Below are 57,211 nucleotides of genomic sequence, written 5' to 3'. Positions count from 1 at the left end.
TGACCGACGGGCACCGGGTGTTGGAGGTCGGCACCGGCACCGGGTACAAGACGGCACTCCTCGCGCACCGGCTCGGCTCGCCGCTGGTCACCACCGCCGATATCGATGCCGGGCTGGTGCGGCGGGCGCGGCGGTCGTTGGCCGCTGTCGGCTACGCCCCCACCGTGGCCGCCACCGACGGCGCGGCAGGTCACCCCGGCAACGCCCCGTACGGCCGGATCATCGCCGCCTGTTCGGTGCCGCAGGTGCCGGCGGGCTGGCTCGCACAGACCCGCCCCGGCGGGGTGATCCTGACCAGCCTGCACCGCGAGATCGGCGGTGGACTGCTGCTGCGGCTGACCGTGGACGAGACCGGCGCAGCCAGCGGGCACCTGCTCGACGACTACGGCTCGTTCATGCCGCTGCGCTCCTGCCCCACCGTGCGAACCTCGGCGCTCGTCCGCGCCGCCTCCCAGGCCACCGGGGACCGGCACGAGACCCGCCTACCCGGCCCGCTGGCCGACGACGGCGAGGCGTGGACCGCGCTGGTGGCGCTGCAACTGCCGGGCGTGGCCCGCCTCGACATCGACCGCACGGACGGCCCGGTGCAGTGGCTTGTCCACCCGGATGGTTCGTGGGCGTACCACGACATCTCCACCCGCATGGTGGAACAGGGCGGCCCACGGCGGCTGTGGACCGAGGTGGAGGACCTCCACAGCCGGTGGAGCGCGCATGGCAAACCCCACCGCCCGCACATCGGTGTGACCGTCACCCCCATCAGGCAGCAGGTGTGGCTCACCGACCCCACCGAGATCATCGGATGACACGATCCGCGTGCGGTGCGGGTCACGCGCTCGCGCATATCGGTGGAGCGGTCGAGTCCTGATCGGTGAGGATCAGGTTGTGCTCATTCCCGCCCGTCAGATCCGCGCTCGCTACTCGACCGACACCATCACCGTGTACCAGGCGTATCCCCCGCAGATCGCGCTGCCAGCAGTGGCAGCCGGCCGTTTCGTGGCTCCCTTCAAGCGAGAACGGATGACGTGGATCAAGCCGTCATTCCGGTGGATGATGTACCGCTGCGGCTGGGCCACCAAGCCAGGGCAGGAGCGCGTACTGTCCATCGACATCACGCGGGAGGGATTTGAGTGGGCGCTGGCGCGAGCCTGCCTGAGTCGCTATGACCGAGACCTGCATGGCGACAAGGCGACCTGGTCGCGGCAGTTGAAGACCAGCACCGTACGCGTGCAGTGGGATCCTGAGCGATCGCTGCAGCAGGAGGCGCTGCCGTACCGGTCGCTGCAGGTCGGGCTCTCCGGTGACGCTGTCGACCGGTACGTCGATGACTGGACAGTGGCCATCACGGACATCACCACGACCGTTCAACGCATGCACGAACTACTGCGCTGCGGCGACGAACCGGCGGCAGCAGCTCACCTGCCGGTCGAACGGGCCTACCCGCTGCCGGCCCAGATCGCGACCGGCCTCGACGCCCGTCCGGACATCACCGAGGTTTGATCGGCCGGGCCCCCGCCCGCTCCCGGAGGAGCGCGTCGCCAGTCCGGTACAGCTCGATCAGGAGTGGCCTGAGGGTCCGGCCGACTGGGGTGAGTTGGTAGACGGCATGAGAGGGGAAGCCCTTCTGGCGCTCGCACTCGACCAGGTCGGCCCGCGCCAGCGTGGCGAGCCGCTCACTCAAGACCTTTGCGCTCAGCCTGGGCAGTGCGGCCCGAAGCTGACTGAAGGAGCGGGGTCCGTGCATCAGTTCTCGCAGGAGCAGCGTCGTCCATCGGCCGGCGACGGCGGCGAGTGCAACCTCCACCGGGCAGGTCGGCTCCGGATGTCTCGTTTCACCTCGGGTGTCCAAAACGAGGTCACGATCCCAGCCGTCGCTCACCGTTTGGTTACCTGCGACGGGCTCGGTTTGACTGACCGTATGCCAACTGACTTCACCAACCATCCTGTCATTGTCGCTCTCACCGACGACGCCAGCCAACACCCGCTGGTCTTCGCTCGAGCCTTTAACTCCGGGGACGTCGGTGCTGTTGAGCAGGTTTACGAACCGGACGGCGTCTTTGTCGCCGCGCCGGGCCAACCTGTCACCGGCGCCGCCCGGGCCGCGGCCAATCAACAATTCCTCGGCCTGGGACTACCAATCGATGTTCGTCCACGGCATGTTTACGTGGCCGACGACATCGCCCTGTTGATTGTCGATTGGACCATAGACGGCCAGGGCCCCGACGGGAAGCATGTGCACCTGGAGGGCACGGCTACCGACGTGGCGCGGCGAGGGCCGGACGGCCGCTGGCGGTACGTCATCGACAACCCGTTCGGCACCGATAGGTCGAATGACCCGCAATAGTGGTGAGCACATGCCGGCTTCGCCGGCCGGTTCACCGTAGCCAGTACCCGGCCAAGATTTCAGCAAAGACGCTCACGGGCCCGTCACGAGCGGTCGCTTCTGACGGGTACGCCGTGGTCGCTACGGGAAGGGGTGCGGCACGAGGCGGAGATCGGTGTCGGCCAGGTCGGTGTCGGTGAGGCCCGCCACCGCGGGCGCGGTCCGCAGCCGCGGCAGGTGCGGAGCCCGCTGTCGGATCCAGCCGAAGTCGATCGGAAGCAGACCGGGCACGATCGTGCAGACCGAGCGGAGTCCCACCGCCTCCTGCTCTGGTGTGGTCTGATCCACCATGATCGCCTCAAACCCGCGCGCAGCCAGCAGGTCGAGCACCCGGCGCAGGTCGTCGCGGAGATCCGGCGTGCCGGGGGGCCGGTAGCCGGCGAAGAGATGCTCGATGGGAAGCGTGTCACGGTCGTCGAGGTAGCTTCCGGCGTGCACCGCCATCCGGGGTAGGCCGAAGAGTGCCGAGTGGTCCGGCAGCCGGCGGACGAGGGTGTAGTCGTCGGCCATCCGTTCCAGCTCGGCCCGGCGCCGGCGCACCGTGGTGGGCTGGTGCGGGATGTAGGTGAGCGCCTCGGCGAGCGCGCCGGTGACCGCCTGCCGCGGGTCGAGGTGGGCGGCGGCGGCGAAGGAGAGCAGGCCGGGGCCGCCGTCGTGGCGGACCGCGAGGCTGGTGACCACGGGTACGTCGAGGTCGATCCGGGTGTCGAAGGCGTGGAGCCGGTAGCCCTGCAGCTCGGCGCGGTCGACCAGTGCGCGCACCGTCGACGGGCAGGTGCCGAGGTCTATCCGGGGCAGGGTCAGGTTGCCGTACCAGGCGAGCAGGAACGCGTCCCGCTCGATCAACTCCAACAGTCCGAACAGGACGGCCTCCGGCAGGCAGCTGCCGGTGGCGCAGCCGCTGGAGGAGGAGAGGACGAAGGTGTCGCCGGCGGCCGGCGAGCTGTAGAAGCACAGCCGGCGCGGCACCAGTACGGGCCTGCCGGTGTGCAGGTTCTGGCCCCACACCCAGGGGATCGGTCGTTCTGGGTCGAACCGGCGCAGGATCAGGTCGGTCTCGTACACGTCGTCGGGGTGCCGGCCGCAGCGGTCCGGGTGTAGCGCCTCCGGGCCTAGGTCGGCGTAGGCGGCGAGGACCGGGGTGAGATTGCGCCGTCGGTGGGTCCCCGCGTAGCGCTCCAGCCCTTCGAGGTGGGCCAGCGCGCGGCTCGCGTCGTAGCCGCTGGACTGGCCGCTCCAGGAGACGTCGAGCAGCCCGCCGTAGCCGCGGATGAAGACGCTGCCGGTCACCGGTGCGGTGGTCGGTGACGTGACGGTGAGCGCGGTACCCGCACCGACTGCGCCGCAGACCGGGTTGACCAGCGCGGCTGCCGGCAGCGGATAGTCGTCGGGGGTACGCAGCCGGTACGTGTCGGGGCGGGGCTTGGGCCGGGGTTGGTGCGCGAGCACCAGCGGGTCGGGGGTGTCGGGTCGTTGCCGGGCGCAGCTGGGGCAGCACGGCTCGGCCAGCAGCGGGTAGGTGCGGACCCGCAGGCTGGCCAGGTCGAGCTGGCTGACCCGGGGCAGCGGGATGCTGTGCCGGTCCCAGCTTGGTGGCGGCGGCAACGGTGGGCCGGTGTGGCTGGCGCGGTAGAGCTCCCAGACGGCGTCGAGCTGGTAGGCGGTCAGCTGTGGCCACGGGCCGACCGCGGTCGTCTGGTCACCGACCTCCAGGGCGTCCCGTTGGCTCCGGCTGCGCAGCCGCTGCCACCGGATGGCCAGGCAGTGCCCGCAGGCCCGGCCCGCCGTGCCACCGAGCGGTCCGATCAGCACGGTGGCGGCGGTGAGGTGCACGGTGGCGGCGCACCGGTTCGGGTCGGCCACGGCGGGCGCGGCGACGTCGCCCAACGTCACCACCCGCGGCGCCCCTCCGGCTCGCCGGGCCCGCCGGTCTTCGGCGACGCCGGTCGGCTGGGCCAGCCAACGGCGGCGCAGGTGCTGTCGGAGTTGGGCCGCGGCGGCGGCGAGGGGGGTGGGGTGCGCTGCCGCCGCGGTGCCGGTCATGAGTCGTTGCTCCAGCGGAAGGTCCGCACCCCGACGACCGCGAACACGGCGGTGAAGACGACCAGCGCGGCGCACGAGATCAGGTAGTCGGTCATGGTGCCGAATCCGGTGAAGGCGTACGTGATGCCGTCGTTGACGTAGCGCATCGGCAGTACCCGGGAGACCTCCTGTAGCCAGGTCGGCATCAGCTCGAGGGGGTAGAACGAACCGGAGAGGAAGGCCATCGGCACCACGACGCAGTTGGCGATCGCGGCGACGGCCTCCGGGGTGTTGGCCGCGGATCCGACGATCAGGCCGAGGGCGAGGAAGGCGGTCACCGCGAGCAGCATGATCGGGATGGCGAGCGGCCACGTCGGGTCCGGGCGCATGCCGAAGACCGGCAGCATCGCGACGCCGACGAAGAGCACGCACTGCGCCGCCCCGATGCCCAGCGCGACCACGTAGCGGGAGCCGATCACCGACCAGATGCTGGTTGGGGAGAGCCGGATGATCCGCAGCAGGTCGTCGTTGCGCCACTGCATCAGGGTGAAGGCCACGCCGAAGAGGGCGGCGTTGGCCAGGCCCCAGGAGAGCACACCCGGAGCGATGTAGTCGACGTATCCGCGGCCGGTGTCGGCGACCTCCTGGTTACGGAAGATCAGTGCGAAGATGACCAGGAAGATCAGGGGAAAGGCGAAGGTGAAGAAGACCGTCGTGGCGTCCCGGACGGCTGCCTTGTAGACGGCTCGGGAGAGTGCGGCGTATGCGCTCATGCCTGCGGCGCTCCGATCAGCTCGAGGTAGACGTCTTCCAGGGTGGCCGGTCGGGTCTCCACGTCGTCCAGGTCGGCGGCACCGTCGAGGGCGGCGAGCACCCGGGCCGCGTGGGCGGTCCGCAGCACGAGCATGCCGTCCTCGACGGCGACCCCGTTGACGCCGTCGAGGGTGCCGGCCTGTTCCGGGCTGAGCCGGCCGGCGGGGATGACCAGTCGGGTACCGATGCCGGAACGGGCGATCAGTTCGCGGGGGCTGTCGAGCGCCAGGACGCGCCCGGCGGAGAGGATCGCGACCCGGTCGCAGAGGGTCTGCGCCTCGTCCAGGTGGTGGGTGGTGTAAACGATGGTCTTGCCGATCGCCTTCAGGTTGCGCAGCATCTGGCCGAGGTCGCGGCGCGCCTCCGGGTCCAGCGCGGCGGTGGGTTCGTCCAGGAAGACCACCTCGGGGTCGTGGACGAGGGTCGAGGCGATGGCGAGGCGCTGGCGCTGACCGCCGGAGATCCTGGTGACCCGGACGTTCCCGGAATCGGTCAGCCCGACCAGGTCCAGCGCCTTCTCGGCGGTGGCTGGGGGGAGGCCGTAGAGGGCGGCGACGGTCACCAGGTGCTCGCGGGCGGTCAGCCGGGTGAAGAAGGCCGAGCGCTGGGTCTGCACGCCGATCCGGGGCAGCAGGTCGAGGTTACGTGGCGCTGGTGCCATGCCCAGCACAGTGATGGTGCCGGTGTCGGGGAGGCGCAGTCCCTCGATCATCTCGATGAGCGTGGTCTTGCCGGCACCGTTGGGGCCGAGCAGGCCGAAGAACTCGCCGCGGCCGATCGAGATGGAGACCTCATCCGCCGCCCTCACCTCGCCATACGATTTACTCACGGCGTCCAGCACGATCGCCGGACTGTCGATGGGTGACATCGGCTCGCCTTTCACTGGTTGTTCTCACTGGTGGGTGGTGCTGGAATCCGGTCCGCCGGACGGGGCCGACCGGGTCGGGCCAGCCAGCCGGCGACGGTCAGACCGACGATGGCGGCCGGCAGAACGTAGGCGAGCGCGCCGAGGGAGGGCCGAAGCAGGGCGCCCAGGTAGACGATCACGAGACTGGCGGCGGCAGCGCTCGCCAGCAGCCACCCAGCGGCGAAGAGCCCGAGACAGACCGCGGCCCGTCGCGGGTAGCGGCGGCTGGGCCGGCGCAGCAGGCGCCGGGGAAGGGTCGCCAGGTAGCGGCGGCTCTCCGGGGCCAGGTCCAGCTGGTCCAGCAGGTGACTGAGGACCTTGTAGCCGTCCAGTGGGGGCAGGGCGATGACGTTGACCAGCGTCTGGGCCGCCCCGACCAGCACGAACGCGCTGAGGATCCGGTCGGCGAAGGCGCCGGGCAGCACGATGAGGGCGGCGCCGGCGAGCAGCAGGACCAGCCCGTTGGCTACCGCGCCGGCCGACGCGATCAGCACCTGCTGGGACCGACGTGGTAAGTAGAGGTAGTCCTCGACCCGGCAGGTGAGGGTGACCAGGTTGATCCGGTTGACGGTGGCACCGAAGTGGACGGCCACCACCCCGTGCGCGAACTCGTGCAGGGCCGCGCTCGACCAGGCGAGCAACGCCAGCGCCACCAGGCTGACCGGGTCGGTGAAGGCCGGGCGGGCGGTCTGCCAGAGCGGGCCGAGCCGCAACCCGACCAGTGCGAGCAGCGCGACGACGAGGACGGCGACCAGTACGAAGACCGCCGGGCGCAGCAGGAACCGCAGTCGGTGCGCCCACCATCCCAGCGCGCCGGAGCGTCCCGGGTCGGCCGGCGCCCGCCCGCCGGCGCCCGGCGCCGTGGCCGGGCCGGCGGGGTGAACGGCCAGTAGGTCCCGCTCGTGGAGGAGCCACAGCAGCCGGGTCCAGTGCGCGTCGCCGAGGCGGCGACCGTACTCGTCGGCGTACTCGGTGCCGACCTCGCCGAGGGATCGGACGCCGTCGAGGCGGCGGAGCAGGAATTGCTCCTTCGGTGGGATCTCGAACGCCCGGCCGGTGCGCCGGTCCTTGAGCAGATAGACCGTGTCGGGGCCACGCCGTAGTGGGCGCGAGAAGATCAGATCTTCGCGCAGCCGGGGGCGTTTGGCCAGCAGGCCCGGATGCGTCACGACGACACCGCCGACTCCCGCAGCACCCGGGCGAGCAGATAGGAGAGGTACGCCTCGTCGCGGATGGTGGCGTGCAGCCGGTTGTTGGTCATGTGGAGGTACGGCGAGAGCAGGAACGTGAGGGCCTCCCCCGGGTCGGTGACGACCCGGTCGTCGCCGCTCCACGCGCTGACCGTCAGGTCGCCGGAGGCGGCCAGGGCGAGCACCTTCTCGCGGAGCTGGGCCGCGTGCTCGGCCCAGCCGCGTAGGAAGCCGGGGAGCCGCTGCGTTTCGCCCTGCCCGACGAGGGTGAGAATCTGCCGTACGCGACGGCCGAGCTCACCGGCGACGCTGTCGTACATGCGGGTGTACTCGTCGATGCCGATGAGGTTGGTGCCGGCGAAGGCCTGGTGCCAGTAGTGGTGGTACCGGTCGAGGAAGTCCACCAGCTGCTCCCGGTCGGGCAGGAAGGTGCCGGCGTGCACCGTCATCAGCTGCGCGGCGGTGCCCAGCAGCACCGGGCGCAGGTGCAGGTTCATCGACGAGATGGCGTGCAGCACCGTGTCGCTGGAGTGCTGGAAGTGCCACTCGGCGACCTCGATGCCCGCCGGCCCGCCGTACTTGCCGTACTCCGGTGCGTAGGGCCGGTAGCTGTATGAGTTGTTGGGGCTGAGCAGCATCTGTCCGGCCGCGTCGACCAGCTCCGCCGGCCGTCCGTCGGGGAACTCCAGCGCGAAGAGGATGTCGTAGAGCTCCCGCAGGTAGCCGGTGCCCATCGCGTACAGCGCGGGGCGGGTGGTGAGGAACCGGCTGACCGCCGCCTCGGCACGCGCCCGCACCGCCGGCTCGTCGGCCGGGGTGCGCGGGCGCAGCCGCAGCCGCACGTGTGGCCCCTCCAGCCAGTAGTTGATGAAGAAGTGGCCGGCGAGCAGCTCCGCTTCGGTGAGCTCCCGGATGAGGGGTGCCACGCAGTCCACCAGCAACGGTTGCGGGTTGGCCGCGTAGAAGATGTGCAGCGAGATCCATTCTCCCCGCCGGTCGGCGGTCTCCTCGGCGTTGGTGGGCGCGGCGGCGGACGCGGTCATCGGCTGCTACCTCCGGATCGTGGTGCGGCGACGGTCTGCCGCGCGGGGACGCGGAAGGTCTCCACGGCCAGCTCGCTGACGTGTCCGCCGAGCGCGCTGTGGGCAGCCAGTTCGCTCGCGGCAGGCAGCAACTCACGCAGGACGACCCGGTCGTCCGGCTCAGTCAGCGCGGCGCGCAGGGCCTGCAGCGACAGCGCGCTACCGAAGTCGACGTACTGCGGCTTCGGGTTGGCCGTGCGCGGACCGGCATGGGCCGGGTAGATGGTGGCGAACGCCTGCTCGGGTAGGCCGTGCCGGGCCCGCCACCGACGCCAGGCCAGGAACGCCGCCGGGTCGGTGCCGGGGTCACCCGCGTCGGGAAGCTCGCGGACCGGCGCCGACCAGCTTCGGCGGCTGAGCACGATGTTGCCGAGGCGCAGCCGGGGCCGGACGGTAACACCGTCGCTGGTTGTCGCCGGCACCCCCCGCCACACGTCGAGCCGCACCAGCGACGCCGGCGAGAGCAGCAGCAGGGTACGCGGGATCTGCGGCAGCGCCATCGGCACCAGGTAGCCCAGGTACACGGCGACGACCTCCTTGTCGAGGCGGGTCGAGCGCAGAACAACCCGGTCGGTCTCCGGATCGTGGGCCAGGTAGAGGTCGTCGAGGGTGAGCTGCCGGTCGGCCGGGACGCTGCTGCTTTCGCCGGGGCACACGATCACGTGGTCGGTGAGGCGGGCGTGCAGGTTCAGGTTGGTGGTGGCCGCTCCCCCGGTCAGCTCGGCGAAGACCACGCCCGGCGGGGTGAGCTCCGTCGTCTGGGCACGTAGCCGCTCGGCGAGGGTCGGGGTGTCGGCGTCGAAGCAGTGGGTGAACCGGCTGAACGGGAAGGAGAGTCCACCGAAGGACTGGTTGAGCACCAGCAGCGGGTCGGGCTCACGGAGGGCCAGCTGGACGAAGTGCCCCATCGGGTGGACCTGGTGGGCGGTGGCGCCGAGCAGCGCGCCCACCTCGTCGAACAGCTCGACGGGCAGGGACAGCTCGGGGCACCGGGGGTCGGCGTCGGCGAGCGCTGCCACCCGCCTGGCGAAGAGCTGTCGGGCCTGGTCTAGCGCGGACATCTCGGGCCGGCCCAGCCAGTTCTCCTCCGGCGTGTAGCTACCGTCCGCAGCGAACGGGCGGCGCCCCGCCGTGTACGAGGAGTACTGGTCGTAGAGGTCGTCGTGGAAGTCCTCGACCAGCCGCAGCAGGTCGTCGCAGCGGCCGCCGACGCCGAACCGGGCCAGAAAGAAGCCGTGGAACATGATCCGGTGCGGCAGGTTCTGGTCGAAGGCGGGCAGGATCCGCTCCACGGCGGCGAGGTTCGCGCCGACCAACCGCTGCCAGGGTGGGGCCGCGATGGCGACCGGTTCACCGGCCACCCGGCTGTCCTCGTACAGCAGCGTCTGCGGCAGGGTCGGGTTCTCCTCGCCGAGGGTACGCATCACCGCGCGTACCGCGGCCCGCAGTCGGTGCCGCAGGTCCCGACGCCGGCCGAGGTCGCCCTGCCGGTAGGCGTCAACAAGCTGCATGATCTCGTGGAGTTGGTTGACGAGCTGTCCGGCCCACGGCCGGTCCAGGTGCCCCAGCGAGTCGGCGAGGGCCCGGATCGGGTCGGTGGCGTGCACGTCGGTGTCGAGGCCGACCAGCCGCAGCATTCCCAACTCCAGCAGCGTCGACAGGTAGGTCTCGCCATCGGGCCGGTCGGCACCGGTGTCCCGGCAGAGCCGATCCACCAGCTCGGCACAGCGCATCGTGCCGCGCTGCTGCAACAGGGCGGTGAGCCCGTCCAGGACGCCGCTGCGGCGGAGGAAGAAGAGACCGTCGCGGACCGAGTCGAAGCTGACCGTGGCGCTGTCGTCGCCAGCGGTGACCCAGTGCCGCACATAGCGGATCCGGTCCGCGTCCCGGCGCCACCCCGGGCTCAGCTCCACCATCAGGTCGCCGCGCCGCCGCGGGTCGGCGATGACCAACTCGGCGAGCCGGGCGACCAGGACGACGTTGAGGCGTACGTGCTGGTGCCACTGCTCGTTGACGGGGAACTGGAGCTGCGACCCGGTGTCGGTGAAACGGCCTAGGGCGACCGCGGTGAAGGTGCTGAACGGGCTGGTCTTGCCGGCGGTGCGGTACAGGTAGGACAGCAGCGAGCGCTCGACCCGGCGGGTCCGCTTGTTCGCCGGCCGGGTCAGCTCCGGTGTGCTCCCGGCGGCGAGCTGTTCATCGAGGGTCGGTGAGGCGAGTTGGAGCCCGCCGCGCAGGCGTGGCTCGTCGGCCAGCCGCCACAGCTCGGCCCGGGCCTGGGCGACATCAGCGGCGAGGATCGCGCTGCCCTCGGCCTGGTGCCGGGCGAGCTGCGTGCGTCGCCGGAGCCAGCGCTGGACGACCGGCAGGGCCGCCGGTCGGGTCTGCTCGACCGCGGCGAGCGCCGGCCCGGGCGCGGCCGGCAGGGCGTTGTTGAAGACCTGTCGGCGCAGCGTCAGCAGCCGTCGGCGGACCGACTCGTCCTCATTGTCACTGACCAGCTCATACAGGAGTTGGCCGAGCTGCGCCCCGTCGGTACGGAGCTGACGCTCCAGGGCCAGCGCCTCGTCGGCCCAGGTGCGGGCTGCCGGGGAACGGAGCAAATCGACCGTCGACAGGGGAAGGCCGGCGATCCGGGCGGTGAAGTACGCACCGGTACGCCAGCCGGCGGGGGCGATCACGTCCGGTAGCGGGCCCGGCGCTGGCACGGCCTGCCTCACCGCAGCTCGTATCGGTAGTTGCCGAGCTGCCCGCGTTCCTCGCCGGCGAGCATGATGAGCAGCGGGAACTCGTCACTGCCGGTGAGTCCCAGCTCCTTGACGTAGGAGACGCCGTCGAAGCCCAGCGCTACTCCCGCGCCGAGACCAAGCGCGGCGGCGACGGTGTAGAAGGTCTGGGCCATCGCGCCGACGGTGGCGTTGGCGAGGTTGTAGCCCCGGTCGCCGGTGGCGTCGAGCACCGCGTGCGTCCGCACCGTCGCGACGAGGACGACCGCTGCCTGCTCCAGGTTGTAGTTGGCCAGGGTGTAGTTGCGTTGCAGGAACGCGCCGGGTGGGCCGCTGCTGAGGGAGACCAGGCTGTGCTCCTGCCGATCGTAGGCGTACCCCCCGGCGGGCACGGCGGCCACGGCGTTGACGAAGGCGTAGATCCGGGCCAGCGGACGGTCGGTCGGACCGTCGATCTCGGATGGCACGGTGCTGGCGGCGGTGGCCTTCAGCAGCGCGGCGAGGTGTGCCGCCGCCATGGGGCGGCTCCGTAGAAACCGGCCGAAGCTACTGCGGCGGGCGGTGAGGGCGGCCGCCACGGGCAGCGTCAGCGGCGCGGCGGCGGGCAGTGGTCGGCGGGTTCCGCCCGGCGGCGCCGGGTGGGCGGCGGCGGCAGCCAACGCCCCGGTGGCGGGCCGGTCGACCGAAGCGGCGGTGCTGCGGCTGACCCGCCGTAGGGTGTCGAAGTCGAGTAGCGTCCGCGACCGCTCCTGGTCGTGGTGCCGTACCCGGACCGTGGGCGGCTCCCCGCGACCGGTGGTGGCGGGGGGCGTGGATGCGGGGGGCGAGGGCGCAACGGGCGTGGGCGCGGCCCAGGTCAGGGGTACGGCGGCGAAGAGCGCCTCGTCGTCGGGGGTGAGGCCGAGCAGGTCGGCGACGGCCGCCTGGTCGAACCAGAGCACGGGTCGGATCTGCCGGCCCTGGGCGCCGGCCCAGAGCCGCCACGACTGCAGCAGAGCACCCAGGTCCATGGATACCACGTGGTACGAGAAGTTGTTGTACTTGAAGGCGTTCTGCCAGTACTTCACCCCGACGATCAGAAACTGGCTGGCGGGGCGGGGTGGGGCGACCGCCGTGTTCACCCGGGCGCTGACGTCACCACCGAGCAGCCGCTGCATCGCGTGCCGGGCGTGCGCGTAGTAGTAGACGCCCGGAGTGACTCCGGCTCCGGGCCCGGCGACCCAGTAGACGCTGCACGGGTAGAGACCTCCACCGGAGGCGGCGCCGCGGTGCCAGTTGGCGTACGCGTACGACGGCAACACTCCCAGATCGGAGTTGGCCTGGATGCCGAGCCGCCGTCCGAGCAGCCCGTACGAGTGGTGGAGCAGGCCGGCCAGCAGCGGCAGGGTGAACGGCTCGTCGGCGTCGCCGGGGCCCCGCAGCGCGCTGTCCAGGTCGGCGTCGGCGCTCGCCGGGGCGGGCAGCCCGAAGGCGGTCGCCTGCGGGTAGTACTTGCCGCGGCGGGGTGCGTCGGCCCAGTTCGGCGCGAAGTCCGCCGGAGGCATCGGTTCACGGCTGCGATGCAGGATCGCGGTCGCGTACGCGTGGGCGAGGCCGGGGTTTTCGGACGTCATGGCGGCACCTCACGGAAACGGGTGGGGAACGGAGTGGATTTCGTCGTCGCGCAGGTCGCGGTCGAGAAGCCCGGCGGCGCGGAACGCGGTCCGCAGCCGCCGGGCGTGCGGGGCGCGCTGGCGCAGCCAGCCGAAGTCGATCGGCAGGAGTCCGGGGACCAGCACACTCACCGTCGTCAGACCCAGCTCGCGTTGCTCGGGGGTGGTCTGGTCCACGGCGATCACGTCGAAGCCCTGCGCGGTCACCTGCTTCAGGCAGTGTTCGAGGTCGTCGCGGAGGTCGGGGGTGACCGGTGGGGCGGGACGGTCTCGCTCGTACAGCTGGGTCATCGGGACCGGTGCCGTGCCGTGATCAAGCAGGAAGGCGGCGTGTCGCGCCATCTCCGGCAGGCCGTATAGCAGCGGGTGATCGTGCAGGCCCCGCACCCGGGAGAAGTCGGTCGTCATCCGACGCAACCGGGCCTCGTCGGCGCGGGCGCGCACTCGCACCATCACCGAGTCGGTGGCGATTTCGCAGAGCGCCGCGGTGATCGCGGCCTGCGGGTCGAGGCTCGCCCCGCCACCGAAGGCGAGGGTACCGAGACCGCCGTCCTGGCGGACGGCCACCGCGGTCACCACCGGAATGTCGAAGGTGATCCGGGTGTCGAAGAACCGGGCCCGATAGCCATACATCGCCAGCCGGTCCACCATCATCCGGGCCCGTGGCCGGTCGATGCTGGCCGGGTCGAGCTCCGGTAGGGACCGGCCGCCATACCACGCCAGCAGGAAGGCATCCCGCTCGATCGCCTCCATCAGGCCGTGGTAGATCGCCTCCACCATGGAGCCACCGGAGGCGCAGCCGTTCGAGGTCTCCTGGACGAAGCGCTCCTCGACACTCGCCGCGTGGTAGTAGGCGAGCACCTCCGGCACCAGCAGCGTGCGCTGGTCCCGCAGGGACCAGCCCCACACCCACGTGATGGGCCGGTCCACGTCGAACCGGTGCAGGTACGTAGTGGCCTGGTAGAAGGCGTCGGGGTAGAGCCCACACTCGCGTGGGTCCAGGGCGTCGTCGCCCAACTCCCGCAGGGTCGCGGTGACCGCGGTGCGCTTGCCCCGCGGGCGCAGGCCGGCGGCGCGTTCCATTCCCTCCAGCACCGCGATCCGGGCGCTACTCCGGTAACCGTCGGCGTGCCCACCGTAGAGCGTCTCCCGTAGGAAGCGGCCACAGCGCAGGGTGAACGAGCCGACCGCCGGGGAGGTGGAGAGCGAGGTGACGTCCTGCCACAGGCCGCCGCCGAGCGCCCCGCACACCGGGTTGGCGAAGGCCGCGACGTTCAGCGGGTAGTCGTCCAGGTGCCGGCCACGAAACGAGTCCGCCGCCGATTTCGGGGTGGCGGGCAGCTCGATCGCCGCCAGCTCCGGAGCGTCGGCGACCATGGTGCCGCAGCCCGGGCACTCGGGGTCGGGCAGCAGTGGCACCTGCTGCACCCGCAGGGTCGACAGGTCGACCTGAAACACCGTGCTCGGCGTCCCCGTGCTGGCCGGTCCGGTGTCGGCGGTGCCACGCGCCGCGATCAGCGCATGCAGGAAGTCCGCGACGAGCGGGGTCGCGTACGGCCAGGGACCCACCGCGGCCGTGTCACCGCCCAGCTCCACCGCGTCACGCAGGTCGCGGTGGCGCACCGCCTGCCAGCGCCGCGCGAGGCAGGTCGCACAGGCAGCTGCCGGGCGCACCGGTGCGATCAGCGCCAGCTGCCCGTAGAGCAGCACCCGCGGCCCGCGTTCCGGGCGGACGGTCGCGCGGAGCTCGTCCCGCACCCCCAGCGCGACCACCTCCGCGTCGCAGCCCCGCTCGGCGAGCAGCCGGGTCAGGCCGGCACAGACCAGGTCATCGGTCCCGGCCGCACCGTCGTTCACCGGTCGCCTCCGGCGGCCAGCAGCACCCGGACCGCCACCAGCCCGCCCGTGGCCAGGTCCACCCCACCGACGGGTGCCACCAGCACGTCGTAGCCGAGCTCCGGTAGCCGCTGGAGTACGTCGGCCCAGCGGTGAACCACCCCAGCGGCGTCCACCTCGCCGTGCACCGGCACCGTGCCGGCGTCGAAGTCCACCAGCACCGGGTCGCCGGTGTCCGGTACGACCTCGGGGTCCTGCGCCCGTAGTTGGGCCTGACCGAGCACGTCGCGTAGCGCCGCCGCGGCCGCCGCCGTCCAGTCCGGATCGGCGGCGAGTGCGTACGTCCATTGGCCGCGGCTGGGGTCGAAGGAGCGGGCCAGCAGCACCGCCACTCCGGTGTCGCGCTGTCCGCCGAGGTCGAGCAGGTCCATGGTGATGCCCAGGTTCGCCGTCGACCTGGTGAGAAAGAGCAGCTCGGGGGTGCCGCCGATGGTCGCAGAGCGAACCTTTTGGACGGTCTCCTGGCCGAGGACGACCTGTCGTAGCCGCTGTCCGGCGAGCGCCGAGGCGAGGCCCGCCCGGACGGCCTCGGTGAGGTCCTCGCCCGCTCCCCCGCCGGCGTTGGTCGGTTCGGCACCGTGTCCGCGGTTGGCCGCCCCAAACGGCTCCAGCACGGACGTCGGCACCGCCACCGCCTCGCGGGTGAACAGCGACCGGGCGGTGGCCCACGCGTCCGGCTCGGCGGCATCCCAGCCCGAGGCGAGGCCGAGCCGGGTGGCATCGATCCGCGGGAGGTCGTGGGAGGCGGGGACGGCGGCGGCGATCCTGCTGGTGTTGACGACGGCCGCGACCCGCAGTGCCCGCAGCCGGGCGGCCGCGACGTGGTGGAGATCGAACGCGGCCACCGTACGACGCTGGCCGCCGCCGTCGGTGAACTCGACCGCGCCGACCTTGACCGGGGTCTGGTCCCAACGCTCGTCGTCGTAGCGGCGAAACACCCCCAGATGCGGCTGGAGCAGCGGCTGGTGGGCCTGGAGCCGGGCGAGCGTTTCCTCGGCCTCGACGGCCGGGTCGGCCCCGGGCCCGGTCTCAGGTGCGTCGTCCAGCCCACCGGTGAACCAGGCTGGTTCGGGCGGGACCGGCCGGCAGAAGGCGCACCGCGGGTGCGGGAGCAGTCGCTCGGTCAGCACGTCGAGTGCGGCGAGGTGCTGCACGATCACACTCCCGTCGGTTTCGGCGGGCAGCGCGCCGGTGGTCAGCCGGAACACCTCGTACGCCAGCAGATTGCCGATCATCGCCGCGAGGGGGCCGTCCGGCTCGGCGGCGGCTGGCGCGGCCCCGGACGGCAACGCCGCCGCCTGCCACACCCGCCCGGCGCCACCGGTCTCGTCGTTGTCGGCGAGCCGCAGCATGACGCAGCACCAGCATCCGGTCCGGCCAACACCCTGGACCGGGCCGACCAGCATCCGCCCGCCGGCGACCCAGGCGGGCAGCAGGAGCCGGCCGGGGGGAATTCCGGCCGCGAGTAGCCGCAGCGTGTCGCGGGGCGCGTCGTCCCCGGCGGCCACGACCACTATCTCCGCCGCGGCCAGCTCGGACCAGCCGACCTCGGCGCCCGGGTCGGGTAGCGGCACGGCGGTCGCGGCGCAGCCGGAGGCGCTCAGCGCAGCCAGCTCCGGGGTGAGCCGCCGGACGACCGCCGGCGAGCTGGTCACCGTGGCGGCGCCGTTGCGCAGCAGCCCGGTGGCGCAGGCGGTGGCGACCGGACCGGCGCCCAGTACCGCGACCGAGGTGTTCCGGAAGGTGGCGAAGCGTTGCGGCGCCCGGTCGGTGTAGTGGTCGAGATAGGCGATCTGGGTGGCGAAGTGCGTGGCCACCGCCGAGCCCAGCATCGTGGTCGGGTCGACCTCGGCCTCGGGGACGTCCCGGGCGAAGCCGCGCGCGTAGAGAGCGGTCACCAGCTCACCGATCAGGGCCCGCTGTCCGGCGGGCAGTCGGGCACAGATGTCCGCGACCTGATGCCGCCCGTTCAGGTGCGGGACGAGCAACGATGCCAGCCGGTACGCGGTGGCGGAGGAGAGCCGGAAGCCGCTGGTGGCGTTGTGGAACACCACTCCGTCCTCGGTCCGGGTGAACAGCACGTCATGGCGCACCCGGGGTCGGGTCTGCGCCACCGTGTCGTATGCAGTGCTCATCGCAGGGTTCCCTTCGCTCGGTGCGGTGGGCCGGGGTGGGGGGCGTGCCGTTCGGCCACCAGCTGGGCGTGTCGCCGCAGCAGGGCTCGTATCCAGTAGTGCTCCGCGGCCTCCTCGACCAGGCTGTGGTCAACCAGCCCGTCGAGCAGGTCGCGAGCCGTGGCCGGGTCAACGTCGAGCAGCTCTGCGGCGGCTGCGGCGGTGCTGACGGTGGGAGTCGCGGTGGCCAGCCGGACGAAGGCCGCCGCCAGTGTTTCGCCGGCTCGGGACAGGGCCTCGTCGAAGCGGTGGCCGAGTGACATGTCCGGTTCGCCGGGCAGACTCAGCCGGCTCAGCGGGTCCACCCGCAGCCACTCCACCGCCGCCGCGAGTCCGGTCCGGGTGCGCAGCAGGATGCGGGTGGCGGCGATGCGCAGCGCGAGTGGCAGGTGGTCGCAGAGCGCCGCGATCTCGGCGGCACTCTCTGGGTCGGCATCGACCTGCTCGGGCCCCAGCACGGAACGGAGTAACCGGAGCGAGTCGGCGGGGTCGAGCGGCTCCACCCGGTGCAGCCAACCGCCAAGTCGGGTAACGGGACCAGAAAGACTCTGTCGGCTGGTCAGCAGCAGCGCGTCGCCCGGTGCCAGCAGGGCCGGCATACCTCGTAGGTGACTGCCGTTGACCACGTCGTCGGCGATCAGCAGTCGTCTGCCCAGCTGGGCACCGTGACCGTGGTCGACCGGGGTGAGGGCCTGCCCCTGGGGATCAGGTCGCGACCCGGGGGCCGCCGCCACCCGGAGTTGGCCGCCGGGGAACTGGGGGGCCACGAGTTGCCCAACGTGCTGCGCCAACGCGGTTTTGCCGACGCCGGGTGGGCCGGTGAGCACCACGATCGGGCAGTCCGCGCGGAGGCGGTCGGCGATGGTCTCACCGAGCGCGTCTCGACCGATGAGGTGGGACACGGCCGGGCGCCGGGGCACCGCGATGGCGGATCGGCCCCCCGGGGTGACCGGAGTGGACGCTTCGCCCCGCAGAATGGTCAACTCAAGCTCACGCAGGGTGGGACCCGGAGCGATGCCGAGTTCGTGGCGAAGATGTTCCCGGATCCGGCGCAGTTCGGCCAGGGCGTCCGCCTGCCGGCCGGTGCGGTAGAGCACCGAGGCGAGTTGCGCGGAGAAGCGCTCGTTCGCCGGGTACGCGCGGTTGGCGGTCCAGAGGTCCACGAGCGCGGAGCGGTCCCGACCGAGGCTGATCTTCAGATCGCACACCCGCTCGATCGCTCGAACCCGTTCCTCGCTGATCCGGGGCACGACGTCCCGATGCAGTGTCTCTGATGGCACGTTGGCCAGCATCGGGTCGCTCCACAGCGCGAGCGCCTCCTCCAGCCTCGCCAGTTCGGCCTCTGGCTCGGTGGTCTCGCGGGTGTGGCCGATCAGCTCGCGGAAGCGCATCAGGTCGACGGTGGCGGCGCTGGCGGTGATCCGGTAGCCACCCGGCACCGTCCTGATCACGCTGCCGGTGATGCCGTGGCGGTGGAAGAGTTGCCGCAGCCGCAGCGTGCAGGTCTGCAACGCGGCCTTGGCCGCGGCGGGCTGCGCGTCGCCCCACACCGCCTGCTGCAGCGTGCTGACCGAGATCACCTCGTCGGGGTGCAACAACAGCGCGGCGAGCAACGAGGTCACCTTCGACGGTGGCAGAACCAGCGTGTCCCCAGCGCTGCTGAGGGTCAACGGGCCGAGCACCCGGAACACCGCCGGTCGGGCTGGCAGGTCACCGCCGGACGGGTGCACCGCAACAGGCTCCATCGCCATCTCCCGTCCACATGGACGTCCGGTACTCGTTCACCCCTGCGGCGGCACGACGTGCCGCGTTCAATCGCCCCCCGCTGCCCGATGTGGTCTGAGAACACCTGGTATTTACGGCGATACCGCATGATCTGGAGCAAATTCGGGAATGCGGTTGGATAGCGCGATGTAGTGGCCTCACGGTCCGCTCCCCTAATCGGATTCGCGATTCGACCGCCGCCGTTTTCACAAATGTGTCGACTATCCACATCTGCCCGGTACGCATCGGGCACCTCCCCTCAGCCGCCGGTCTCCTGGCAGCGCCGCTGCGATCATCGTGCGGCTCCGGCGTCGTCCGCGTCAGCACCCCGGGCGTTGCCGGAACCGGCCGTGGCCGGTTCCGGCAACGCCCGGGGCAGCCAGGACCGATGGGCTTGCCGGGCGACAGTGAACGCCCCGGCGTGGGGAGCCGGGGATGGCACCGAGCCGGATCTCCAGAGCGACCGGGGCACCGGACGCCGAACGGCCTGGGCACGGGTCGCACCACGAAGGTCGTTCGATACCAGCCAAAGGCGATCCTCAATACCCGAACCTTGCGGAGGGGGCAGATTTCACTAATGTGAACACCTGATAGAACTGGTGGAGGCAACCTTGCTCGACAGGCTAGGCATATCGGCGGGAATCGAAGCCGTCTACTGGGCGATGGTGGAGCACCCGACCTGGAACGTCGATGAACTCGCTACGAGCCTGGACGTACCGGAGGCGGTCATCCGCGATGCCTTCTCCGCCCTGGCCGACCAGGCGATCATCCCACCGCCACCCAACCAGGAAGGCAGTCTGCGCTCGGTGAGCCTGCGGCTCGGCCTGCTCGCCCTGCTGCACCAGGCCGAGCAGCAGATGATCACCCAGCAGGCGAAGCTCCTGGCGGCCCGCGCCTCGGTGCTCGCCCACACCGCCAGCCACGACACCCACCGCGGGCGGGAGGAAATCGTGCGGCTGGAAGGATCCGACACCGTGTGGGAACGCCTGACCGAGCACGCCTGCACCGCATCCGAGAGCATCATGACGCTGACCACCGGCCGGGCGGTGCCACCGGGAAGTATCGAGACCGCCAAGACGCTGACCCGGATCGCCCTCTCCCGTGGAGTGACGATCCGCCACATATACCAGGAGAGCACGCTGGACGATGCCGGATCCCGAGCATACGCCGAGCTGATGGCGGAACAGGGCGAGGAGAGTCGGGTGATGTCCGAAGCGCCGATTCGGATGACCCTGGTCGACCGACAGTTCGCCCTCATCCCGATCGGGCCACAACCCCGCCGGGGCGCGTTGGAGATCCGCGGTAGCTCCCTGGTCTCCACGCTGTGCCTCCTCTTCGACCTGCTCTGGGAGAAGAGCAGAGAATTCCCGAGATCAGCCACGGCCGACGGGGACGGCCTAACTGACCAAACCGTGGCCATCCTCCGGCTACTCCGGCAAGGGCTTACCGACGAGGCGATCGGCCGCCAACTCCAACTTTCCGAGCGGACCGTCCGTCGCACCGTCCACGACCTGATGCGACGCCTCGATGCGAAGAGTCGATTCCAGGCCGGCGTGGAGGTGGCACTGCGCCGCTGGATCTGACCCCACCAAAGGGTAAACCGCGTCCACTACCGGCTCGTGACACATCGTGACCGAAGGCGGCCGCCTTCGGTCACGGCGCGGCGATGGTGGCCCGGGCAGCGTTGGACGCCGGCGCCGCCTGACTCGGGGTGACCTCGGCGTCCGAGGCACCGGCCCTGCGCCGGGCCGGCATCAGCGCCCCCACGCTCAGCTGGTTGCATCGGCCCGACGACGAATTCGACGGCCCCGAGGAGTCGTCCTCGACCTGGCCCGGGGCGCGGGAGAGCTCGAGCAGCAGGCGCAGCTCGGTCGGCGCGAGACCGACCGGCACGCCATTCCTATGGACCACCAGCGGGACGCGGTCGATCGTCAGAGCACCGCGCGGTGAGCATGATGATCGGGAGGTCGCCGAGGCTCCGGATCCGCTGACAGACCTCGAACCCGTCCATCCCCGGCAGCATGGGGTCGAGGACGACGACGTCGCAGGTGTCCTCGTGCACATGGGCCAGCCCCTGCTCGCCGGTCGCCACCGCGTCCACCGTGGGGCCCCTCCGGGTCAACGCCAGCTGCAGTCCATCGCGCACCGTCTGATGGTCTTCGATCAGCAGAACGCGGGACATGTCGCCGCGTATCGCACCCTGAGTCGAAACCGTTTCGTATGTGGAGGCGGCCTGACAGTCGCCGCCCGCCGCGACTGGTTGTCGCGACGGGCGGCGTAGAAGTCGTCGTGGTCAGCTGATGGTGTCGGGCTGGGTCGACAGGAGGCTCTGGGTCCATCCGCCCGCATCCACCGGGTCGTCCAAGTGGTACACCACGTCGCTGCCGTTGCGGTCGTACGGGTTGACATCCTGGTAGTGGTACATCGCCCCGCTCGCGTCGCGGGCGTAGTAGATGCCCCCACCGGGCGACATCAGATGGGTGAAGCCCCAGCCGTCGGGGTCGAGTGTTGCCCCGTCCCAGTCGCCGGCACCGTTGATCTTGTATGACCGGAGGGTGCCGTCACTGGTCGTCCCGAGGATCCAGTTCGGGCCGGTAGCGGTAAGCGTGTTCAGCGTGAAGCCACTGTCCGCGATCACCGTATTGCTGTTGATCGTGACTGAATGCGTCGCGACGGTGACGCCGTACCGACGCAGTTGACCATCAGAGATGCCGAAGAGGTTGCCGGCACCGTCGTACGCGAGCAGGTCATGCACCCAACCCCTCGAGTCGATCTCGACGGGGGGCTCGAAGGTAAGCGAGGCATTATTCGTGTTGACATCTACCCGGTAGAGCTTACCGTCCGTGGAAGTGACCAGGATGGTGTTGAAGTTCATCGTTGCCATTGCCTTTGGGGTGAAGCCCAGGGAGGCGCTGGAGATCACTGGCCCAAACGTCCGGTCCCCGGTAGGCGCATCGATCACCGAGTAGGTCAGCCGGCCGTCGGGGAGGATGCCATACACCGAGGCGTTGCCGGCTACCTGATTCGCCGACCACCACGTGGTGCGCTTCTCCGCGCCAGCCCAGCTGAAGCTGAAGTGAATATGGTCGGTGTGCGGGCTGGCCCCACTGTATGGCCGCCAACCGGAAGAAGCGTCGTACGACGACCAAATCTGCTTATTCCAGATGATATACATGATGCCAAGCCGGCGGGCCATAGCATGCTTATTGCCGTAGGAGTCCGTGGCAAGCAGCCAGTTGAGTAGGTCGGTCGCGTCCGCACGATCGGCCGAATTGAAATAGTTGAAATGGTAGTCGAGAGCTCGTCCTTCATGGTGCTCGCTGACGCTGCCGCCACTACACTGGCGTCCGATACCTGACTGGTGGGTATCATAGGTAGCGTTCAGCAGATCCCTAAAGGCGATCACGCCGGGTTTGGCGGTTGGATCACACGTGTCCTGGCCATCATACGCCGCGTATCCGTCGATTGTAGACCCAAATACAGGTGTTGTGGGAGCCGCCTGAGCTGCGGCCGGAGCCACAACACCAGCCGCCACCACTGCGGCGACAGCCGCCAGCGCAGCAAGCTTCGGATTCTTCAAACCCACGTGCACGAAATTTCCTTTCACCCGATCTTAAACAGCAGTTCTGGTGCTTGCGTCAGCGCGGCCACCATGACAACAACCAGCCACGCACCGTTAGCCTGCTCGAATTACCCGCTCTCCGGACCACCTCGAACAAGGGAGCTTCCTGAACACCGAGCGAGTCCCCCGCGCCATGCCACGTAAAGCGTCGCAGTTCCAACCACCGATGTCTGTGGGTAAACCCTGGCGTAAAGTCGCCTGGCGGGGTCACGCCACCCCTCGCGGCGCGGCACCTACCCGCCCGATACCGAAGGGCTCCGTTGCGGGTGAATTCCTATCCCACCAGTCGGATTGGTCGGCTTCGAACCGGCTCGGGTCAGCAGAGCCAACTGGGCCCGCTTGTCGGGCATGTCGATCTCCGCGGCGAAGGTGAACCCCGCGATCCGCAGGTCGGGGCACACCGGCTCCAGCGTCAGCTTGCCAAGGTCGAGGATTTACTCCTGATAGATCACGTGATCTCGCGCCCTTCGTTGGTTGCGCGGGTAAGCATCGGGCCAGCAGTGTGGTGCCCGGCGGGCGGGAAGCGGTACCATCGAAGCTTCCGCTTAGGTTAACCTCTCCCAACTTAGGCTGACCTTAGCTGGAGGTCTTGTGAGACGGAACTGGGAGGGTCTGGTCCTCCGGGCCATGGGCGGTCGGGACTTCCGGCTCACCGTGTTGGGCACCGAGTCGGTTGCCGGGCGCTACCAGCGGCTACTCCTTGACGACGGTGGGCTCCTGGCGGTGTGCGGCGTACACCCGACGATGTGGATCCGGCTCTGGTTCAAGACCAACGGCCGGGCACACCAGCGGGCGTACACACTGGTCGACCCAGATCCCGCAACCGGGCGACTCACCCTGGAGTTCGCCATCCACGACGGCTGCGCCGCCCGCTGGGCCACCACCGCGCAGGCCGGGGACACTATCGACGCGACCGTGCAGGGCAGCGCCTTCCAGCTGCCCGACCCGGCGCCGGAACACCTCTACCTGGTCGGGGACGCGGCGTCGCTACCGGCGGTCAACAGCCTCCTCGACGCTGGCGCCGGCATCCCCGCGACGGTGTGGCTGGAGTTCGCCCATGAAGACGAGAAGGCGTTGACTCCGCGCGCCCGGGCGCACCACGACGTGACGTGGGTGCCGCGCCGCGACGACGGGCAGCACCTGGTCGACACCGTCTGCGCCGCACTACCGTCCGGCGAGACCGCGCACTACTGGGTGGGGTGCGAGGCCGGCAGCACCCGCCGCATCACCCGGCACGTACGGCGGACGCTCGGCGTCGGCAAACACCAGCTCACCTCCCTCGGCTACTGGCGGGCCACCTGATAGACCGACTCGACAGCCCGACCACGAACGACGAAGCCGCGATGCGATGAGCGGCGCCTCAGCGACCGCGACCACGCCGGTCAACCCCCATGGCCCTGTGGAGGGCTACGGCACGCTGCTGGCCGGGCTACTCATCATGGGTACGGGCTGCGCGCTGGCGAACCCGGCCATCGTCGAGGCGGTGACGAGCGCGATCCCCACGGACAAGGCGGGCGCCGGGGCCGGCGTTGACGGCACCATGACCGAGGTTGGCAGCAGTCTCGAATCGCCGTGCAGGGTGCGGTGCTCAACGCCCGCTTCGCCGCGCTGTTGCCCGCCGCGCTGCTGCACCAGGCCGACCGCATGTCCGCCCGTGATTGAGACATCCCACGCTGGATGCTAAAGCCTTAAATTCAGATTCGGCTATCTTGAGCTGTCAGGGGAGATTGCCAAGGAGGCGGGATGCGGCTGTACCTCACCGCGTTGAATCCCACCGACGCCGTCCTGGAGGGCTTCCTCCCGGCGGCGGACTCGCTCGGCCTGCCAGTCACGGTGTTGACCGACCGCCCCGCGGAATGGCCGACCGGCGTACCGGTGGACTACTGCGCGGTTCGGGACGCGACGGCGATCGTCGCGGCGACGACGACCGACCCACCGGTCGCCTTGCTCTCCAACAGCGATCACCTGCAGGAGGCGACCGCCATCGCCGCCGGCAAGCTCGGACTGCCCGGCAAAGACCCGGACGCCGCCCGACTCTGCAAAGACAAGGCCGCCATGCGCCGCGTCTTCGCCGCCGCCGGCCTGGACCCGGTGCGCGCGGTCACCGTCAACCCCGGCGCCACACCCACCGTGCCCCGGGATCTCTTTCCAGCGGTGGTAAAGCCCCGTGCTGGTGTGGCCAGTGAGGACGCCTATCTGGTCGTCGATCCAAGGGAGTTGACGGCTCGGGTCGTCGATATCCGGCGGCGGCGGCCGGACGTCGCCCTCGTCGTCGAGGAGTACCTGGTTGGTGAGCTGCACACCTACGAGACGCTGGGTGACGCCGAGTCGCTGGCCGTTCTTGGTGGCTGGCACACGAGCCTCGGCCCACCACCGACCTTCACCGAGCTGAGCCTCGACTGGTCACTCCCGGCGCCCCACCACGAGGCCCGGCTCCGCATGCTGCTCGGCCTGCTCGGTGTCCGTTTCGGCGCCTGCCACACGGAGTACGTTGTACAGCACGACCAGGTCCGACTGATCGAGGTGAACGATCGCCTGATCGGCGACCGGATGGACCTCATCCTCACCGACCTGCTCCGGGTGCCACTCTTCGCCCACGTCATCCGACTGCATCTGGGCGAACCGCTGGCCGCATTCGATCTCCCCGACCCGGCGGAGATCAGCCGGCATGCCCGGGTCGAATACGTCTGCGCGGATCGCTCCGGTCGGCTCACCAAGGCGCCCGGAAGAGTGGACACGACCCACAACGGTGTCGTGCTGTCCAACCGGCCGATGCGTGCGGTGGGCCGGGTTGGGGAGTACACCGGCACCAACCGCGACTATCTGGCGGCACTACACGGCATCGGTCCGGACACGCACCTCGTGCGGACGGCGCTGGCCGCGTTCCGAGACGGGATGCGCTGGACGATCACGGATGGCTGACAGAAGCGAGCGGCAGGTGTTCACCCGGGTTCTCGACGCTCTGCTACGGGAGGACCACCTCGGCCTACTCCACCGCGGGCGGCTCACGGCCCCGGACCAGTGGGAGGTGCCACACTCGGACGGGGTCGTTCGCATCCCGGTCCGCGCCGACGGTTTCCAGGCAACGCTCCGTTCCGCGACGCCGATGCTGCAGGTCCGCGACGGTCGCGGCAGCTACCGTCGCGTCAACACGTTGAACGGCCTACTCACGCTGTTTGCGCCAACCGGCGATCCGGAGGCCGAGGCCGGCTGGCGGACGTTCACCGCCGAGTGCCACGCCGACCTGCGGGCCCGCCGGCTCGCCCGGCGAGCCCGGCCGTCGGTGTTCGCCGCGGTGGTCTCCGAGCGGGCGAACGTCCCGGCTGGCATGTCGACAGCGCTGTTCGACGACGTGCTCGCCGCGCACACCGGCCACCCGGTCTACCCAACTGACCGGTGCCGGCACGGGCTGGACGACGCCGACCTGCTCCGGTTCGCCCCGGAGCACGCCCCCCGCTTCCCGCTACGGTGGCATGTCGCGCCCCGCGCAGAGGTACGGCTCACGGGTCCACTACCAAGCTGGTGGCCGGCGGCGGACCGCAGCGCCGACCTGCTGCTGCCCGTGCACCCACTCACCGCACTTCGACACGCCCTACCGGTGATCCCCCGGGCCGCGGTGACCGTACGGCCCACGCTGTCCATGCGCACCGTGGCGCTCGCCGACGACCCGTACACCCACCTGAAGCTGCCGCTGCCGACCGCCACGCTGGGTGCCCGCAACCATCGTGGGCTGCGACCGGACAGCCTGGCCGACGGCGCGTCGGTGGCCGAGCTACTCAACCGCATCGCCGGCGCCGAACCCGCCTTCACCGGCCGGATTCGACACGCCGACGAGCACACCTACGGCCACCTCGGCGAGGACGACCGCCGCGCGTTCCTGCTCCGCCGATTCCCGCGCGAGCTGGCCGGCACCCGGTTGGTTCCGGTAGCGGCCCTCGCCGCGCCGGATCCGGAGGCCGGCACCGTCCTGGAGCGAGTCAGCCGGGGCCAGCCGCTAGCGCTGGTGAACTCCTACCTGGACCTACTCCTCGACTGGCACGTCTGCCTGTGGCTACGGTACGGCGTGGCACTGGAGGCCCACCCACAGAACATCCACCTGCTACTCGCGCCGGACGGGACGGTCGGCCTGCTCTACAAGGACAACGACGGCGCCCGCCTCGACCCGCGCCACCGCGGTTCGGTCGCACTGCGAGACACGCGGATGTGGGTGCGCGATCCGCACGAGTTGGCCGACGTCTTCATCACCATCACCCTGCATCTCGCCGCCACCGCGCCACTGCTGGCGCTGACCGCCCGGGGCCTTCACCTGCCGTCGCCCGCTGCCGCGCTGGCTCCCCGGCTCGCCGCGGCCCGCGACCGGTGGGGCGACCCGGAGGCGGCTCGGATGTTCACCGAGTGGGTGCTGCACGCCGACCGTCTGCCGGTGAAGGCGATGGTCACCGCCGGCACCCTGCTGTCGAAGCAGCGGCTCGACTGCACCGATGTGAACAAGGTCTACCGGCGCACCGGCCCAAACTACCTGCGGGAGAGTCGATGACCGGCACCGGCCTCCGTCTCCGGCCGGCGCCGGCCCACTCGGCCGACCTGGCCACCGCACACTCCGTGTTCGGCTGCCTGGTCCGCGAGGTTGCCTCCCCCGCCGGCGAGGCCAGCGTATCCGGCAACGAGATGCGGCTGCGGCTGCCGGCCACCGGGGTGATGCTGCGCTGCGACGTGACCCGGGTATCCCCCGTCGGCGCACACAGTTACCACGGCCCCGTACGACGCCAACTCCGCAACGATCAATGGGACAACCTGGATGCCGAACAGCTGGCTGAGCTGGTCGCGGCGGAACTCACCGCCCGTACCGGCCGCGCCAACCCCGAGTTCCTCGGGCAGGTGCGGGCCAGCCGGGATGTCGTGGCCCGACTACTCGCCGAACGACCGGCCACCGATCCGACCCCGACCGGAGAACCCGCGATTGACGTGTACGTGGCGTCCGAGCAGTCACTGGTCCTCGGCCACCCGCACCATCCCACGCCAAAGTGGCGCAGCGGAGACCCGGATGGCTGGCGGGCCTACGCACCGGAGCTACGCACCGCCTTCCCCCTACACTGGCTCGCCGTTCCGGACAACCTCGTGGCTGAAGCCGGGCCGGTCGATTCGCTGCTGGCGGCCCTGGACCCGCCCCGTCCGCCGGCCGGGCACCAGGTGCTGCCGGTTCATCCGTGGCAGCTGGCGCTGGTGCCACCCACGGATTCCCGGATCCGCCGGCTCGGCCCGGCCGGGGCGCCGGTCCGACCGACCGCGAGTGTCCGCACCCTCTACGCGCCCGTCGCTGATCTGTTCGTCAAGACCAGTCTGCACGTACGGATCACCAACTGTCTGCGCAAGAACGCCCGATACGAACTCTCCGGCGCGGTGGCGCTGACCGAACTACTGTCGCGCGTACCGCTGCCGGACGGCGTCGCGCTGCTCGCCGAACCCGCCTACCGAACCGTCGACACGTCCGGGGTAGATGAGGCGTACGGAACGATCCTGCGTACCGGCCTGCGCCCGCACCTGGGGCCCGGGGAGACCCCGGTACTGGCGGCAGCGCTGGCTGCCACTCCGCTGCCGTTGGACGACCCGGTGACCTGGTGGCACCGTTACGTCGGGCTCCTCGTGCCGGCGGTACTGCGCTGCTGGCTCCAGCTCGGCGTGGTGTACGAACCACACCTGCAGAACGTGGTCGTGGTGTTTGGACCGGGGGGCTACCCGGTCCGGATGCTGTTGCGGGACCTGGAGGGAGTGAAGCTGGACACCACCCGCCGGGTTGACTGGCCGGAGGGTGTACCACCGCAGGCTGCCTACACTGCGGAAGAGTCCCGGCGCCGCGTCGTCTACTGCCTGTTCGTCAATCACCTGGCCGGGATCTGTGGCGCCCTCGCCGATGCCCGGCCGGAGGTGGAGTCGACCCTGTGGCAGGAGGTGCGGGCGGTGGTCTCGGTGGTGGCCGCCGACCTCGGCGATCCGCCCGAGCTACACGCGCTGCTGGCGGGCCAGCAGCTGGTCGCGAAGGCCAACCTGCTACTCCGGTGGCGACGTGAGGCTGACCGGGCAGCGCCCTTCGTCCCGGTACCGAACCCATTCGGCGGCCGCCAGTGATCCGCCCGGTCTATGTCCACGATCTCGACAGGTTGGCCGCCCACGCCCACGCGGTCCGGGCAGCCCTGCCCCGGGCAGTCGAGCTGCTATACGCGGTCAAAGCGAACCCGGACCCGAGCGTACTGCGAACTCTCGCACCGATTGTCGCCGGCTTCGAGACCGCCAGCCGCGGGGAGTTGCGGCGTCTCGCCGAGGTGCTGCCCGGACGGACCCCGGCCGCCTACGCCGGGCCCGGCAAAACCGATGCGGACCTCAGCGCCGCGCTCGCCGCCCGGGTAGACCGAATCCATGTCGAGTCCCCTGCCGAACTGCACCGGCTCGGCGCCCTGGCCGACGACCTCGGCGTACCCGCGCGGGTGCTGCTGCGGGTGAACCTCCCGTTGGACGTGCCGGGAGCGAGCCTGGTCATGGGTGGCCAGCCCAGCCCGTTCGGCATGGACCCCTCCGACGCCCTCGCATGTGCCCGTCAACCACCCGCCGGAGTCGAGGTGTACGGCGTGCACGCCCACCTCGCCAGTGGGCTGGACGCCCCGACTGCTGGCGCCGTCGCCGCCGCGGTGGTCCGTTGGGCGGCTACTGTGCTGGGTGCCCGCGAGGTTGACGTCGGCGGCGGCATGACCGTCGACTACGCCGACCCGGCGGCACGGTTCGACTGGGCCGGTTACGGCCGCGAGCTGGCCGATCTACTGACCGCGCATCCGGGCCTGCGGTTACGCATCGAACCTGGCCGTTCGATCGCCGCCTACTGTGGCTCCTACCTAACCGAAGTAATCGACGTGAAACGTTCGTACGGCGAGTGGTTCGCGGTGGTGGCCGGGGGCACGCACCACCTTCGTACACCGGCGGCGAAGGGGCACCCACAGCCGTTCGCCGTACACCGGCGCCACGGTGGTGACGGGCCGTGCACCGACGGAGGCCCGGTGACTGTGGTCGGACAGCTGTGCACGCCGAAGGATGTGCTTTCCCGATCGGCGGATGCCGGTCCGATCGGCGTGGGTGACGTGCTGGTGTTCGCCCTGGCCGGCGCGTACGCGTGGAACATCAGCCACCGCGACTTCCTGCTACACGACCCCCCCGAGTTTCGCACCGGTGACCCGCATCGGATCGCGGCCGAACTGGCGGCACGGCCGTTCGGCCGATGACCACTGCCGACCTTGGTCGCGCGCCCTTCGCGGGACACCGGAGGGAGTCCACTGTGATTGAAGTCGCCAGTCGCCGGTCAGCCCGTTGGCTCAGGTCGACCTAGGTTACGAGGATGAGCTGGTGGAGGGCGATCTCACCGATCCCGCCACCCGGGCCGCTGCGGATCCTGGCCTGGGCCACGCTGACCAACACGGTGGGGATGGGGCTCTGGCTTGCCGGTTCGGCCCTGTTTCTCACCCGGAGCCTCGGGCTGTCCACCCGCTCGGTCGGAGTGGGTCTCACGGTCGCCGCGCTGGTCGGGCTGATCGCGAGCGTGCCGTTCGGCCGCCTCGCCGACCGACGCGACCCGCGTACGCTGCGGGCGGTCCTGCAGCTGCTGCAGGCCGTTGTCGCCGCGTCCTACCTGCTGGTTGACTCGGTCGCGTCGTTCATCGTGGTCGCGGTGTTCAGTGCGCTGCTCGCCACCGGCAACCTCGCGGTTCGCGCCGCCCTGGTCGCGGCCGTCGGCGGCGCGGCAGGACGGGTACCTGCCTTCGCGATACTGCGCGCGGTGGCGAACCTCGGCACCGGTGTCGGCGCGGCCCTGGCGGGGCTCGCCTTGGTGGCCGACGCCCGGGCGGCGTACCAGCTGCTGGTGCTCGGCAACGCCGCGGCATTCGCACTCTCCGCGATGCTGATCATGCGACTGCCTCCGTTTCCGCCCGGGTCGGTGCCGGCCGCCCCGAAGCGCGGTCTCGGGCCAGCGCTGCGGGACGCCCCCTTCGTCGCCGTCGGTGCCACCTCCGCGGTGCTCTCACTGCACTCCGTCGTCCTCACCTTGATCATTCCCCTCTGGGTGACTTCGCACACGGCGGCACCGACCATCATGGTGGCAGCGGTCCTGGTGACCAACACGGTGCTGACAGTGCTGCTGGCCGTGCGCCTGAGCCGCAACGCGCAGACCGCCACTCCGGCTGCGCGAACGATGCGCCGGGCTGGTCTGGCGCTGGCCGCGGCGATGCTGCTCTTCACCGGCACCAGCGCTCTGCCCGCCGGCCCGACGATCGCGCTGCTGCTGGTCGCGACGACGGTCTACACAATCGGCGATCTGTGGCACGCGGTCGGTGGCACCGGGCTGGCCTACGACCTGGCCACACCGGAGTTCGTCGGCGAGTACCAGGGCGCTGCCGGGCTCCTCAACGGCCTCGCCGGTGCGGTGGGGCCCGCTCTGCTGACCCTGCTGATCCTCGACGGGGGCCGCCTCGGTTGGGTTGCGCTGGCGCTGCTGTTCGCGGTCACCGGCCTGTTCACCCCACGGCTGACCCGATGGGCGGTGTTGACCCGCCGCCCACCCGCACCGACGCCGGAGCGCCCTCCCGTTCCGGCTGGCGGCGGTTCGGCCAGCTCGGATGGACCCCGAACCGGCTACGGCTCCGCGCCGCCGTCCAACGCATGAACAGCCAGCTCAAGAACGGGAAACCCGCAAGACCGGCTACCACCGGATCATGATGAGCTTCCCCGACGTGTCACGCACCGACATCGCCCTGAAGATCTTCAAACCTCACGACCGGGTGTGAATTTCCTCCCGGCCTCCTGCCTGATCAGATGCACGCTCGCCATCAGGCGAATGAGCTGATCAAGCGTTTCACCGCCGGCCAACCGGATTCAGATGCAACCCCGAACGATCTCCACCTCGGCACCCCAACCTAAATCACCGATGGGCCCGACTTGCGGAATATATGCCAGGAACCCGAAGATGACCATGAAAAGAAATGCTTCAGCGCTTGACCACACCACCCCCGCCTTATATTCTGACGAGAGATCCAACCCGGCAACGCTGCCAATTGTGTGCCTAATTGCGATACGGGATCGGATCCAACACCAGTGATTCGTCGAATCATCCAAAGAGCCCGAGGCGACGGATCCGTAACTGCCCCTAAGGCACTTATCCCACAAGAAACCCCACTTGGACGTCCGCGCACTCGTGCGCGGCACGCTAATACGTCCTGAGCAACCAATGAAGGGAGAAACACGGGTGAGCAGAAACGGCGAAGCGTCGGTGGCGGTAATCGGCTTGGGCCCTACCGGAACATCATTTGTGTGGAAATTCATCAACGAGCTTCAGACCGATCCATCGACAGTCCCGGTTAGGCTGACGGCTGTCGACCCCGCGGAAGAGCCCGGATCGGGGTACGCCTTCCAGTCAGTGCACCGTCTGAACATGCGGACCGACCGTTTGCACATCAACCCGCGGGCACCGACCGGATTCAGCGACTGGTTGCGCGCCCAACCGGGCACGCACGACCACGACGACCTGGAGTACCCGCCGCGTTGGCTCTTCGGGCGTTACCTGCAGCAGGTCCTCCTCGGGGCATTCGTATCGGCCGAACGAGCCGGTGTGGCCGTCGAGCACTGGCCAACCGCGGCAGTAGACCTTGTGCGGAGTGACGGGTCGTTCCGGATTACCGGTACCGACGGTGTGCAGCGCACGTTCGACGTTGTGGTCCTGGCGACTGGGGAGTCCCGCCACGGCGCCCTCGCGCACTGGGCGGGCCGTCAGAACTTCGTTGCGTCTCTCGCCGAGACACGTCAGCTTATGCAGATTTCGCCCATCGCACACGTGGGCATCGTTGGCAGCGGCCTGAGTGCCGTTGACATCTGCATCCAACTACTCCGACAAGGATCCCAGGGGCGAATCTCCTGCTATTCCCGAACACGGGGGCTTCCGAAGGTACAGAGCGCGACGGCCGAGCAGCAGCCAGCACTGCTCGATCCCGACTGGTTAGACCGGGAGACCCGGGCGGGCCGACAGCGGCTCCGGCTGAGTACAGCGGCACGGGCGCTGGCGGAGGGACTCGATGCCCGGGCGCGCGAGCCATACACCCCCGGAATGCCAGATGCCCGGGAGTGGTTCTCCCGTGCCGGTCAGCGAAGCCGTCAACGACAGGACGAGAATCAGGTCTTCGCGACCGCGGTCGTCGCCGCCACGGAGTCCTCGACCACCTGGTACGACGCACTGGACTCGTTGTCGCCGCACACCCCGGCCATCTGGCACGCCATCGACGAGCGCGACCAGATGCTGTTCCTGACGACCTGCCAAGCTCGCTGGAGCGAGTACCGGCACAGCATGCCACTGGTCAACGCGAGGGCGCTGCTGCCTGCCGTGGTGAGCGGACAACTCAGCGTGCGCAGCGGGCTGACGTCCGTCACCCCCGAAGAATCCGGCGCTGCCTTCCGCTGGCGGATCGTCACTCGGTCGGGTCCATCCGCCCACGCCTACGATGTCCTCATAGACGCGACTGGCGGGCATCTCACCATCGCCTGTCGACGCGACGCACTGCTACGCGGCGCGATCGGACGTGGTCTGCTCACGGCCGATCCTCGGGGCGGCGTGCGGGTCCGGTTCGACACTTGTCAGGTTCTCGGCACGGACGGCAGCGCGTGTCCGAACCTCTACCTCGTCGGCCCAATGACATTCGGCACACACTTCTACACGAACTCGTTCGAGACCAACCGTGACAATGCCTTTCGGGTCGCCCGCACCGTTCGCCTGAGCCTTTCCCGACTCCAGCGCCGGGCAGCACGCATACGGCGGACACCACATGACACAGATGATAGGGGAAGTTGAGTGGAAAGGCGGATACCGGGTCAACGGACTCTACACCTGCGTCGTGGACACACATTTATCTGGCGGCGCACGGTGCCGAGCGACGCGGAAATGATCTGGAGATGGTGGACCGCCCCGGGTTTGACGTACTGGGGAACTGCTCCTCGGGTGGCGAAGGTCGGTCCGCCGCCGTACGGCCCCGAGACTGTACGTGACTACCTGGCGCTGCCGGCGGAGCAACTCGGAGTAGAGACAATCGTCGGTGAACTGGATGGACGGCCGGTCGCCTACGCCGAGACCTACGCAAAGCGGGACAGCCTACTCGCCGATGTGCCTCTGATCGAGGATCAGGCCCGCGGATCTCACCTGCTGGTGGATCCGGCGGCGCGGGTGGATCGACGCATCATTCTGGAGGTAATCGTGGACGGGGTGGACTGGGCCTTTGAAACGTGGCCGGAGGCCCGACACTACATCGGAGATCCCAATATTCGTAATCGGTCAATGGTGCACCTACACAAAATGCTGGGCATGCGGCAGATCATGGTGGTCGAGCTACCTCACAAGACCGCCTGCCTCGTCGCGGTCAGCCGAACCGACTGGACCAACAACCGCGAGCGGGTCGCCTCGCTCATCCGCTGAGAGGGGGCGGTCGCCATGCCGACGGAGCCAGCACCGCGCGGCAGTACGGAGAGCGGGCTAGTAGAGCGGATCTACGCCGCCCGAGGCGGTGAGATCCTCATCGCCGAGGATGGTCAACGAGTGTCGCTCACGGACCTCCTGCGGATGAGCCGGACGGCGTCCGCGCAGTTGCGCGCTGACGGCGTCCGTCCGGGCGACCCTGTTGGACTAGTCGCAGAGAACGGCCTGGTGTTCCTGCGTGCCCTACTCGGCATCCTGCACTGCGGCGCGGTGGCGGTACCGCTCGCTACTCCCTCGGCCATGGGCGGGCTACCCGGCTACCTCGATCACCTGCGACGGGTCCTGGCCGACTCCGCGATGCGACACCTCGTGGTCAGCTCGGCATGCCTGGGCGTGGTTCGCGGCCACTCCGCCGCACTACCCCCGGTCAGAGTTGTCGATGGCGATGCGCTGCCGACAACAGGACCGGAACTCACCGAGCCGACCGGCGTCGACTCGCTCGCGGTGATCCAATACACGTCCGGCAGCACCCGGAACCCCAGGGGCGTCGTCCTCAGCCACCGCAACGTGGTGGCGGGACTCGACGCGATCATCGATGGGTGCGAATTGACGGAAGCAGACGTGGCCGGACTCTGGATCCCGCTGTTCCACGACATGGGGCTCTTCTCAACTCTCGCCGCTCTGAGCCAGGGCCTACGCGTGGTCGTCTGGCGTCCGTCGACGTTCGTCCGGCAACCAGCAGCGTGGCTACAGCAATTCGTCCACCACGGCTGCACGGTCACCACCGCCCCGAACTTCTTTTATGATCATCTGGCGGATGATGTCAACCGAGTTCCGACGGATCTCGACCTGTCTGGGTGGCGACTGGGCCTCAACGGCGCAGAGCCAGTCCAGGCCAGCACGGTCGCCCGGTTCCAGAGAGCCTTCACCGACCGGGGTCTTCGTCCCCATGTCATCATGCCCGTCTATGGGATGGCGGAAGCGACACTCGCCGTCACCTTCCCGCGGCCCGGATCCCGCCTGTCCCACCTATGGCTCGATCGAGCCCGCACCCGTGACAGCGGCCTCGTCGTCCTCGCCGAGCCCGGTGCGCCTGGAGCCCGTCCCCTCGTCGCCGTGGGCCAGGCTGTCCGGGGGGTCCGGATCCGCATTGGCGGTGCCGACGGCGCCGAGGACCACCTCGGTGAGATCGAGATAACGGGAGCCCCTGTCACCAGCGGCTACTTTCAGCAGCCGGCGGGGGAACTCTTCACCAACGACGGCTGGCTGCGTACGGGGGACGAAGGGTTCGTGCATGGCGGCGAGCTCTATATCGCCGGCCGAACCAAGAACATGGTGGTGATCCGCGGCCACAACTACTACGCCGAGGACGTGGAGGCGATGGTCCGAGACGTGCCGGGCGTCTACCGCCGACGATGCGCGGCGGTCGGCGAGGACCACGAGCGTGGAGAACGACTGGTCGTGGTGGTCGAGACCGCGATCGAGTCGAGCGACGAGCGACAGAACCTGATTGGTCGTATTCGGTCTGCGATCTCGGCGGGCCTCGGTCAACTCGATGTCACGGTGCAACTGGTACCGCCCCAGAGCATGCCCCGCACGAGCAGCGGCAAGGTGCAACGGGCCAAGGTGCGGCAAAACGCGCCACCGACGACCTGAGAGCGGTGGGGAGCTCAACACAATCTAATTAGCGGCAAGGAGCTGCCATGCCTGATTTCCACACCACGGTGGAACAGCAGATCCGGGAGGTCATCGCGGACCTGCTGAACTACTCTGTCGAGACGGTCGACCAGGAAGCTGGTCTTTCCGATCTTTCCGGTCTGGACTCATTGACCCTCTACAAGATTCTAGACAAGATCGAGGCGAAATTCGACATCTCCTTGGATGAGTCCGAGCTATACGAGGCTGGATCCCTGAGCGATATGACGCAGCTCGTGGCGGATGCGTTGACGGACAGAAGCCCTGAAGCAGGAGAGACTCCGGCTCCCCAACAGCACGCGACCACAGCGGATAGTGATCCCGATGAGCGGCAGTGAGGCGGACCGCCCGGCGATCGCCGGCATGGCTGTGGATGATCTCGTCGCACAGGCTCGGAAGTCGGCCGGCGACCACGACCACCGGCCACTACAGTTCCTTCCCGCACTCCGGCGCCTGCTGGAAGCGGTGGCCGGCGAGGCGTTTCTGAGCTCTTTCGGTCGCCAGATCCTGCACGATTTCGTGGTCACCCAACTCGTCACACAAATCCAGACGAGCCAGCTCGTACAGGCCAATCCAGACATCGAGCAGATTCCGCTGGAGAACGTAATCGTGATCACGGGGATGCCACGCACCGGTACGACGGCCCTGCACAATCTACTGGCAGAGCATCCCGAGCTGCGGGCACCCCGGTTGTGGGAGATGCTGGCACCAGCTGCCTCGACCGACCCCACCGCACACGTCCGGATGATCCAGGTCGCTCGCGACTACGTCGAGCAATACCACCGAGTTGCACCGGGACTCCGGGACCTGCATCCGTTGGACCCGCTACGGCCCGACGAGTGCCACCGGCTGACCGCCACCACGTTTTCCAGCTCGATCTTCGCGCAGCGCTACCACATACCGAGCTACCTGGCCTGGCTGAACGAGCAGGACCTGCGCGAAACCTATGAATATCATCGTCTACTGCTGCGGTGCATGCTGTGGCGGCGACCGGGGCAGCACATCGTGCTCAAGTGTCCGTCCCACCTGTGGCACCTGGACGCGCTGGCTGCAGCGTACCCGCGGGCGCGGATCATCCGACTCCACCGCAATCCGGCCGCCAACCTGGCCTCGGCGAGCAACCTCACCGCGGTCGTGCGGGGCGCCAGCGGAGCCCCAGTGAATTACTGGGCCATCGGCAGGCAGTGGCTCAGATACGCCACACAGGGGCTGTCGAACCTGCGCCAGGGAGATCGCTACGGGACCGCCGCGCTCACACTCGATGTACGACAGCGAGACCTGCGGACGGACCCGCTCGGCGTCGCCGCACGGGTGTGCGAATTCGCCGGGGTTTCCCTGCCTCCGAACGCAGCTGCTCGGATGGCGCGTTACCTGAGCGATGAGGCCCCGGAGCGCCCTGGTAGGCCCGGCTACTCGCTCACTGATTTTGGTCTGGACCAGACCCGGATCGATCGACAGTTCGGCGACTACCGCCTCGAGTTCGGCGTATGAAGGCACGTCGTGACCCGACGACAGGTCGCTACTGGAGAAGAGGGATTCATGACAGACATCGCCGAACAGCTCGCCAGCGTCCACCGGGACATCGACCATCGGCGCATTCCCGCAGGTGACGGTCGCAGCGTCCGACTACGTCGCGGCTACCAGGCAAGCCTGGAGGGGGTATGGGCCGCCCTCACCGACGTGGACCAGATCTCGCGCTGGTTCCTTCCGGTCACCGGTGAGGTGCACAGGGGTGGCGCCTTCGCGTTCGAGGGCAACCTGCGTGGCACCATCCTGCACTGCGAACCGATGCGACTCTTCACACTGGCGATGGTGATCGGGGACAGCCCGGCGTCCGAGGTGGTCGTGCGGTTGTCCAACGGCACCGGGGAGACCATCATCGAACTCGAGCACACGGCTGTCGTTGACGAGCGATTCTGGGCCGAGTTCGGACCGGGTGCCACCGGCGTCGGATGGGACCTGGCACTGCTGGGGCTGCACCTTCACCTCCGAAACGAGGCCATCGTCACCGCGAACCCAATGGCCGGACAACACTCGCCGGAGTTCACCAGCTTGACCGCGTTCAGTAGTCGGGCATGGGGAGCGACACTCCTCGCCGCCGGTGCGAGCGCTGCGGAGGTGGCCACGGTTGTGGAGCACACGGCTGCGCTGTACGCCCCACCAGCCACGATGTTTGCCACCCGTAACTGGATGCGGGCCAGCCGCGCCGCTTTCCTGCGGCACCTTGTACCGGCGCCGGAAGAAGGATCATCCGATGCCGACTGACGGGAGTCGTCATGGCACCTACGCCGAAGACCAGTCGGCCGCACAGCTTGAGCAGTTCCTGGGGGACCCGAACCATCCCGACGCTGTCTCCGCCTTCTCCCGCAGCGTGGAGGAGGATGAGCGTGACGACATGCCCTGGTCGGCGATGGACGCGCTACGCTCCTGGGAATTCCCCCACTTTCTCGTACCACAGGCTCTCGGTGGTCGGATGCGATCCTTCCAGGAACTGTTTTCGATGTGTCGGACGATCGCCCGTCGCGACGTGCGGCCCGGGGTGTCGTACGGCACCACCCTGCTCGGCGCCAACCCGGTCTGGTTGTGGGGGAACGACCGGCAGCAGCAATGGCTCGCTAGCCGGCTACTCGCCGGCGATCTCGGCTCGTTCGCGATGTCGGAACGCGACCACGGCAGTGACCTCGCCGGGTGTCGGGTCTCCGCCCGGCGTGACGGCGACCGGTACGTGCTGAATGGCGAAAAGTGGCCAGTGGGTAACGCCACCCGCGGCGCATTCTGCACCGTCTACGCCGCTACCGGCCCCCGCAGGTTCTCGCTTTTCCTCGTGGATAAGCAGCAGCTGCCGGCCGGACAATGGCACAACAACCCAGGCGTGCCAACCGTCGGCCTACGCGGCCATGACCTAAGTGGCATCACGTTTTCCGACTGTGCAGTTCCAGCTAGTGCGCTGCTGGGGCGACCGGGCGCGGGCATCCCACAGACGCTGAAGGCCCTACAGATCACTCGTACGCTCATCGCCGCGCTGTCGTTGGGCAGTCTCGACACCGGTCTACGCCTGGCGTACACGCACGCCCGCGGGCGCCGCCTCTACGGGGCACCGGTCACCGAGCTGCCTGCGGTCCGGGACATCCTGGTGCGGGCCTATCTTGACCTGATCATCGGCGAATGTGTGTCGATCCCGGCGGTGCGAGCAATCACCGAGCTTCCCGAACGGCTCAGCCTGTGGTCCGCGATCGTGAAGTACTTCGTCCCGGTCACCGTCGAGCGGGCGCTGGCCGATCTCAACACCGTGCTCAGCGCCCGGGGATACCTGCGCGACACCGTTTCCGCCCGCACATTTCAGAAGCTGCATCGGGATCAGGCGATCGCGAGCATCTTCGAGGGCACGACGCACGTGAACCTCAGCTCGATTGCCGCGGACCTGACATTCGCTCCCAGCGGTTCCGGTGGTGATCCGTCCCTGCTGCCCGCCCTGTTCAACCGACGGGCCGAACTGACACCGGGGATACCTGAGAGCCGCCGGCTGCACCTGACCAACGGTGGTCGGGATGAGATTGGGGGTGCGTGGCCGCAGCTCGCAGCGCGCCTGTCGTCGTGGAAGCCAGTGCGCCGGCTCGATGCGGCCTACCATGAGCAGACCGCGCGGTTGTTCAGCCTAGACCGACGAGGATACCGGTCAATTGTGGGGCATACGGCAGCACGAGTCCACTGCGTACTGCACGCCGCTGCCTGCGTAATTCTCAATGGTATACACAATACGGGCGACCTCTTCGCGGACGAGAGCTGGATGATCGCATCCTTGGACCGGCTGACCCAGCACCTCGATCCTACGTGGCAGATATCGCCGGGAACGCTGGCCGCAGTCGAAGGAATGCTTATCAAGCAGGTGGAGACGCCAGAGCTATTCTCGCTGACCCCGATCCCGTTGGCGATCGGATAACCACGAAAGGACAGCTCTCGTCGATGGAACCCACGCAGGAGTACATCTTTCGCAACGGAAACCAGCTCGGGGTGCAAACTACCCGGAGCCGGACCACGCCGACGCACCTGCCGTCATCATCTGGCCGGCGATGGGCGTGCCAGCGCGTTTCTACCGGCCGTTCGCCGAACAGCTCGTGGCCGAGGGTTTGGCCGTCCACGTGGTGGACCTGCGGGGTGTCGGCGCCAGCTCTCCTCGCCCCGACCGCGGTTCCCAGTACGGATACCCGGAACTCGCCGCCGACGTCGGGGCCGTACGTGACTGGTTGGCTCCCCGGATCGCCGGGCGACCCACGCTGCTGCTCGGCCACTCTCTGGGGGCTCACATCTGCCTGCTGCACCTCGCACTTGGCGACAGGCCCGGGCCTTCCGGCGTTGCCGTGGTAGCGGCCGGGCTCGCCTATTGGCGGACCTACCCGCGTGCCCGCGGGCTACTGACGCTGGCGCAGACACAAGTGGTCGCGAAGGTCACGACGCTGCTCGGGGTCTGGCCAGGTTGGGGGTTCGGCGGCCGACAGGCTCACGGCGTGATCCGCGACTGGGCCTACACAGCTCGGCACGGTCGCTATCGGCCGATCGCCGGGGCCGACCCGGAGCCCGCACTGGCCGCGCTTCGCGTGCCGGTACTCGCGGTAAGCATCGCTGGCGATGACTTCGTGCCCTCGTTCAGCCTCGACCACCTATGCCGCAAGCTCGTCTCAGCACCCATCGAACGGGTGCATTACAACGATGAAACCAGGGTCCCCCTGAACCACTTCACCTGGGCCCGGACCGAGGGCTCGCTTGCCCGCCGAGTCGCCGACTTCGCGAACCGGCACCCCACCCGAGCAGGTAGGTAGCTGTTCACCCACGCTGACTGTCTGGATCAAGGCACCGCGCGGAGCGCGGTGCGACGCAGGAGCTGGTCGATGTCGGCTAGGAGCCGCCCACGCCGGGCGCGGAACCGTTGATCTGGCCGTTGCCGACGATGGGCTGCGCCACACCGTCCGCCGTCAGCAGCTGCCGCCGCTGTCTCCGCCGGAGGAACCTCCACCGCTGTCCCCGCCGGAGAACCATCCGCCCCCACTCGAACCGCTGTCGCAGGAGGCGCCACCGTCGCCGCCTGCCGTGGCGCTGGGCCCCGACGACACGTACGCCGACGAGCCGCGCCGGATCGTCGGCGTACGCCGACGCACGAGGAACGAGAAGGTGAGGACGATCGCGCCCGCTGCGGCGAACAGCCCGAAGAAAATCTCCATGTCGACGACGGTATGGAAGCCGATCAACTTTCTGCGCGGGCTGCATGCGTAGTCCCCCGCGCGTCTACGGGCTTCCTATCGAATGTGGTTGTCGGCTACACATGGACGTGTGGATCACCTCTACTGGAACCTCGGTACCTGCGCGGGGCGGGGCGGTGTCCGAGATCGGGTTGCGTGCCCGACCGTCAGGGTCTGTCATGGACGGTGACGAGTACCAGGCGTATCTCGATGGTGACGAGTACGAGTACTTCGGCGCTTTCTACGACGTAACTCCGGTGGTGCTGGAGGCGCCGTCGCCCTACCGTGCTCCTCGATCGGCCGGCCCCGGCGGACCGGTTCCCGGCCGCGGCGCTATTGGCCGCCGGTCGCCGAATCGTGCTTGAGGGCACCCCCCGGTGTCGGGGGCCAGATGACCTTCGACGGGGCGATCGCCCAGGAGCGGGAGCGGCCCGCTAGACGGCCACGGCCCTGGACCGGGACGGCACATCCACTCGGTGAGCGCCGTCATCACTGGTGTCTGTTTGATGCCCGTATGGGATGCGCTGGTGGTGGAATCCCGGCGGGCGTCAGGGCGTTGTACCGGGTGCACGACCGAGGAAGGGACCCGCCCCGTGGGGGTGAGCCCCGGGAATGCCGGCGCCCCGCCGGTCGTTATACATGGACCCGGCGCCGTGAGAGCCTCCTAGGGCCGCGCGGTTGCCTGGGGATCCCTTTCTTTCCTGTTCTGTTGAGCGCCGGACGGTGCTCGCACCCTGCGCTCCCAAACCCCCCTTTGGGCGCGTGTGGGGTGTCGACCCCCGAATGGAGCATTCTCATGAACACGATTCTGCGTCGTAGTGTGCTGGCCCTGGCGGCGTCCGCGACCCTGGGCGGAGCGTTCGCGGTGGGCGCCACGCCCGCAACCGCTGCTAGCAACCCACATCCGGACAAGGTGGCCGAGGCTTCCTCGTGGCTGCAGGAGGAGCTGCTGAAGTTGCAGCCCGGCACAGCCGACGGCGGTATCTACACCGACAAGCCCGGCTACCACAACACCCGCGTAGCCAACAGCCCCACCGACTACTCCGTCCTCGACGACAACGACCAGGGCGGACCCTCGGACAAGGCCGCCGCCTACGACTGGACCTTCTCGGAAGCCACCAACATCGCCGAGTACTCCAGCCGTCTGCTCGCCTCCGGCCAGGATCCCGATGATCCTCGACTGGACGGCTGGCGTGAGTTCTTCGGGCAGGCCGACAGCGACAACGAAGTGGAAGGCTGGGACTTCCGCAAGGACGAAGCCGCCACTTCGGACCCGTCGCACCTCTGGCACATCCACCTGAGCGAGGACCGGGACAAGGTCACCAGCTTCGAGAACAAAGAGGCACTACTCAGCGTTCTCCGAGGCGAGACCGTGGACCAGTGGCGGCTCAACAAGTGAGCCGACCGGGCCGCTGACCACGCCGCCGGGCTGGAGCGAGTGGCCCACCAAGATCACATCCTCGCAAGGAGAGAGCAAGCTGTTGGCCGGCACCCGGTTCGGGTGCCGGCCAACAGCCGCACCTAAAGCCTCCCCACCCGGGACTGCCAGCAGCCGGCGCAGCCGGGCCCGCCCCACCCGACCGGCACCGGTGCCCCGGGCTGAGGCAGCGGCCACTTCGGCCAACGAAGCTGGCCGAGAGTCGCCTGCTACCACCTGGGCCGAACGCACCGGGTTGCTCCGCTGATCGCGCAGCCGCCCGGGCGACGGCCGGCACTCCACGTGGGGTACCGGGGTGAGTCGATCACGTCGCCGCCGTCGCCGGTAGCTCGCGCGCTGCCGCTAGCGGTGACAGGAAGGCCGGCAGGAACGCGGCTGTCATCCCGACTGCCCCGATGAACAGTACGGCTTGGGCGCCAAGCAGCCCACCGAGCAGCCCACCGAGCAGTGCACCGATCGGCATGCTGCCCCATTGGACGAAGCGGACGGTGGCACTCATCCGGCCCAACAGCCGGTCCGGGGTGGCGGCCTGTTGGAGCCCCACCTGCGAGACCAGGCGGATCACACCGCCAGCGGAGACCAGGGCCAATCCGGCCGCCGCGAGCCAGAGCAGCCAGCCAGGCCGGGCGAGCGGCAGTATCACGGCGGTCGGTGCCGTGCACAGTGTTGCCAGCCAGACCACCGGGCCGGGGCCGATTCGGTTGATCAGGCGGCGGGCGAGCAGCGCACCAGTGAGTCCGCCGGACGCCATCACCGAAAGCACCAGGCCGATGCCGAACGAGCCAAGGTCCAGGTGGCGGGAGAGGAACACCAGCAGCATGGTCTGGTACGTGATGAGGAAGAGGCTGAAGATGCCGTCGGTGAACAGGATCGGGCGTAGCAGCGGGTGGCCGAGCACGAACCGCAACCCTTCCCTGACCTCCCGAATGAGATGCCGGGTGACAGCATTCTGCGGCGGCGGCTCCGGCTTGCGGATTTGGAGCACGCCCAGCGCGGACAGCAGCATCCCGGCGGAGCTGACGACCAAAGCCAGCGGTGCGCCCAGCCAGGCGACCAGCGGTCCGGCCAGGCCCGGGCCGCTGATGCTCATGGCGGAGCGGGCTGCGGCGACCTTTGCATTCCCCTCGACCAGGTGTTCGCGGCCGATCAGGGCGGGGAGATAGCTGGTGTAGCCGACCTCGAACAGCACGGTCATCATGCCGTGGGCGAGCGCAACCGCGAACAGCAGCCCGATCGTCAACGCGTCCGTCCACCAGGCCAGGGGTACGAGCAGCAAAAGCGCCGCCCGGACCAGATCCGTGGAGATCATGACTGGGCGTTTGCGCCAACGGTCCACCCAGGCCCCCGCTGGAAGCCCGATCAGCAGCGAACCGGCTGTCGTCAGCGCTGTCAGTACGCCGACTTCGAACTCATCGGCGTCCAGCCAGACGATTGCCACCAGTGGCAGCGCGAGAAATACGAACCGGTCAGCGAGCTGACCGGCCAAAGTCGCGCCATAGAAGCGGCGGAAGTCAGGTACGCGAAACAGGCCGAGACGAGGCGTTCGGGAAACCCGGTCCCGGGTTACCGAGGACATTTGTCGACCTCCGCCACGTCAGCTGCGGCATGGACTGGACAGTGCGACGGAGGGTACCACCGCCGATCGGCTTTCATCAGTGTCGCCGCCCCGGACGGCCTTGCGCCGGGGCGTGGCGTGGCGACGGCGAGACCGGTGGCTGCGACAGGGCGCGGGCGGCGCATCCACCCCCGCCACTCGTTACCCACCTGTTACTTCCTCAAAACGGCGCGAGCCAATATGTTGTAGCTTACAACAATCGATGGGTGTGTTTCCGACCCCCTCTACAGGAGGCACCGTGCATCCAGAACCTGATCGCCGGCGGGGCGGCTTACGAACCCGAACCGCCACCCTGCTGACCCTCACCCTCACCGGATCCCTTCTGGTCCTGCCCGGGGCCGCGCAGGCCCTGCCCGACCCGGCCCCCGCCGCCAACACCGCCGTCGCGCCAGCACCGGCCGGCGCCGTGCAGACCGTTGAGGACTACGAGGACGGCGTACCCCCCGAGGTTCTACTCTTCGCCTCCAGCGATCCCGAGCGGCCCGAAGTGGACACCGTCGCCAGCAACGACCGGCCCGGCGCGGGCGGCGACAACGACGCCTTCTCCGTCCGGTACGACATCGACGGCTGGGGTGGCTTCACCCACAACTTCATCGCACCGGACGGCCACCAGGACTGGCGGGCGTACGACGGGTTCTCGTTCTGGGTGAAGGGGGACGGCAGCGGCCGGCAGGTCCAGTTCGAGATCAAGGACGGCGGCGAGCACGGTGAGGCGTCCGAGCTGTGGGAGTCGTTCTTCATCGACGACTCTATTGGCTGGAAGCAGATCCGGACGATCTTCCCCGACTTCGCCTGGCGCACCAGCTACCAGCCAGGGGACGGCCCGAAGGACAAGGAGCTGCAGCTCGACCGGATGTGGGGGTTCGCGGTCAACCTGCCGCAGGGCGCCGGCGAACTGCACTTCGACCAGGTGGAGCTCTTCACCAACGTGGCGACGGTCGCCGACTTCGAGGCCCCACAGCCGCAGCTCAACCCGCCCGGCGGGCAGCCCGGCATCATCACCTTCAGCGGGGACGACTCCCGCATCCCGCAGCTGAGCTACGTTGACGCCGCCCGCGACGGCACGCCCGCCGACAACCAGGCTCTCTCGGTGGCCATCGACACCACCACCAGCTGGGCCGGCTTCGGGCAGAACCTCAGCTTCAACACCGAACCGCAGGACTGGAGCAGCTTCGGCGGGTTCCGGTTCTGGTACTTCAGCCCGCTGACCGTGCCGCCGGCCGCGCCCGGCGCCGGGCGCCGCATCGACGTGGAGATCAAGGACGGCGGGGTGGACGCCGAGCACAGCGAGCTCTGGATCACCAGCTTCACTGAGGACTGGGTCGGCTGGCGTCTGGTCGAGCTCCCGTTCTCGCAGTTCAAGTACCGCACCGACTATCAGCCCATCGGCGGTATCAACCAGGAGTTGGACCTCGACCAGATGTGGGGCTACGCGATGCAGCCCCGCTCCGGGTACGCCGACACCTTCCGCATCGACGACGTTGAGGTCTACGGCGTCCCGCAGGTCGGGCCGACGGCCCGGGTGGTGGCCGACCCAGCGGTCAGCCTCCTCGACGAGGGCGAGTCGACCACCGTCACGATCCGGCTCACCAACACCGATGACGCGCCGTTGGCCGACGAGGTGACCCTGCGGTACGTCACCGGCGCCGGCACGGCGACGCCCGGCGAGGACTACGAGCCGGTCGAGGGAGAGTTCGTCTTCCCCGCCGGTACCGCATCCGGAACCACCCGGCAGATCACCGTCCAAACCCGCTCCGACGAGCAGGCGGAGTTGGCGGAAACGATCCCGCTGACCCTCTCCGGCAACGGCATCGCCGTACCCGAAGACCCACCGAACATCGTGCTGAACGCGCACGGCCTGCCGTACCTGGACGCCTCCCGGCCGATTGCGGAGCGGGTCGCCGACCTGCTCGGGCGGATGTCGGTCGAGGAGAAGGCCGGCCAGATGACCCAGGCCGAGCGGAACGCCCTCGACTCACCGAACGACCTGGCCAGCTGGCGACTCGGCTCGCTGCTCTCCGGTGGCGGCTCGACGCCCACCCCGAACACCCCGGAGGCCTGGGCGGACATGGTCGACGGCTACCAGACGTACACGTTGCAGACCCGACTGCAGATCCCGCTGCTCTACGGCGTTGACGCGGTGCACGGCCACAGCAACGTCCAGGGCACCACGATCTTCCCGCACAACATCGGGCTCGGCGCGGCTCGGGACCCGGAGCTGGTCGAACGGGTCGGGCACGTCACCGCCGAGGAGACCCGGGCGACCGGGCCGCAGTGGTCGTTCGCACCCTGCGCCTGCGTGGCCCGCGACGACCGGTGGGGGCGTACCTACGAGGCGTACGGGGAGGACCCGGCGCTGGTGATCGCCAACGAGACGGTGATCGACGGGCTACAGGGCCCTGCGCTGGCCGACCGGAAGGACGCCGACCGGGTGCTCGCCTCGGTCAAACATTACGCCGGCGACGGCGGGACCGAGTACCGGCCGGGCAACGGTGGGTACCCGATCGACCAGGGCGTCGTCGTCATGAGCCGGGAAGAATTCGACCGGGTCCACCTGGACCCGTACATCCCGGCGGTGCGTAAGCACAACGCGGGAACGATCATGCCGTCGTACTCCAGCGTCGACTTCACCGAGGACGGAGTCGGCAACCCGGTCAAGATGCACGCCCACAAGGAACTACTCACCGACGTCCTGAAGGAGGAGATCGGCTTCGACGGCTTTCTGATCAGCGACTACGCCGCGATCGACCAGATCCCCGGGGACTACGACAGCGACGTACGCATCTCGATCAACGCCGGACTAGACATGATCATGGTGCCGAACGAGTACCAGCGCTTCGAGGAGACACTGCTCGGCGAGATCGAGGCCGGGAACATACCGATGTCCCGCATCGACGACGCGGTCAGCCGGATCCTGACCCAGAAGTTCCACCTCGGACTCTTCGAGCAGCCGTTCACCGACCGGACCAACCTGGCCGAGGTGGGCTCGCCGGAGAACCGGGCGGTGGCCCGTGAGGCCGCCGCGAAGTCCCAGGTGCTGCTCCGCAACACCGATCAGGTGCTGCCGCTGGCCAACACCGGCGAGCTCTACGTCGCCGGCGCCAGCGCCGACGACATCGGCGCGCAGGCCGGCGGCTGGACCATCACCTGGCAGGGCGGCAACGGCGACATCACCCCCGGCACCAGCATCCTCGACGGCATCCAACAGGTCGCGCCGGACACCGAGGTCACCTACAGTGCCGACGCCTCCGCCCCGCTGGACGGGCATGACCGGGCCATCGTCGTGGTGGGCGAGCAGCCGTACGCGGAAGGCATGGGCGACGTCGGCAACAACGGCTTCACCATGACGTTGAGCGCCGCCGAGCAGGAGACGGTGAACACGGTCTGCTCAGCGGTGGACAACTGCGTCGTACTGGTGATCTCCGGTCGTCCGCTCGTGCTCGACGACGCGCTCGTCTCCGCCGACGCCGTGGTGGCCTCCTGGCTGCCCGGCACCGAGGGGGCCGGCGTCGCCGACGTACTCTTCGGCGAGCAGCCCTTCACCGGTCAACTGCCGGTCTCCTGGCCGCGTTCGTTGGACCAGGAGCCGATCAACGTCGGCGACGCCAGCTACGACCCGCTCTACCCGTACGGCTGGGGCCTGCGCACCGACGCGACCCAGGACCGGCTGCACGAGCTGCGGGGCGAGCTCGCCGGGATCGAGCAGGACGGCTGGACCCGGGCCGCGGTGAAGGTGCTGGACCGGTCGCTGCGCAACGACAGCTCCTGGCAGGACGACGGCTCGGTCCGCGACGAGCGGCGGGTGGTCACCGAACTGACGGTGGTCTCTACCCTGCTGGCCTTCAGCAGCCGGGACAACGCGGCACAGCACGAACTGCTGGTGTCGACGCTCCGAGATGTCGCGCAGGCGGCGATCGTACGGGAGGGTGTCACCGCCCCCTCGGCGACGCGGACCTCCACCCTGACCGCGGACGCGGAGCACGCGCTCCTGACCGGCAAGCCGACCACCGCGACGTGGAAGCTCGCCGCAGCCTGGCGGATCGCGGCCGGCTAGCCGCAACCAGCTGGGCGGCGCCCGGGTTCAACCGGACCCGGGACGCCGCCCCACCACAACACGAAGGCCCGGCCCGCGAGTGGGCCGGGCCTTCGGCTGCCGTCAGGTTCCCCGGAAGCCGGGCTTCCTGGGGCTGGTCAGTGCTGCTTGGCGTGGCGCACGAACGCCCGCCACGCCACCGGACCGAACACCAGGGCCGGCCCGATCGGATCCTTGGAGTCCCGCACACCCACGAGGTCAGGAAGGTTGTCCGCGACTTCGACGCAGTCGCCATTCGCGCCGCTGTGGGTGGACTTACGCCAGACAGCGCCGGCTAGGTTACTCACGGTTATTCATCTCCTCGATCAGTGTGGTTACAAACTTGTCTGTCTCGTCCGGGTCAAGAGCCTTTTCCGCTAGCTCTGCCCACACTGCATCGTACGTTTCGGTCTCGCCGGGCTTGTCGAGGTAGAGCGCCCCCGTCAGTGACTCACTGTATATGGTCGACGGCTCGTGTCTACCAGCCTCGTCTGGCGGGAAGTCCAAGATAGTGAACGCCCCCGAAACCGATGCTCGATGCGGCCCTGACGCAAGGGGCAGTGCCCTCACACTGACGTGGGGTCGCTCGTTCGCCTTGAGCAGATGCCACAACTGCTGTGCCATCGCACCAGGAACAGCGGGGGCGCGCCGTAGCGCTCCTTCACAAATGATCACTTCCAGATGAGGTGGCGGGGGGAAGTGACGCGACAGTAGGCCCTGCCGCTCCATCTTCACCGCCATGCGTCGCTCGACATCCGCATCTTCCAGGTCAGGCCGATCCGCTCGGACCACCGATTCCATGTACGCGTGCGCCTGAAGTAGGCCGGGGATCAACGCCGGCTCGTACTTGCGCACCCGGGTGGCAGCACCCTCTAGGCCCACATACAGCTCAAACCAACCCGGGACGGCATCTCCGTACGCGTGCCACCACCCCTTGGCCTTGGTTTCTCGTGCCAGGGCGACCAAACCTGCCGTCATGTCCGCTGTGGCCTCATAAAGCTGGCAGAGGATCTTGACATCAGTAGCACGAACCGGGACGGATCCCTTCTCAATGCGCCAGATCTTCTGCGGGCTGCACTCCAACTCATCTGCCGCCGCCTTGATCGTGATGTTGGCACTCTCCCGTTGCGACCGCAGAAACCTACCGAGCTGCCTTCGGGGCACCGTGGATCCTGCATCTGATTCCATGGTCCTCCTTCCGTGGCGGAACACCTGCACACGCTCGATGGAATACTTTCCGAGCAACTTCCGCCACGGTCAATATTCTCCAGTGAACGCCGCCAGGGAATATTGCATCACCCTTCCCCCACCTTCAGCATGAAGGCATAGACGGGCCATCAGGAGGATGAGGTGTCCGCAACTGCCGCCGCGTTGACGCTGGCGATTGGCCTGGCAACAGGGCTGTTGATCTGTCTGAAGTCTGGCACTTGGTACCCGACGTGCGGCGAGACGAAGCGCTGCCTGCGGTCCCACGACCACCCCCACTCAGGGTTCGACAGGAGGCAACGATGAACATCGCAGTGGAACTACCAAAACGGGCAGCCCGAGCGACACTCGCTGAATTGACCAATCCTCAGCCTCCGCCCATCGCGTCTGAGGAGGACCTTGAGCTGCTGCTGTCCGGCCTTCGCACGGCCGGTCGGGCCCGCGTCGGCTACACCCAGCACCACACTGACGATGTCCTTGAAGCTGTGCTCACCGGGCTGCGGAGGCTTTGATGGCCGACGACAACCGACCCGAAGAGTTGCGTCCCCGCCGTGACCCGTCCGGCCCACCCCGCTTGCCGGACGGCGACCGGGTGCACCCGGAGCACCCGCCGGACATCAACCCACCCGCTGCCCGCCAGAAGCTGCTGACCGCGCTGATCGTGGTTGTCGTCGTCACCGCCATCGTGATCGGGGTATTCCGGTGACCGCCCGGCTGCATCTGCCCATGCGCCCCTGTGGGGCTGCGAGACCTGTCAGGCCGAGTGGCCATGCCCGCCGGCCCGCGTCGCCCTCCTGACCGCGTATCGCAACAACTGCGTCGCGCTCCGGCGCTACCTGGGCGCACTCTTGGCTGAGGCGGACACCCAACTCTCTCAGGTCCACAAGACATCAGGCCGCTCTCACCGCTTCCTGGCGTGGACCTAGCCACAGTGGCACGATCACCGCCGCTAGCCGCTCCGCGCCTCGCACCAGGGGCCATCCGGCTGCAGCGCGCGAAGCACGGTCAACAGTTCCGGCGGCTCGACTGGATCTGGAAGCGCGGTCAGATCCGTCCACGACACCCACGCATGCGAATGCAGTTCGACCTGCTCGTCCGGGAGCAGACCGGTCCGGGTCAGCGAGGGCCGGTCCACAGCGAAGTACGCCACGAAGAAGTCCTCCGGACCGACATACCGCTTGCCCTTCCACCGCACAGTGCGCTCGACCGGCACCGACCGGTCAAGGACCGCCCCGGGGTCCAGTCCGGTCTCCTCCATCAGCTCCCGTCGTGCCGCCGCCAGCGGTGTCTCGCCGGGCTCGATGCCGCCGCCGGGCGGTTCCCACAGCCACACCCCGTCAACTGGATCATGCCAACGCAGGAGAAGCACGCGGCACGCGGCGTCCAGACAGATCACGCGCGCTGCCGGCCGATAGATTGCCTTCATGACCGCGACCCTAGGACATGTCTCGCCCGGGCTGCACGTCACGACGGCCACGGACAAACACAGCTGACCGCTCCGGAGCGTCACATGACCACCATCGACAAGATCGCCTGGATCCGCCTTGAGAACGGCGCGATCCTCAGCTCCCGATCGCGTGGCAAGAACGTCTACTACATTCCGGGCGGCAAACGAGAACCCGGCGAAGGTGACCTTGATACGCTCATTCGCGAGATTCAGGAAGAACTCAGCGTGACCATCACCTCCGACACCGCTGTGCATGTCGGCACCTTCCGCGCCCAGGCCCACGGACACCCAGACGGAATCACGGTCCAGATGACCTGCTATACCGCCGACTACCAGGGCCTCCTGCGGGCCAGCAGCGAAATCGAGGAGATCGTCTGGCTCACCCACGCCGACCGTCACCGAGTCTCCCCAGTCGATCAGATCATCTTCGATCATCTATACGAGACGGCCCAGCTGCGCTAGCCGCGGGCGGATCCATGGGTCGGATCCGGAAGGCCCGCGTCGCGACGCTCCGAGACGTCGCGCAGGCAGCCGCTGGTGGCTCTGACGGCTGGTTTGACAGCTATGGTGATGGTGTCTAGTGATGTGTCACGAAGTGTGGCGCTTCTGTCCTGCTGTGACGTGTTTCTGCCCTGCCGTGGACCTGTGGTGGCATCGCACCGGAATCAGGCCGTACGGTGGATGATCAGGATGTGATCGGTGACCTCCGCGGTACTCCCGTCCGGTCCCGTCGCGATCCTGCGGGAGGCGTCGGCCCGCTCGACCGTCCAGGTCGCCGAATCCAGCCCGATGTCCTCGGCGACCTCCTGCGGGCTCGGGAACCGGACGCCTGGGTCCTGGTTCCAGGACCACGGCGCGATCGAGCCGTGGTCGACGACCAGCAACCGTCCCTGCGGACGCAGGGCGTGCGCGGCCGAGCGCAGGATGGGCGCCCTGTCCAGATCAAGGGTGGTGTGCAGGTATTGAGCGGAGATCAGATCGAACTGCCCGTGCGGGAACGAACCACTCAGATCGCACTGCACGGCAACGACCTGGTCGGCGAGACCACGCGCACCGGCTAGGGTAGCCAGCCGCTCGACCGCCACAGTCGAGACGTCGGTAGCGGTGACGCGCCAGCCTTGGCCGGCAAGCCACAGTGCGTCGCCGCCGTTGCCACAACCGAGGTCCAGCGCATCACCGGCTGGCAGGTGCGTGGCGATCTCGGTGAGGCGGACATTGGGTTGCGGGGTGGTGGCCGCCGGTCGGGATAAATACAGATCATTCCAGTACGTGACCGCGTCGGTGGTGGGCATCGGCGAACTCCTCCCGTTGGTGTCCGCCCCAGTCTCGGTGCGTCCCGGCGGACTGACACGAAATCTTGCTCTTATGGCAAGCTGGACTCCGTGAACCGTGACACGGACGACGTGCTGGACGCGGTGGGGCCACGGCTGCGTGCCTTGCGCCGGCACCGTGGCCTCACCCTCGCTGACGTCTCGACGACAACCGGTGTATCCGAGAGCACTCTGTCCCGCCTGGAGGGCGGGCAGCGCCGGGCGACCCTGGAGTTGCTGCTGCCCCTGGCCCGCGTCTATAACGTTCCGCTGGACGACCTCGTCGGCGCCCCACGGACCGGCGACCCCCGCATCCACCTCACGCCGATCCGACGATTCGGCATGGCCTTCGTGCCCCTGTCCCGGCGCCCCGGCGGCGTGCAGGCGTTCAAACTGATCATCCCGGGCCGGCGGGAACCGGTTGAGCCGACCCTGAAGACCCATGATGGCTTCGAGTGGCTGTACGTGCTCAACGGGCAACTGCGACTGGTACTCGGAGAACGCGACCTCACCCTGTCCCCCGGCGAGGCGGCCGAGTTCGACACGTCGCTGTCACACTGGCTCGGCAGCGCCGACGGCGGGTCGGTTGAACTGCTCATCCTGTTTGACCCGCAGGGGATACGCGCACACATACACGCCGAGCCGCACCGGCCGTCTCGTGCGACGAAGTCCAGCGCCGACACCGGCTGAGGCAGCCAGACTCCTCGGCGCTTGCCGAGTGGTTCCCACCTACTACGACAGTTGGGCCCAATCCACAGAGGGCCGCAACGAACTCGTCACCGCCTTCACCGCCGCCGGGCGGGCCGACCGTCTGGATCTAGGCAGTCGACGCTGAACGGGGCAGAACAACCCCGCACAGGGGGACGGTCCCGGCTGGGTCCGGGGCGTCAGCTGCCCCTTCTCACCGCGCCGCCGCAGGTGCCGGGCCACCCGGCTGGGGCACCGCGACGGTGACGCGCCCGACGGTGGTCAACGTCAGATCGCCCTCGGGTGCGCGAACGGATTCCAGCACCTGCGCCGCGTCGTCGGTCGCCGCGTCGAGCCGATCGGCCGGCAGGTGTTGTAGCAGTGCCCGTCCGCCGTGCGACCACATCCACCGCATCCAGTGGTTTACGTCGTGGAACCCGCTCTCGACCCGGTGCTCACTGATCGCGACGACGTCGAGGCCGGCCGCCGCCATCGTCGCCGTGATCGTCTGTTCATCGTCGAATGGGCCGGCAGTCGGCGCGGGCGGCGGCTGCTCCACCGGCAGGTGCGCAGCCAGGGCATCCATCGCCGCGACGAAGGCCGGGTCGTACGCGCCGGGGGTACTCATCACCAGCCGGCCCGTGGGGCGTAGCAATCGCGCGTACGCTCGCAGGGCCTGCTCCGGCTCCGGCAGCAGGAAGACGACCATTCCGGCCAGCACCACGTCGAAGCTGTGGAGCGGGAAACTCGGCTGTTGGGCGTCGCCAACCCGGACCTCGACCTGGGTCAGGCCGGCGCGGGCAGCGTCGTCGGCGGTGAGCTTCACCATCGTCGGGGCAAGATCGATGCCAGTGACATGGCCGGTCGGTCCGGTGGCAGCGGCGGCGGGAAAGAGAACAGCCCCGCGGCCACAGCCAATGTCGAGGACCCGCTCACCTGGCCGAATGCCAGCACAGCCGACAAGGGCTGTGCCGAATGGTTCGAAGTAGGACACTCCGGTGCGGTCGTAGCTGGAGGCGGCCTGCTCGAAAACCTCGACGATCGAGTTCGAACGCGTACTACTCGTCATTGACACTCCTCATCACCCGCACTGCTCGCCTACCGGTCCGGTGGGCTACGAGGGAAGCAGCCCGAGCGCCAAAGCTGGTGAACCCGTCCACGGTCACACGCGATGGTCTCGCTACGGCATCAGGATGACATGCCGAGTCACGAAGCTTTGCCCATCCTCCAGCGGCGACGCCACACCCAACGGCTCGGCCCTCGACAGGCTGGGCCGTTGCGGGTGTGGAGGCTCCCGGAAGCCGGACACCCTGGGGTGTCAGTGCTGCTTGGTCTGCTGCACGAAGGCCTGCCACGCAGTTGGGCCGAACACCAGGGCCAGCCCGGTCGGATCCTTGGAGTCCCGGACACCCACGACCTCAGGAAGGTTGTCCGCGACCTCGACGCAATCGCCGTTCGCCCCGCTACGGGTGGACTTGCGCCATACAGCGCCCACTAGGTTGCTCACGGTTGTCAATCTCCTCAGTCAGCATGCCTACAACCTGATCTGCTTCGTGCGAGTCAAGTACCCCTTCGCCAGGTCTGCCGACTGCATCGTACGTTTCGGTCCCGCCGGCCTTGTCGAGTCAGCGCGCCCCGTCAGCTCCGTCAAGCCGGGCCCGCTCGGGAGCGCTGACCGGCGCCCCCGCCGCCACAGCGGCTCACGCAGCGGCCTGCAGCCCCGGGAGCTTGCGCATGTCGTCAAAGACCACTGCGCCCTGGCCCTCCAGTCGGTGCGCAGGGGTCAAGCCGCCCGCGTAACCAGCCCGCGAAGCGGGGATACCGGTTGTGCGGCCCAGGGTGTGGCGCATCTTCTCGTGCGTACCGCTGGAAGCCAGGCACGTCGGCAGGATGCTCGCGTTGAGCACCTCGTTGACCCCGTCCACGGCAGCTAGTGCTGTGACCACGAACGTTCACGGTGTTGGTTGACACGCCGTCTGGCCTGCCGGCCGGGCGGCGTCGTGGCGGTCAGGCTGTGGCGGTGGCAGAACTCGTTCGCGTGCGGCGGCTCAGTGATCAGGAGGGTCAGCAGCTGCTGAGGATCACTCGTAGAGGTACCGGCTCGCCGATCCGGTTGCGGCGGTCGATGGTCGTGCTCGCTTCGGCTGGTGGGAACACGGTGCCGGCGATCGCCCGCTTGGTCCAAGCCGATGAGGACACGATCCGGCAGGTCATCCACCGGTTCAACGAGATGGGGATGGCCAGCCTGGACCCTCAGTGGGCGGGTGGCCGTCCCCGCCAGATCAGTCCTGACGAAGAGCAGTTCATCGTCGAGACGGCCAACACCCGCCCCGAGAAGCTGGGGCGGCCGTTCACCCGGTGGAGCATCCGCAAACTCGCCGACCACCTGCGCCTGCACGCGACCCGCCGTGTGCGGATAGGGCGGGAACGGCTACGGCAGATCCTGCAGCGGCATCGGATCACCTTCCAGCGGACCAAGACGTGGAAGGAGTCCACCGACCCACACCGCGATGCCAAGCTCGCCCGGATCGAGTACGTCAGCAGCAGCTTCCCGCAGCGGGTGTTCGCCTTCGACGAGTTCGGGCCCCTGGCCATCCGCCCGCAGGCCGGCACTGGATGGGCGCCCGCGAGCGTCCGCACCGGCTGCCCGCGAACTACCACAAGCTGCACGGGGTCCGGCAGTTCCACGGCTGCTACAGCCTCGGTGATGACCAACTCTGGGGCGTCGTGCGCCGTCGTAAGAGCGCCGCGAACACCCTCGCCGCGCTCACATCGATCCGCGCCGCCCGACCGGATGGGGCACCCATCTACGTCATCCTGGACAACCTGTCCGCGCACAAGAGCCGCGAGATCCGCACGTGGGCGGCACGGAACAAAGTTGAGCTCTGCTTCACCCCGACCTACGCCTCCTGGGCCAACCCCATCGAGGCCCAGTTCGGACCGCTGCGCACCTTCGTCATCGCCGGCTCGAACCACCCCAACCACCCCGCGCTGACCCGGCGACTGCAGGCCTACCTACGCTGGCGCAACGCCAACGCCCGCCACCCCGACGTCCTGGCCGCCCAACGCCGAGAACGCGCCCGCATCCGCAGCGAACGACAACGACGCTGGGGCCAGCCAGCTACCCGAGCAGCCTGACCCCAACACCGCAAACGTTCGTGGTCACAGCACTAGCGGCCAACCCAGTTCCGCGCCGCGCGCGATGTTGATGCGGACCGCGATGCGCTCGCTGTCGACAGCACTCCGTCGCAGTCGAAGATGACAAGCCCGACCGGAGTGGTCATCCGTTGCTCCTACCTGGCATGCTGACCCCCGCCTGTTGCGGCCGGTCACGCCACTCGCCGTGGCATGCCGAGCTGGGATGTCACCGCGACATGCCTGCGTGATCAGAGAAGATGCGGGGGATTATGAGGCTGGCACGCACATTCAGTGTCGCCGCCGCAGCGGTAGCGCTGGTCCTGTCGCTGACCGGTTGTTCGGACCAACTCGGCGACCGCGGCGGCCGGGAGGGTGCCGCCCCCGACAAGATTTCCGACGTCGACTACGTCGAGGTCTACCGCAACGCCGACAACTTCCCGAACGTGGCGCGGCTCTGCATCGACGGGATTGCGTTTGCGACCACGGCCAGCCGGGAGGGAACGAGTTCCCCGGCGCTGCTCCGCGTGCCGGAGTGGGATCCGCGCTGCCCCACCGCGGCCACCGGGCCAACACCATCCTCGGCGCCCTCCACACCATCGGCAGAAGGCGCCTCCCCCGCCGACTCTTGACCCAGTAGCGGGCGGGTTCAGTCAGTGGAGGTGGTCGCCTCGACCTTGACCGCCCCCGGGCCGGGACACCCGATCCGGATATGGTCCCCCATCTCGCCGAATTCCATGAATTGATCAATCAGCACGGACGATGCCTACTAATAGTCACATTGGATCGCCGATCATCGACCCAGCCGCGCCGCATCGACTGTGATCTAAGCCGATCAACGAGCAGCGTCGACTGTTCGGGGCGACGCGGGCAGCCGATTACCCAATGCGCAACCCCATGAATCCCAGGTCAGCACGGCCGATATTGGTGGGTTGATTCTGGGACGGATGTACGCACCATCCCGGCCCGGTACCGGATTGATAACACACCTTCTCGTCCTCATAATTCTGGTGTCACAGTGGCAGACAATTCAGCACCCTCGTGAGCCGAGCGCCCTGAGGAGGCACTCCTATGCGCGGGAAACTCCTGAAAGTGGTAGTAACGGCGACCGCTACCGCCATGCTGGCCACCGCCTGCACCGGTAGCAGCGACGACCCAGCGGAAGGAGACGAGCAAACTGGCGGCACACTGCGGGTCTACGCCGCGGAGCCGAAGTACCTGCTGCCGTCCGCCGCCAGTGACGAGCCGGCGATCTACGTGATCCGTCAGCTCTACCGCGGTCTGGTCAGGTACAACGCCGAAACCGGTGATCCGGAAAACGACCTGGCCGAGTCGATCACCTCGGACGACCGCAAACTCTGGACGATCAAGCTGAAGGACGGCTACACCTTCGACAACGGTGAGCCGGTCAACGCCGACGCCTTCATCCGCGCGTGGAACTTCGCCGCCTACGCGCCGAACGGCCAGGGCAACGGCTACTTCATGAAGCGGATCGCCGGCATCGACGAGGTCCTGCCCAAGGACCCGGACGGTGACGGCCCGAAGGAGGCCCCGGAGCCGACGGCCGAGACGCTGTCCGGCCTGAACAAGGTCGACGACCTGACCTTCACCGTCGAGCTCAAGGAGCCCTTCACCGGTTTCCCTACGGTG

The 57,211-nt window shown here is 68.8% G+C and carries 48 protein-coding genes and 5 pseudogenes (1 of these 53 cut by a window edge); 30 read left to right on the top strand and 23 right to left on the bottom strand.

Going from position 1 to position 57,211, the window contains the following annotated elements:
- A pseudogene (gene tgmC, locus SALPAC3_RS26530) lies at positions 1–803 on the top strand (ATP-grasp peptide maturase system methyltransferase) (it extends 342 nt beyond the left edge of the window).
- A 79-nt stretch (positions 804–882) separates the two neighbouring features.
- Positions 883–1,497: a DUF4291 domain-containing protein gene (locus SALPAC3_RS0101995; RefSeq protein ID WP_018219596.1), complete on the top strand. Its 615-nt coding sequence runs from the start codon at positions 883–885 to the stop codon at positions 1,495–1,497.
- Here the strand turns inward: SALPAC3_RS0101995 and SALPAC3_RS0101990 are convergent.
- The gene (locus SALPAC3_RS0101990; protein WP_018219595.1) at positions 1,484–1,801 is read right to left on the bottom strand and encodes a winged helix-turn-helix transcriptional regulator; all 318 of its coding nucleotides are present in this window, start codon (positions 1,799–1,801) and stop codon (positions 1,484–1,486) included. The two genes, SALPAC3_RS0101995 and SALPAC3_RS0101990, sit on opposite strands and share 14 nt — an antisense overlap.
- 114 nt (positions 1,802–1,915) lie before the next feature.
- On the opposite strand from SALPAC3_RS0101990, the gene SALPAC3_RS0101985 reads away from it, so the two are divergent.
- Positions 1,916–2,341: a YybH family protein gene (locus SALPAC3_RS0101985; protein ID WP_018812277.1), complete on the top strand. Its 426-nt coding sequence runs from the start codon at positions 1,916–1,918 to the stop codon at positions 2,339–2,341.
- Positions 2,342–2,461: 120 nt separating this feature from the next.
- Here SALPAC3_RS0101985 and SALPAC3_RS0101980 read toward each other — a convergent pair whose 3' ends face one another.
- Genes SALPAC3_RS0101980 through SALPAC3_RS0101935 form a run of 10 tightly spaced genes read right to left on the bottom strand, consistent with a single transcriptional unit; the run spans position 2,462 to position 18,593 of the window.
- Entirely contained in the window at positions 2,462–4,423 is a 1,962-nt protein-coding gene (locus SALPAC3_RS0101980) for a TOMM precursor leader peptide-binding protein (protein WP_018219593.1), read from the bottom strand.
- Positions 4,420–5,175, bottom strand: a complete 756-nt coding sequence (locus tag SALPAC3_RS0101975; RefSeq protein ID WP_018219592.1) for an ABC transporter permease — start codon at positions 5,173–5,175, stop codon at positions 4,420–4,422. Before SALPAC3_RS0101975 ends, SALPAC3_RS0101980 begins: the two co-directional genes overlap by 4 nt.
- Entirely contained in the window at positions 5,172–6,098 is a 927-nt protein-coding gene (locus SALPAC3_RS0101970; protein ID WP_018219591.1) for an ABC transporter ATP-binding protein, read from the bottom strand. Before SALPAC3_RS0101970 ends, SALPAC3_RS0101975 begins: the two co-directional genes overlap by 4 nt.
- On the bottom strand, positions 6,095–7,291 hold the full coding sequence (locus SALPAC3_RS0101965; RefSeq protein WP_018219590.1) for a zinc metalloprotease: 1,197 nt from the start codon (positions 7,289–7,291) through the stop codon (positions 6,095–6,097). Before SALPAC3_RS0101965 ends, SALPAC3_RS0101970 begins: the two co-directional genes overlap by 4 nt.
- On the bottom strand, positions 7,288–8,355 hold the full coding sequence (locus SALPAC3_RS0101960) for a lantibiotic dehydratase C-terminal domain-containing protein (protein ID WP_018219589.1): 1,068 nt from the start codon (positions 8,353–8,355) through the stop codon (positions 7,288–7,290). The genes SALPAC3_RS0101965 and SALPAC3_RS0101960 overlap by 4 nt, the downstream gene beginning before the upstream one ends.
- Positions 8,352–11,102, bottom strand: coding sequence for a lantibiotic dehydratase (locus SALPAC3_RS0101955; RefSeq protein ID WP_026185152.1), 2,751 nt, complete (start codon positions 11,100–11,102; stop codon positions 8,352–8,354). The genes SALPAC3_RS0101960 and SALPAC3_RS0101955 overlap by 4 nt, the downstream gene beginning before the upstream one ends.
- Positions 11,103–11,110: 8 nt before the next feature.
- Positions 11,111–12,733, bottom strand: coding sequence for a nitroreductase family protein (locus SALPAC3_RS0101950; RefSeq protein ID WP_018219587.1), 1,623 nt, complete (start codon positions 12,731–12,733; stop codon positions 11,111–11,113).
- A gap of 9 nt (positions 12,734–12,742) precedes the next feature.
- Positions 12,743–14,629, bottom strand: coding sequence for a TOMM precursor leader peptide-binding protein (locus SALPAC3_RS0101945; RefSeq protein WP_018219586.1), 1,887 nt, complete (start codon positions 14,627–14,629; stop codon positions 12,743–12,745).
- Positions 14,626–16,803, bottom strand: a complete 2,178-nt coding sequence (locus SALPAC3_RS0101940) for a TOMM precursor leader peptide-binding protein (RefSeq protein WP_018219585.1) — start codon at positions 16,801–16,803, stop codon at positions 14,626–14,628. The genes SALPAC3_RS0101945 and SALPAC3_RS0101940 overlap by 4 nt, the downstream gene beginning before the upstream one ends.
- Complete coding sequence (locus SALPAC3_RS0101935) at positions 16,800–18,593, bottom strand: AfsR/SARP family transcriptional regulator (protein WP_018219584.1); 1,794 nt, start codon at positions 18,591–18,593, stop codon at positions 16,800–16,802. Before SALPAC3_RS0101935 ends, SALPAC3_RS0101940 begins: the two co-directional genes overlap by 4 nt.
- Before the next feature lie 675 nt (positions 18,594–19,268).
- Here SALPAC3_RS0101935 and SALPAC3_RS0101930 point away from each other — a divergent pair.
- Positions 19,269–20,189 (top strand): helix-turn-helix domain-containing protein, encoded by a 921-nt coding sequence (locus SALPAC3_RS0101930; protein ID WP_018219583.1) that lies wholly within the window; start codon positions 19,269–19,271, stop codon positions 20,187–20,189.
- 70 nt (positions 20,190–20,259) lie between these two features.
- Here the strand turns inward: SALPAC3_RS0101930 and SALPAC3_RS28215 are convergent, their stop codons facing one another.
- The 3 genes from SALPAC3_RS28215 to SALPAC3_RS0101915 all read right to left on the bottom strand — a co-directional run bounded on the left by SALPAC3_RS28215 (position 20,260) and on the right by SALPAC3_RS0101915 (position 22,192).
- Positions 20,260–20,499, bottom strand: a complete 240-nt coding sequence (locus SALPAC3_RS28215) for a hypothetical protein (RefSeq protein ID WP_018219582.1) — start codon at positions 20,497–20,499, stop codon at positions 20,260–20,262.
- Positions 20,500–20,506: 7 nt separating this feature from the next.
- On the bottom strand, positions 20,507–20,752 hold the full coding sequence (locus tag SALPAC3_RS0101920; RefSeq protein WP_232430442.1) for a response regulator: 246 nt from the start codon (positions 20,750–20,752) through the stop codon (positions 20,507–20,509).
- Positions 20,753–20,899: 147 nt separating this feature from the next.
- The gene (locus tag SALPAC3_RS0101915) at positions 20,900–22,192 is read right to left on the bottom strand and encodes a VldE C-terminal domain-containing protein (RefSeq protein ID WP_232430441.1); all 1,293 of its coding nucleotides are present in this window, start codon (positions 22,190–22,192) and stop codon (positions 20,900–20,902) included.
- A 627-nt stretch (positions 22,193–22,819) separates the two neighbouring features.
- Here SALPAC3_RS0101915 and SALPAC3_RS0101910 point away from each other — a divergent pair.
- From SALPAC3_RS0101910 to SALPAC3_RS25220, 15 genes and pseudogenes are all read left to right on the top strand, one after another.
- Positions 22,820–23,530 carry a siderophore-interacting protein gene (locus tag SALPAC3_RS0101910; RefSeq protein WP_026185149.1) on the top strand — a complete coding sequence of 237 codons (711 nt, stop codon included), beginning with the start codon at positions 22,820–22,822 and terminating at the stop codon, positions 23,528–23,530.
- Positions 23,531–23,618: 88 nt separating this feature from the next.
- Positions 23,619–23,854: pseudogene (locus SALPAC3_RS27795) on the top strand (MFS transporter); the annotation flags it as partial.
- A gap of 117 nt (positions 23,855–23,971) precedes the next feature.
- Positions 23,972–25,150 (top strand): ATP-grasp domain-containing protein, encoded by a 1,179-nt coding sequence (locus tag SALPAC3_RS0101895; protein ID WP_018219577.1) that lies wholly within the window; start codon positions 23,972–23,974, stop codon positions 25,148–25,150.
- The gene (locus SALPAC3_RS0101890; protein ID WP_018219576.1) at positions 25,143–26,765 is read left to right on the top strand and encodes an IucA/IucC family protein; all 1,623 of its coding nucleotides are present in this window, start codon (positions 25,143–25,145) and stop codon (positions 26,763–26,765) included. Before SALPAC3_RS0101895 ends, SALPAC3_RS0101890 begins: the two co-directional genes overlap by 8 nt.
- Positions 26,762–28,354 (top strand): IucA/IucC family protein, encoded by a 1,593-nt coding sequence (locus SALPAC3_RS0101885; protein WP_018219575.1) that lies wholly within the window; start codon positions 26,762–26,764, stop codon positions 28,352–28,354. Before SALPAC3_RS0101890 ends, SALPAC3_RS0101885 begins: the two co-directional genes overlap by 4 nt.
- Positions 28,351–29,496 (top strand): alanine racemase, encoded by a 1,146-nt coding sequence (locus SALPAC3_RS0101880; RefSeq protein WP_018219574.1) that lies wholly within the window; start codon positions 28,351–28,353, stop codon positions 29,494–29,496. The genes SALPAC3_RS0101885 and SALPAC3_RS0101880 overlap by 4 nt, the downstream gene beginning before the upstream one ends.
- Before the next feature lie 113 nt (positions 29,497–29,609).
- Positions 29,610–30,932, top strand: coding sequence for an MFS transporter (locus SALPAC3_RS0101875; protein ID WP_018219573.1), 1,323 nt, complete (start codon positions 29,610–29,612; stop codon positions 30,930–30,932).
- A 561-nt stretch (positions 30,933–31,493) separates the two neighbouring features.
- On the top strand, positions 31,494–33,104 hold the full coding sequence (locus tag SALPAC3_RS0101870) for an FAD/NAD(P)-binding protein (RefSeq protein WP_080635104.1): 1,611 nt from the start codon (positions 31,494–31,496) through the stop codon (positions 33,102–33,104).
- 90 nt (positions 33,105–33,194) lie between these two features.
- Positions 33,195–33,722: a GNAT family N-acetyltransferase gene (locus SALPAC3_RS0101865; RefSeq protein WP_080635103.1), complete on the top strand. Its 528-nt coding sequence runs from the start codon at positions 33,195–33,197 to the stop codon at positions 33,720–33,722.
- A gap of 15 nt (positions 33,723–33,737) precedes the next feature.
- Positions 33,738–35,378 carry an AMP-binding protein gene (locus tag SALPAC3_RS0101860; RefSeq protein ID WP_018219570.1) on the top strand — a complete coding sequence of 547 codons (1,641 nt, stop codon included), beginning with the start codon at positions 33,738–33,740 and terminating at the stop codon, positions 35,376–35,378.
- A gap of 47 nt (positions 35,379–35,425) precedes the next feature.
- Positions 35,426–35,755 carry an acyl carrier protein gene (locus SALPAC3_RS0101855; protein ID WP_018219569.1) on the top strand — a complete coding sequence of 110 codons (330 nt, stop codon included), beginning with the start codon at positions 35,426–35,428 and terminating at the stop codon, positions 35,753–35,755.
- On the top strand, positions 35,742–36,908 hold the full coding sequence (locus SALPAC3_RS0101850; protein WP_018219568.1) for a sulfotransferase family protein: 1,167 nt from the start codon (positions 35,742–35,744) through the stop codon (positions 36,906–36,908). The genes SALPAC3_RS0101855 and SALPAC3_RS0101850 overlap by 14 nt, the downstream gene beginning before the upstream one ends.
- A 48-nt stretch (positions 36,909–36,956) precedes the next feature.
- Positions 36,957–37,682 (top strand): SRPBCC domain-containing protein, encoded by a 726-nt coding sequence (locus SALPAC3_RS0101845; protein WP_018219567.1) that lies wholly within the window; start codon positions 36,957–36,959, stop codon positions 37,680–37,682.
- On the top strand, positions 37,672–39,357 hold the full coding sequence (locus SALPAC3_RS0101840) for an acyl-CoA dehydrogenase family protein (protein ID WP_018219566.1): 1,686 nt from the start codon (positions 37,672–37,674) through the stop codon (positions 39,355–39,357). Before SALPAC3_RS0101845 ends, SALPAC3_RS0101840 begins: the two co-directional genes overlap by 11 nt.
- 23 nt (positions 39,358–39,380) lie before the next feature.
- A pseudogene (locus tag SALPAC3_RS25220) lies at positions 39,381–40,234 on the top strand (alpha/beta hydrolase family protein).
- 153 nt (positions 40,235–40,387) lie between these two features.
- Here SALPAC3_RS25220 and SALPAC3_RS0101830 read toward each other — a convergent pair.
- A complete protein-coding gene (locus SALPAC3_RS0101830) occupies positions 40,388–40,633 on the bottom strand; it encodes a hypothetical protein (RefSeq protein WP_018824090.1) in 246 nt (81 codons plus the stop codon).
- Positions 40,634–40,830: 197 nt separating this feature from the next.
- Between SALPAC3_RS0101830 and SALPAC3_RS0101825 the strand changes: the two genes are divergently transcribed.
- Complete coding sequence (locus tag SALPAC3_RS0101825; protein WP_018219562.1) at positions 40,831–41,016, top strand: hypothetical protein; 186 nt, start codon at positions 40,831–40,833, stop codon at positions 41,014–41,016.
- A 431-nt stretch (positions 41,017–41,447) separates the two neighbouring features.
- On the top strand, positions 41,448–42,050 hold the full coding sequence (locus SALPAC3_RS0101820; RefSeq protein ID WP_018219561.1) for a hypothetical protein: 603 nt from the start codon (positions 41,448–41,450) through the stop codon (positions 42,048–42,050).
- Between the two features lie 343 nt (positions 42,051–42,393).
- Here the strand turns inward: SALPAC3_RS0101820 and SALPAC3_RS0101815 are convergent, their stop codons facing one another.
- Entirely contained in the window at positions 42,394–43,665 is a 1,272-nt protein-coding gene (locus SALPAC3_RS0101815) for an MFS transporter (protein WP_018219560.1), read from the bottom strand.
- A 277-nt stretch (positions 43,666–43,942) separates the two neighbouring features.
- Here SALPAC3_RS0101815 and SALPAC3_RS0101810 point away from each other — a divergent pair, with 277 nt between their 5' ends.
- Positions 43,943–47,758: a carbohydrate binding domain-containing protein gene (locus SALPAC3_RS0101810; protein ID WP_026185147.1), complete on the top strand. Its 3,816-nt coding sequence runs from the start codon at positions 43,943–43,945 to the stop codon at positions 47,756–47,758.
- Between the two features lie 137 nt (positions 47,759–47,895).
- Here the strand turns inward: SALPAC3_RS0101810 and SALPAC3_RS0101805 are convergent, their stop codons facing one another.
- Complete coding sequence (locus tag SALPAC3_RS0101805; RefSeq protein WP_018219559.1) at positions 47,896–48,084, bottom strand: DUF397 domain-containing protein; 189 nt, start codon at positions 48,082–48,084, stop codon at positions 47,896–47,898.
- Positions 48,077–48,964: a helix-turn-helix domain-containing protein gene (locus SALPAC3_RS0101800; protein ID WP_026185146.1), complete on the bottom strand. Its 888-nt coding sequence runs from the start codon at positions 48,962–48,964 to the stop codon at positions 48,077–48,079. Before SALPAC3_RS0101800 ends, SALPAC3_RS0101805 begins: the two co-directional genes overlap by 8 nt.
- Positions 48,965–49,284: 320 nt before the next feature.
- Here SALPAC3_RS0101800 and SALPAC3_RS26520 point away from each other — a divergent pair, with 320 nt between their 5' ends.
- Positions 49,285–49,494, top strand: coding sequence for a hypothetical protein (locus SALPAC3_RS26520; protein ID WP_018219557.1), 210 nt, complete (start codon positions 49,285–49,287; stop codon positions 49,492–49,494).
- Positions 49,494–49,688: a hypothetical protein gene (locus SALPAC3_RS0101795; protein WP_018219556.1), complete on the top strand. Its 195-nt coding sequence runs from the start codon at positions 49,494–49,496 to the stop codon at positions 49,686–49,688. Before SALPAC3_RS26520 ends, SALPAC3_RS0101795 begins: the two co-directional genes overlap by 1 nt.
- 243 nt (positions 49,689–49,931) lie before the next feature.
- On the opposite strand, the gene SALPAC3_RS0101790 is transcribed toward SALPAC3_RS0101795, so the two are convergent.
- A complete protein-coding gene (locus SALPAC3_RS0101790) occupies positions 49,932–50,408 on the bottom strand; it encodes an NUDIX hydrolase (RefSeq protein WP_018219555.1) in 477 nt (158 codons plus the stop codon).
- Between the two features lie 84 nt (positions 50,409–50,492).
- Here SALPAC3_RS0101790 and SALPAC3_RS0101785 point away from each other — a divergent pair, with 84 nt between their 5' ends.
- The gene (locus tag SALPAC3_RS0101785) at positions 50,493–50,891 is read left to right on the top strand and encodes an NUDIX hydrolase (RefSeq protein ID WP_018219554.1); all 399 of its coding nucleotides are present in this window, start codon (positions 50,493–50,495) and stop codon (positions 50,889–50,891) included.
- 203 nt (positions 50,892–51,094) lie between these two features.
- Here SALPAC3_RS0101785 and SALPAC3_RS0101780 read toward each other — a convergent pair whose 3' ends face one another.
- A complete protein-coding gene (locus SALPAC3_RS0101780) occupies positions 51,095–51,721 on the bottom strand; it encodes a class I SAM-dependent methyltransferase (protein ID WP_018219553.1) in 627 nt (208 codons plus the stop codon).
- A 90-nt stretch (positions 51,722–51,811) separates the two neighbouring features.
- Here SALPAC3_RS0101780 and SALPAC3_RS0101775 point away from each other — a divergent pair, with 90 nt between their 5' ends.
- Together SALPAC3_RS0101775 and SALPAC3_RS26510 are read left to right on the top strand one after the other, a co-directional pair.
- The gene (locus SALPAC3_RS0101775; protein WP_018219552.1) at positions 51,812–52,429 is read left to right on the top strand and encodes a helix-turn-helix domain-containing protein; all 618 of its coding nucleotides are present in this window, start codon (positions 51,812–51,814) and stop codon (positions 52,427–52,429) included.
- A pseudogene (locus SALPAC3_RS26510) lies at positions 52,425–52,574 on the top strand (MBL fold metallo-hydrolase); the annotation flags it as partial. The gene SALPAC3_RS0101775 and the pseudogene SALPAC3_RS26510, both read left to right, overlap by 5 nt.
- Positions 52,575–52,640: 66 nt before the next feature.
- Here SALPAC3_RS26510 and SALPAC3_RS0101770 read toward each other — a convergent pair.
- From SALPAC3_RS0101770 to SALPAC3_RS0101760, 3 genes are all read right to left on the bottom strand, one after another.
- Positions 52,641–53,495 carry a class I SAM-dependent methyltransferase gene (locus tag SALPAC3_RS0101770; RefSeq protein WP_018219551.1) on the bottom strand — a complete coding sequence of 285 codons (855 nt, stop codon included), beginning with the start codon at positions 53,493–53,495 and terminating at the stop codon, positions 52,641–52,643.
- Positions 53,496–53,744: 249 nt separating this feature from the next.
- On the bottom strand, positions 53,745–53,933 hold the full coding sequence (locus SALPAC3_RS0101765; protein ID WP_026185145.1) for a DUF397 domain-containing protein: 189 nt from the start codon (positions 53,931–53,933) through the stop codon (positions 53,745–53,747).
- Positions 53,934–54,126: 193 nt separating this feature from the next.
- A complete protein-coding gene (locus SALPAC3_RS0101760) occupies positions 54,127–54,372 on the bottom strand; it encodes a hypothetical protein (protein WP_232430440.1) in 246 nt (81 codons plus the stop codon).
- A gap of 74 nt (positions 54,373–54,446) precedes the next feature.
- Between SALPAC3_RS0101760 and SALPAC3_RS25215 the strand changes: the two are divergent.
- The 3 genes and pseudogenes from SALPAC3_RS25215 to SALPAC3_RS26505 all read left to right on the top strand — a co-directional run.
- Positions 54,447–55,564: pseudogene (locus tag SALPAC3_RS25215) on the top strand (IS630 family transposase).
- Positions 55,565–55,833: 269 nt separating this feature from the next.
- Positions 55,834–56,193 (top strand): hypothetical protein, encoded by a 360-nt coding sequence (locus SALPAC3_RS0101750; protein ID WP_018219546.1) that lies wholly within the window; start codon positions 55,834–55,836, stop codon positions 56,191–56,193.
- A gap of 439 nt (positions 56,194–56,632) precedes the next feature.
- A partial coding sequence (locus SALPAC3_RS26505; protein ID WP_033774798.1) for an ABC transporter substrate-binding protein occupies positions 56,633–57,211 on the top strand: 579 nt, incomplete at its 3' end.

Origin of the sequence: Salinispora pacifica DSM 45544 (assembly GCF_000378845.1) — a bacterium.
GTDB lineage: Bacteria > Actinomycetota > Actinomycetes > Mycobacteriales > Micromonosporaceae > Micromonospora > Micromonospora pacifica.
The sequence above is the reverse complement of the archived record's forward strand: the minus strand, read 5'-3'. Positions and strand labels throughout refer to the sequence as shown.

Excerpts from the sequence above, each read along its gene's own strand:
- SALPAC3_RS0101985 (WP_018812277.1), top strand. The coding sequence starts at position 1,916 with ATGCCAACTGACTTCACCAACCATCCTGTCATTGTCGCTCTCACCGAC.
- SALPAC3_RS0101980 (WP_018219593.1), bottom strand. The coding sequence starts at position 4,423 with ATGACCGGCACCGCGGCGGCAGCGCACCCCACCCCCCTCGCCGCCGCC.
- SALPAC3_RS0101975 (WP_018219592.1), bottom strand. The coding sequence starts at position 5,175 with ATGAGCGCATACGCCGCACTCTCCCGAGCCGTCTACAAGGCAGCCGTC.
- SALPAC3_RS0101960 (WP_018219589.1), bottom strand. The coding sequence starts at position 8,355 with ATGACCGCGTCCGCCGCCGCGCCCACCAACGCCGAGGAGACCGCCGAC.
- SALPAC3_RS0101950 (WP_018219587.1), bottom strand. The coding sequence starts at position 12,733 with ATGACGTCCGAAAACCCCGGCCTCGCCCACGCGTACGCGACCGCGATC.
- SALPAC3_RS0101940 (WP_018219585.1), bottom strand. The coding sequence starts at position 16,803 with ATGAGCACTGCATACGACACGGTGGCGCAGACCCGACCCCGGGTGCGC.
- SALPAC3_RS0101935 (WP_018219584.1), bottom strand. The coding sequence starts at position 18,593 with ATGGCGATGGAGCCTGTTGCGGTGCACCCGTCCGGCGGTGACCTGCCA.
- SALPAC3_RS0101930 (WP_018219583.1), top strand. The coding sequence starts at position 19,269 with ATGGTGGAGCACCCGACCTGGAACGTCGATGAACTCGCTACGAGCCTG.
- SALPAC3_RS0101895 (WP_018219577.1), top strand. The coding sequence starts at position 23,972 with ATGCGGCTGTACCTCACCGCGTTGAATCCCACCGACGCCGTCCTGGAG.
- SALPAC3_RS0101890 (WP_018219576.1), top strand. The coding sequence starts at position 25,143 with ATGGCTGACAGAAGCGAGCGGCAGGTGTTCACCCGGGTTCTCGACGCT.
- SALPAC3_RS0101885 (WP_018219575.1), top strand. The coding sequence starts at position 26,762 with ATGACCGGCACCGGCCTCCGTCTCCGGCCGGCGCCGGCCCACTCGGCC.
- SALPAC3_RS0101875 (WP_018219573.1), top strand. The coding sequence starts at position 29,610 with ATGAGCTGGTGGAGGGCGATCTCACCGATCCCGCCACCCGGGCCGCTG.
- SALPAC3_RS0101870 (WP_080635104.1), top strand. The coding sequence starts at position 31,494 with ATGAAGGGAGAAACACGGGTGAGCAGAAACGGCGAAGCGTCGGTGGCG.
- SALPAC3_RS0101865 (WP_080635103.1), top strand. The coding sequence starts at position 33,195 with ATGATCTGGAGATGGTGGACCGCCCCGGGTTTGACGTACTGGGGAACT.
- SALPAC3_RS0101860 (WP_018219570.1), top strand. The coding sequence starts at position 33,738 with ATGCCGACGGAGCCAGCACCGCGCGGCAGTACGGAGAGCGGGCTAGTA.
- SALPAC3_RS0101855 (WP_018219569.1), top strand. The coding sequence starts at position 35,426 with ATGCCTGATTTCCACACCACGGTGGAACAGCAGATCCGGGAGGTCATC.
- SALPAC3_RS0101850 (WP_018219568.1), top strand. The coding sequence starts at position 35,742 with ATGAGCGGCAGTGAGGCGGACCGCCCGGCGATCGCCGGCATGGCTGTG.
- SALPAC3_RS0101845 (WP_018219567.1), top strand. The coding sequence starts at position 36,957 with ATGACAGACATCGCCGAACAGCTCGCCAGCGTCCACCGGGACATCGAC.
- SALPAC3_RS0101840 (WP_018219566.1), top strand. The coding sequence starts at position 37,672 with ATGCCGACTGACGGGAGTCGTCATGGCACCTACGCCGAAGACCAGTCG.
- SALPAC3_RS0101830 (WP_018824090.1), bottom strand. The coding sequence starts at position 40,633 with ATGGAGATTTTCTTCGGGCTGTTCGCCGCAGCGGGCGCGATCGTCCTC.
- SALPAC3_RS0101825 (WP_018219562.1), top strand. The coding sequence starts at position 40,831 with ATGGACGGTGACGAGTACCAGGCGTATCTCGATGGTGACGAGTACGAG.
- SALPAC3_RS0101820 (WP_018219561.1), top strand. The coding sequence starts at position 41,448 with ATGAACACGATTCTGCGTCGTAGTGTGCTGGCCCTGGCGGCGTCCGCG.
- SALPAC3_RS0101815 (WP_018219560.1), bottom strand. The coding sequence starts at position 43,665 with ATGTCCTCGGTAACCCGGGACCGGGTTTCCCGAACGCCTCGTCTCGGC.
- SALPAC3_RS0101800 (WP_026185146.1), bottom strand. The coding sequence starts at position 48,964 with ATGGAATCAGATGCAGGATCCACGGTGCCCCGAAGGCAGCTCGGTAGG.
- SALPAC3_RS26520 (WP_018219557.1), top strand. The coding sequence starts at position 49,285 with ATGAACATCGCAGTGGAACTACCAAAACGGGCAGCCCGAGCGACACTC.
- SALPAC3_RS0101795 (WP_018219556.1), top strand. The coding sequence starts at position 49,494 with ATGGCCGACGACAACCGACCCGAAGAGTTGCGTCCCCGCCGTGACCCG.
- SALPAC3_RS0101790 (WP_018219555.1), bottom strand. The coding sequence starts at position 50,408 with ATGAAGGCAATCTATCGGCCGGCAGCGCGCGTGATCTGTCTGGACGCC.
- SALPAC3_RS0101785 (WP_018219554.1), top strand. The coding sequence starts at position 50,493 with ATGACCACCATCGACAAGATCGCCTGGATCCGCCTTGAGAACGGCGCG.
- SALPAC3_RS0101780 (WP_018219553.1), bottom strand. The coding sequence starts at position 51,721 with ATGCCCACCACCGACGCGGTCACGTACTGGAATGATCTGTATTTATCC.
- SALPAC3_RS0101770 (WP_018219551.1), bottom strand. The coding sequence starts at position 53,495 with ATGACGAGTAGTACGCGTTCGAACTCGATCGTCGAGGTTTTCGAGCAG.
- SALPAC3_RS0101750 (WP_018219546.1), top strand. The coding sequence starts at position 55,834 with ATGAGGCTGGCACGCACATTCAGTGTCGCCGCCGCAGCGGTAGCGCTG.